The 56,588-nt window shown below is 62.4% G+C and carries 53 protein-coding genes and 1 pseudogene (1 of these 54 running past the window's edge); 25 read left to right on the top strand and 29 right to left on the bottom strand.

The genetic code is table 11. The features are described 5' to 3' along the window. Both B5M41_RS21625 and B5M41_RS21620 read right to left on the bottom strand, forming a co-directional pair. On the bottom strand, window positions 1–630 hold the 5' portion of the coding sequence (locus tag B5M41_RS21625) for an ABC transporter ATP-binding protein (protein WP_134650526.1). It extends 126 nt beyond the left edge of the window; the window shows 630 of its 756 coding nt (coding positions 1–630); it begins with the start codon at window positions 628–630; its stop codon lies beyond the left edge, outside the window. Between the two features lie 96 nt (window positions 631–726). Continuing rightward, window positions 727–1,926 carry an ABC transporter substrate-binding protein gene (locus tag B5M41_RS21620; protein ID WP_134650525.1) on the bottom strand — a complete coding sequence of 400 codons (1,200 nt, stop codon included), beginning with the start codon at window positions 1,924–1,926 and terminating at the stop codon, window positions 727–729. Between the two features lie 163 nt (window positions 1,927–2,089). On the opposite strand from B5M41_RS21620, the gene B5M41_RS21615 reads away from it, so the two are divergent. The 5 genes from B5M41_RS21615 to B5M41_RS21595 all read left to right on the top strand — a co-directional run bounded on the left by B5M41_RS21615 (window position 2,090) and on the right by B5M41_RS21595 (window position 4,893). Continuing rightward, window positions 2,090–2,818, top strand: a complete 729-nt coding sequence (locus tag B5M41_RS21615; protein WP_134650524.1) for an ABC transporter ATP-binding protein — start codon at window positions 2,090–2,092, stop codon at window positions 2,816–2,818. A 13-nt stretch (window positions 2,819–2,831) separates the two neighbouring features. Next, window positions 2,832–4,025 (top strand): L-2-hydroxyglutarate oxidase, encoded by a 1,194-nt coding sequence (gene lhgO, locus B5M41_RS21610; protein WP_134650523.1) that lies wholly within the window; start codon window positions 2,832–2,834, stop codon window positions 4,023–4,025. A gap of 14 nt (window positions 4,026–4,039) precedes the next feature. Further along, the gene (locus B5M41_RS21605; protein ID WP_167719242.1) at window positions 4,040–4,201 is read left to right on the top strand and encodes a hypothetical protein; all 162 of its coding nucleotides are present in this window, start codon (window positions 4,040–4,042) and stop codon (window positions 4,199–4,201) included. Window positions 4,202–4,471: 270 nt separating this feature from the next. After that, complete coding sequence (locus B5M41_RS21600; protein ID WP_230640279.1) at window positions 4,472–4,669, top strand: hypothetical protein; 198 nt, start codon at window positions 4,472–4,474, stop codon at window positions 4,667–4,669. Next, window positions 4,666–4,893, top strand: coding sequence for a hypothetical protein (locus B5M41_RS21595; protein WP_134650522.1), 228 nt, complete (start codon window positions 4,666–4,668; stop codon window positions 4,891–4,893). The genes B5M41_RS21600 and B5M41_RS21595 overlap by 4 nt, the downstream gene beginning before the upstream one ends. 96 nt (window positions 4,894–4,989) lie before the next feature. Here B5M41_RS21595 and B5M41_RS21590 read toward each other — a convergent pair whose 3' ends face one another. The 8 genes from B5M41_RS21590 to B5M41_RS21555 all read right to left on the bottom strand — a co-directional run bounded on the left by B5M41_RS21590 (window position 4,990) and on the right by B5M41_RS21555 (window position 12,632). Beyond that, window positions 4,990–5,949 (bottom strand): ROK family protein, encoded by a 960-nt coding sequence (locus B5M41_RS21590; protein ID WP_134650521.1) that lies wholly within the window; start codon window positions 5,947–5,949, stop codon window positions 4,990–4,992. 14 nt (window positions 5,950–5,963) lie between these two features. Then, complete coding sequence (locus B5M41_RS21585) at window positions 5,964–6,665, bottom strand: ribulose-phosphate 3-epimerase (protein ID WP_134650520.1); 702 nt, start codon at window positions 6,663–6,665, stop codon at window positions 5,964–5,966. Between the two features lie 3 nt (window positions 6,666–6,668). Further along, window positions 6,669–7,472, bottom strand: coding sequence for an alpha/beta fold hydrolase (locus B5M41_RS21580; RefSeq protein ID WP_134650519.1), 804 nt, complete (start codon window positions 7,470–7,472; stop codon window positions 6,669–6,671). Further along, complete coding sequence (locus B5M41_RS21575) at window positions 7,469–8,299, bottom strand: sugar phosphate isomerase/epimerase family protein (protein WP_134650518.1); 831 nt, start codon at window positions 8,297–8,299, stop codon at window positions 7,469–7,471. The genes B5M41_RS21580 and B5M41_RS21575 overlap by 4 nt, the downstream gene beginning before the upstream one ends. Beyond that, window positions 8,299–9,375, bottom strand: coding sequence for a Gfo/Idh/MocA family protein (locus tag B5M41_RS21570; RefSeq protein ID WP_134650517.1), 1,077 nt, complete (start codon window positions 9,373–9,375; stop codon window positions 8,299–8,301). The genes B5M41_RS21575 and B5M41_RS21570 overlap by 1 nt, the downstream gene beginning before the upstream one ends. A gap of 50 nt (window positions 9,376–9,425) precedes the next feature. After that, the gene (locus B5M41_RS21565) at window positions 9,426–10,571 is read right to left on the bottom strand and encodes an ABC transporter ATP-binding protein (RefSeq protein WP_134650516.1); all 1,146 of its coding nucleotides are present in this window, start codon (window positions 10,569–10,571) and stop codon (window positions 9,426–9,428) included. A gap of 324 nt (window positions 10,572–10,895) precedes the next feature. After that, window positions 10,896–11,828 (bottom strand): PfkB family carbohydrate kinase, encoded by a 933-nt coding sequence (locus B5M41_RS21560; RefSeq protein WP_134650515.1) that lies wholly within the window; start codon window positions 11,826–11,828, stop codon window positions 10,896–10,898. A gap of 3 nt (window positions 11,829–11,831) precedes the next feature. Beyond that, complete coding sequence (locus B5M41_RS21555) at window positions 11,832–12,632, bottom strand: beta/alpha barrel domain-containing protein (protein ID WP_134650514.1); 801 nt, start codon at window positions 12,630–12,632, stop codon at window positions 11,832–11,834. A gap of 219 nt (window positions 12,633–12,851) precedes the next feature. On the opposite strand from B5M41_RS21555, the gene B5M41_RS21550 reads away from it, so the two are divergent. Further along, window positions 12,852–13,613: a DeoR/GlpR family DNA-binding transcription regulator gene (locus B5M41_RS21550; RefSeq protein WP_134650513.1), complete on the top strand. Its 762-nt coding sequence runs from the start codon at window positions 12,852–12,854 to the stop codon at window positions 13,611–13,613. Between the two features lie 11 nt (window positions 13,614–13,624). Here the strand turns inward: B5M41_RS21550 and B5M41_RS21545 are convergent, their stop codons facing one another. Then, a complete protein-coding gene (locus B5M41_RS21545) occupies window positions 13,625–14,443 on the bottom strand; it encodes a sugar phosphate isomerase/epimerase family protein (RefSeq protein ID WP_134650512.1) in 819 nt (272 codons plus the stop codon). A gap of 266 nt (window positions 14,444–14,709) precedes the next feature. On the opposite strand from B5M41_RS21545, the gene B5M41_RS21540 reads away from it, so the two are divergent. Further along, entirely contained in the window at window positions 14,710–15,858 is a 1,149-nt protein-coding gene (locus tag B5M41_RS21540; protein WP_134650511.1) for a Gfo/Idh/MocA family protein, read from the top strand. Then, entirely contained in the window at window positions 15,855–16,790 is a 936-nt protein-coding gene (locus B5M41_RS21535; RefSeq protein ID WP_134650510.1) for an alpha/beta hydrolase, read from the top strand. Before B5M41_RS21540 ends, B5M41_RS21535 begins: the two co-directional genes overlap by 4 nt. A gap of 2 nt (window positions 16,791–16,792) precedes the next feature. Here the strand turns inward: B5M41_RS21535 and B5M41_RS21530 are convergent, their stop codons facing one another. Beyond that, the gene (locus B5M41_RS21530) at window positions 16,793–17,827 is read right to left on the bottom strand and encodes a LacI family DNA-binding transcriptional regulator (protein ID WP_134650509.1); all 1,035 of its coding nucleotides are present in this window, start codon (window positions 17,825–17,827) and stop codon (window positions 16,793–16,795) included. Between the two features lie 326 nt (window positions 17,828–18,153). On the opposite strand from B5M41_RS21530, the gene B5M41_RS21525 reads away from it, so the two are divergent. The 3 genes from B5M41_RS21525 (at window position 18,154) to B5M41_RS21515 (ending at window position 21,268) form a co-directional block, all read left to right on the top strand. Continuing rightward, window positions 18,154–19,392, top strand: coding sequence for an ABC transporter substrate-binding protein (locus tag B5M41_RS21525; RefSeq protein ID WP_134650508.1), 1,239 nt, complete (start codon window positions 18,154–18,156; stop codon window positions 19,390–19,392). An 85-nt stretch (window positions 19,393–19,477) separates the two neighbouring features. Then, a complete protein-coding gene (locus tag B5M41_RS21520; protein ID WP_134650507.1) occupies window positions 19,478–20,416 on the top strand; it encodes a carbohydrate ABC transporter permease in 939 nt (312 codons plus the stop codon). A 6-nt stretch (window positions 20,417–20,422) separates the two neighbouring features. Beyond that, window positions 20,423–21,268: a carbohydrate ABC transporter permease gene (locus B5M41_RS21515; RefSeq protein ID WP_134650506.1), complete on the top strand. Its 846-nt coding sequence runs from the start codon at window positions 20,423–20,425 to the stop codon at window positions 21,266–21,268. A 458-nt stretch (window positions 21,269–21,726) separates the two neighbouring features. Here the strand turns inward: B5M41_RS21515 and B5M41_RS21510 are convergent. From B5M41_RS21510 to B5M41_RS21495, 4 genes and pseudogenes are all read right to left on the bottom strand, one after another. Further along, window positions 21,727–22,088 (bottom strand): annotated as a pseudogene (locus B5M41_RS21510) (transposase); the annotation flags it as partial. Window positions 22,089–22,297: 209 nt separating this feature from the next. Beyond that, window positions 22,298–23,083, bottom strand: a complete 786-nt coding sequence (locus B5M41_RS21505) for a pyrroline-5-carboxylate reductase (protein WP_134652087.1) — start codon at window positions 23,081–23,083, stop codon at window positions 22,298–22,300. A 218-nt stretch (window positions 23,084–23,301) separates the two neighbouring features. After that, window positions 23,302–24,045, bottom strand: coding sequence for an SDR family oxidoreductase (locus B5M41_RS21500; protein ID WP_134652083.1), 744 nt, complete (start codon window positions 24,043–24,045; stop codon window positions 23,302–23,304). After that, window positions 24,038–24,787, bottom strand: coding sequence for an SDR family NAD(P)-dependent oxidoreductase (locus tag B5M41_RS21495; RefSeq protein WP_134652081.1), 750 nt, complete (start codon window positions 24,785–24,787; stop codon window positions 24,038–24,040). Before B5M41_RS21495 ends, B5M41_RS21500 begins: the two co-directional genes overlap by 8 nt. A 96-nt stretch (window positions 24,788–24,883) precedes the next feature. On the opposite strand from B5M41_RS21495, the gene ydiJ reads away from it, so the two are divergent. The 8 genes from ydiJ (at window position 24,884) to B5M41_RS21455 (ending at window position 35,128) form a co-directional block, all read left to right on the top strand. After that, window positions 24,884–27,931, top strand: a complete 3,048-nt coding sequence (ydiJ, locus tag B5M41_RS21490) for a D-2-hydroxyglutarate dehydrogenase YdiJ (protein ID WP_134652079.1) — start codon at window positions 24,884–24,886, stop codon at window positions 27,929–27,931. A 42-nt stretch (window positions 27,932–27,973) separates the two neighbouring features. Then, the gene (locus B5M41_RS21485; RefSeq protein WP_134652077.1) at window positions 27,974–28,705 is read left to right on the top strand and encodes a FadR/GntR family transcriptional regulator; all 732 of its coding nucleotides are present in this window, start codon (window positions 27,974–27,976) and stop codon (window positions 28,703–28,705) included. Between the two features lie 398 nt (window positions 28,706–29,103). Further along, window positions 29,104–30,219, top strand: coding sequence for a branched-chain amino acid ABC transporter substrate-binding protein (locus tag B5M41_RS21480; protein ID WP_134652075.1), 1,116 nt, complete (start codon window positions 29,104–29,106; stop codon window positions 30,217–30,219). 71 nt (window positions 30,220–30,290) lie between these two features. After that, window positions 30,291–31,208, top strand: a complete 918-nt coding sequence (locus tag B5M41_RS21475; RefSeq protein ID WP_134652073.1) for an ABC transporter permease subunit — start codon at window positions 30,291–30,293, stop codon at window positions 31,206–31,208. Window positions 31,209–31,218: 10 nt separating this feature from the next. Beyond that, on the top strand, window positions 31,219–32,523 hold the full coding sequence (livM, locus tag B5M41_RS21470) for a high-affinity branched-chain amino acid ABC transporter permease LivM (protein ID WP_134652071.1): 1,305 nt from the start codon (window positions 31,219–31,221) through the stop codon (window positions 32,521–32,523). Continuing rightward, entirely contained in the window at window positions 32,520–33,338 is an 819-nt protein-coding gene (locus tag B5M41_RS21465) for an ABC transporter ATP-binding protein (RefSeq protein ID WP_134652069.1), read from the top strand. The genes livM and B5M41_RS21465 overlap by 4 nt, the downstream gene beginning before the upstream one ends. Further along, complete coding sequence (locus B5M41_RS21460; protein WP_134652067.1) at window positions 33,335–34,054, top strand: ABC transporter ATP-binding protein; 720 nt, start codon at window positions 33,335–33,337, stop codon at window positions 34,052–34,054. Before B5M41_RS21465 ends, B5M41_RS21460 begins: the two co-directional genes overlap by 4 nt. Before the next feature lie 198 nt (window positions 34,055–34,252). Then, window positions 34,253–35,128, top strand: coding sequence for a DMT family transporter (locus B5M41_RS21455; RefSeq protein WP_134652065.1), 876 nt, complete (start codon window positions 34,253–34,255; stop codon window positions 35,126–35,128). Window positions 35,129–35,134: 6 nt separating this feature from the next. Here the strand turns inward: B5M41_RS21455 and B5M41_RS21450 are convergent, their stop codons facing one another. The 8 genes from B5M41_RS21450 to B5M41_RS21415 form a co-directional block, all read right to left on the bottom strand. Further along, window positions 35,135–36,037, bottom strand: coding sequence for a LysR substrate-binding domain-containing protein (locus tag B5M41_RS21450; RefSeq protein WP_134652063.1), 903 nt, complete (start codon window positions 36,035–36,037; stop codon window positions 35,135–35,137). Window positions 36,038–36,107: 70 nt separating this feature from the next. Beyond that, on the bottom strand, window positions 36,108–37,313 hold the full coding sequence (locus B5M41_RS21445) for an NAD(P)/FAD-dependent oxidoreductase (RefSeq protein WP_134652061.1): 1,206 nt from the start codon (window positions 37,311–37,313) through the stop codon (window positions 36,108–36,110). Beyond that, window positions 37,310–38,128 (bottom strand): NAD-dependent epimerase/dehydratase family protein, encoded by an 819-nt coding sequence (locus B5M41_RS21440; RefSeq protein WP_134652059.1) that lies wholly within the window; start codon window positions 38,126–38,128, stop codon window positions 37,310–37,312. Before B5M41_RS21440 ends, B5M41_RS21445 begins: the two co-directional genes overlap by 4 nt. Window positions 38,129–38,140: 12 nt before the next feature. Continuing rightward, window positions 38,141–39,346: a pyridoxal phosphate-dependent aminotransferase gene (locus B5M41_RS21435; protein WP_134652057.1), complete on the bottom strand. Its 1,206-nt coding sequence runs from the start codon at window positions 39,344–39,346 to the stop codon at window positions 38,141–38,143. Continuing rightward, window positions 39,346–40,962 carry a hydantoinase B/oxoprolinase family protein gene (locus B5M41_RS21430; protein WP_134652055.1) on the bottom strand — a complete coding sequence of 539 codons (1,617 nt, stop codon included), beginning with the start codon at window positions 40,960–40,962 and terminating at the stop codon, window positions 39,346–39,348. Before B5M41_RS21430 ends, B5M41_RS21435 begins: the two co-directional genes overlap by 1 nt. Before the next feature lie 2 nt (window positions 40,963–40,964). Next, complete coding sequence (locus tag B5M41_RS21425) at window positions 40,965–43,043, bottom strand: hydantoinase/oxoprolinase family protein (RefSeq protein ID WP_134652053.1); 2,079 nt, start codon at window positions 43,041–43,043, stop codon at window positions 40,965–40,967. Then, window positions 43,040–44,716, bottom strand: a complete 1,677-nt coding sequence (locus B5M41_RS21420; protein ID WP_134652051.1) for a thiamine pyrophosphate-dependent enzyme — start codon at window positions 44,714–44,716, stop codon at window positions 43,040–43,042. Before B5M41_RS21420 ends, B5M41_RS21425 begins: the two co-directional genes overlap by 4 nt. Continuing rightward, the gene (locus tag B5M41_RS21415) at window positions 44,706–44,912 is read right to left on the bottom strand and encodes a hypothetical protein (RefSeq protein ID WP_134652049.1); all 207 of its coding nucleotides are present in this window, start codon (window positions 44,910–44,912) and stop codon (window positions 44,706–44,708) included. Before B5M41_RS21415 ends, B5M41_RS21420 begins: the two co-directional genes overlap by 11 nt. 304 nt (window positions 44,913–45,216) lie before the next feature. Between B5M41_RS21415 and B5M41_RS21410 the strand changes: the two genes are divergently transcribed. Further along, window positions 45,217–45,744, top strand: a complete 528-nt coding sequence (locus tag B5M41_RS21410) for a response regulator transcription factor (RefSeq protein WP_230640277.1) — start codon at window positions 45,217–45,219, stop codon at window positions 45,742–45,744. 104 nt (window positions 45,745–45,848) lie between these two features. Here B5M41_RS21410 and B5M41_RS21405 read toward each other — a convergent pair whose 3' ends face one another. The 4 genes from B5M41_RS21405 to B5M41_RS21390 all read right to left on the bottom strand — a co-directional run bounded on the left by B5M41_RS21405 (window position 45,849) and on the right by B5M41_RS21390 (window position 50,200). Beyond that, a complete protein-coding gene (locus tag B5M41_RS21405) occupies window positions 45,849–46,637 on the bottom strand; it encodes an SDR family oxidoreductase (protein ID WP_134652047.1) in 789 nt (262 codons plus the stop codon). Window positions 46,638–46,652: 15 nt separating this feature from the next. Beyond that, window positions 46,653–48,140, bottom strand: coding sequence for a sugar ABC transporter ATP-binding protein (locus B5M41_RS21400; RefSeq protein WP_134652045.1), 1,488 nt, complete (start codon window positions 48,138–48,140; stop codon window positions 46,653–46,655). A 31-nt stretch (window positions 48,141–48,171) separates the two neighbouring features. After that, window positions 48,172–49,104, bottom strand: a complete 933-nt coding sequence (locus tag B5M41_RS21395) for a substrate-binding domain-containing protein (protein WP_134652043.1) — start codon at window positions 49,102–49,104, stop codon at window positions 48,172–48,174. Window positions 49,105–49,225: 121 nt separating this feature from the next. After that, window positions 49,226–50,200 carry an ABC transporter permease gene (locus B5M41_RS21390; RefSeq protein ID WP_134652041.1) on the bottom strand — a complete coding sequence of 325 codons (975 nt, stop codon included), beginning with the start codon at window positions 50,198–50,200 and terminating at the stop codon, window positions 49,226–49,228. Window positions 50,201–50,410: 210 nt separating this feature from the next. Between B5M41_RS21390 and B5M41_RS21385 the strand changes: the two genes are divergently transcribed. The 5 genes from B5M41_RS21385 (at window position 50,411) to B5M41_RS21365 (ending at window position 55,550) form a co-directional block, all read left to right on the top strand. Further along, on the top strand, window positions 50,411–51,223 hold the full coding sequence (locus B5M41_RS21385) for a transketolase (protein ID WP_160872543.1): 813 nt from the start codon (window positions 50,411–50,413) through the stop codon (window positions 51,221–51,223). Beyond that, a complete protein-coding gene (locus B5M41_RS21380; RefSeq protein WP_134652037.1) occupies window positions 51,220–52,188 on the top strand; it encodes a transketolase family protein in 969 nt (322 codons plus the stop codon). Before B5M41_RS21385 ends, B5M41_RS21380 begins: the two co-directional genes overlap by 4 nt. An 85-nt stretch (window positions 52,189–52,273) precedes the next feature. Continuing rightward, the gene (locus tag B5M41_RS21375) at window positions 52,274–53,743 is read left to right on the top strand and encodes an FGGY family carbohydrate kinase (protein WP_134652035.1); all 1,470 of its coding nucleotides are present in this window, start codon (window positions 52,274–52,276) and stop codon (window positions 53,741–53,743) included. Between the two features lie 21 nt (window positions 53,744–53,764). Continuing rightward, window positions 53,765–54,715, top strand: a complete 951-nt coding sequence (locus B5M41_RS21370; RefSeq protein WP_134652033.1) for a sugar-binding transcriptional regulator — start codon at window positions 53,765–53,767, stop codon at window positions 54,713–54,715. A 49-nt stretch (window positions 54,716–54,764) separates the two neighbouring features. Beyond that, window positions 54,765–55,550 (top strand): SDR family oxidoreductase, encoded by a 786-nt coding sequence (locus B5M41_RS21365; protein ID WP_134652031.1) that lies wholly within the window; start codon window positions 54,765–54,767, stop codon window positions 55,548–55,550. 242 nt (window positions 55,551–55,792) lie between these two features. Here the strand turns inward: B5M41_RS21365 and B5M41_RS21360 are convergent. Beyond that, window positions 55,793–56,588, bottom strand: a 796-nt coding sequence (locus tag B5M41_RS21360) for an ABC transporter ATP-binding protein (RefSeq protein ID WP_230640275.1), incomplete at its 5' end; no start/stop codon positions are given.

Below are 56,588 nucleotides of genomic sequence, written 5' to 3'. Positions count from 1 at the left end.
CTGGCAGACGCCCATGATCACCTTCATATTGTGTTCGATCAGCAGCACGCCGCAGCCGAAGCGGGCCGGCAGTTCGGCGATGACCTCCATTAGCGCCTCGCATTCCGCGTCGTTCATGCCGGAAGCCGGCTCGTCGAGCAGCGCGAAGGACGGCTGCAAGGCGAGTGCCCGGGCGATGCTGACACGCCGCTCGTCGCCATAGGAAAGGCTGTCGCAGCGGTTGTCCGCTTTTTTCGCAAGGCCCATCCAGTCGAGTATTTCCAGCGCCCGCTCCCGGGCCGCCTTGCGCGAAAGCCCGCTGCCGATTGCGGCGACGGAAAGGTTCTGCTCCACCGTCATCGCCCGGAAGAGACGCGCCGCCTGGAAGCTGCGGCCGACGCCGGCCTGCGCGATCTTGCGGGCCGTGAGCTTCGAGACGTCAATACCGTCGAGGCTGATGCTGCCGCTGGTCGGGCGCTGGAAGCCGCTCAATACATTCACCATGGTCGTCTTGCCGGCGCCGTTCGGGCCGATGAGGCCAAGCACCTCGCCGCGCCGGAGTTCGAGATCGACCCCGCTCAAGGCCCGGATGCCGCCAAAGGCGACGGCAACGCCGCGGGCTTCCAGCCGTTCTTTCGATGGACGTGACATATCGGGCGAGACCTATTCGTAAGCTCGGCTATGAAATTGCTTGGAGATTTTGGTTCCGTCGGCTGCACCGCCATGCAGCCGACGGATCGCAGCCGGTTACTGACCGACGCGGAACAGGAGCTTCATGTCCGGCTTGAACGAGTTCCGGTAGACTTCGACGGCGCGAAAGGAGTCGTTCTCGACCTTCATGATCAGCCAGGGCCGGTCGACCTGGATATGAAGCTGATCGGTAAACGAGGTCGGGCCGGCGGTGAACGGCTGGTCCTTGAAGGTGTTCATGACGCCCACCACGGCTTCGGATTCGGTCGTCTTTGCCTGCTCGACCGCATAGGCCCACTGCTCGATGAGGCTATAGCCCAGAACCGAATAGGAAGAGACCGGCGGCTCGCCGTAACGCGCCTTGTGGCTTTCGAGGAATTTGTTCATTTCCGGCCGTGGATCATCGCCGTAAAGCGACATGAACGCGGGCAGGTAGAAATCCTTGAGGCCCGGCACGGCGTTCAGCCAGTAATTGTCGACCATCGCCGTGTTGGCAAGGATCGGCAGGTCGATGCCGGCAGCGCGAAGCTGGCGCACGGCCGAAGCACCCCCCGGCGTGAACGAGCACACGAAGACCGCATCGGGCTGCGTCGCCAAACCCTTGAGGCGGGTGATCTGCGAGGCAATCGACGGGTCGTCGTTCTTGAACGTGTCATTGCCCAGGATTGTCTCAGCGCCGGCACTTGCAGTCCAGGCCGCGCGAAAACCGGCGCAGGCCGACTTGTTGTATTCGATCGTCAGGTCTTCCAGCACGTAGACCGACTTCAGGTTCATTTTCTTGTTGCCGTATTCGGCAATTGCGATGCCTTCCGACTGCGCCGCGCTGTTGGCGGTAAAGGCGAGCGGGCCGACGCCCTGCACGCCCATCTTGGGATCGGCAGCACAGAGGCTGAAGGCGATCTTGCCGGCCTGCTTGGCGGCGAGTGCGGACGGCGCGCCGAAATCGTAGTCACACGAAACAACCAGCATGTCGACGCCGCTGTCGACCAACTGTGCGCCGACCGTTGCGGCACGGGCCTGCTCCGTCTTGGTGTCCATGACGGAATATTCGATCTGGCGACCCAGCAGGCCACCGGCCTTGTTGATCTCCTCGATCTTCATGACGGCCGCCTTGAAGGGCGCGCTGTCGTAGTTCGAAAGCCAGCCGGATTCCGCGATGGCGAAGCCGATCTTGATCGGCTCTTCGGCATGAGCCGCGCTGGTCACCGGCAATAGCAGGGCGATTGCGGCCGAGGCGGCCACAGCAACAGATTTCATTGTCGTTCCCCTTCGGCCGTAGCGATGCTCGGCCTGATTTTTTGCACATAGTCCTCTGTGGACAGAAGACAGAATGCGGGTTAGATTTTTTTTGTCAACGGCAAAAAATGGCGCGGCCTCCCGATTTCCATCGAAGGACACAACCGCGCGAGAGGGGAACGACATGTTAGAAATCCGCGGCCTTACGGCCGGCTACGGCCGGCTTGCTGCCCTGAGATCCGTCGATCTTGTGGTCCGTACGGGCGAGATCGTCTTCGTGGTCGGCCCCAATGGCGCCGGCAAGTCCACGCTTCTGAAGACGATTTCCGGGCTCATGGCGCCCACGGGCGGAACGCTCGCCTTCAATGGCGAGGCGATCGCCGGCCAGCCGCCGGAAAAATTGTGCCGAAGGGGCCTGGCGCTGGTGCCTGAGGGCCGCAGCATCTTTCGCACACTGACGGTGCAGGAGAACCTGCTGCTCGGTGGCATGATCCGCAAGGACAAGGAAGAGGCAGCCGCGGACCTCGAGCGGGTGCTTGAGACCTTTCCAATCCTGAAGGCGCGGTATCGCGGCGTCGCCGGCCATCTCTCGGGTGGCGAGCAGCAACAGCTGGCCATCGCCCGCGCCATCCTGCAACGCCCCTCGCTGATGATGATCGACGAGCCCTCGCTCGGCCTTGCCCCCCTCGTTATCGATCAGGTCTACGAGAGCCTTCGCCAGCTCAATGCCGGCGGACTGACGCTGCTCGTCGTCGAGCAATCCACCGCCCGCATCCTCGACCTCGCCTCCCGCATCTACGTCCTGCGCAACGGCCATGTTGCGCTGGAGGGAGCGGCAAGCGATCTTGCGGACGGCCACGCGCTGGAGGATGCTTACTTCGGCTATGGCGAACGCCAGACGACACACGCGTGATCAGGCAAGACAGATGATATTCGACTATTGCATCATCGGCGGGGGCATCGTCGGCCTGGCAACGGCCATGCGTCTTCTCGAAGGCAGGCCGGGCTGCAGCCTCATCCTCATCGAGAAGGAGGATGCGCTCGGCAGGCACCAGACGGGCCACAACAGCGGCGTCATCCACGCCGGCATCTACTACCCTCCCGGAAGCCTCAAAGCCGAACTCTGCCGCAAGGGTGCGGAGGCGACCAAGGCGTTTTGCGCGGAAAACGACATTCGCTTCGAGACCTGCGGAAAATTGCTCGTCGCGACCTCGGATCTCGAAATGCAGCGCATGGACGCCCTCTATGAGCGATCGAAACAGAACACGATCGAGGTCTACCGCGTCAGCGAGGAAGAGTTGAAGGAGCGCGAGCCGAACATTCGTGGCCGCGGCGCACTCTTCGTGCCTTCGACCGGCATCGTCAGCTATGCCGAAGTCTGCCAGGCGATGGGGCGGCGCATCGCTAAACTCGGCGGCGACATCCGCCTTTCGACCCGCGTCACCGGCATCCGCGAGACGATTGACGCCGTCGACGTCGCCTCCGAAGGCGAGAGCTGGCGGGCGAGAAAACTGGTCGCCTGCGCCGGCCTGCAATCCGATCGGCTGGCGACTCTCGCCGGCCTTTCGATCGAGCATCGCATCGTGCCGTTCCGCGGCGAATATTTCCGCCTCCCGCCCGACAAGAACGACATCGTTCGACACCTCATCTACCCGATCCCGGACCCCGCCCTGCCCTTCCTCGGCGTGCACCTGACGCGCATGATCGACGGCAGCGTGACGGTCGGACCGAACGCCGTGATCGGCTTTGCGCGCGAGGGCTATCCGCGCCTCTCGGTCAATCTGGCCGACATCGCGGACTACGCACTCTATCCAGGCTTCTGGAAAACCGTCGTTGCGAACCGGAAATCCGCCGTGACGGAGTTGCGCAACTCGCTGTGGAAGCCAGGCTATCTGGCGGAATGCCGCAAATATTGCCCGAGCCTCACGCTTGCAGACCTCCTGCCCTACGAGGCCGGCATCCGCGCCCAGGCGGTGCGGAAGGACGGCACGCTCGTCCACGACTTCCTCTTCGCCGAGACAGACCGGATGCTGCATGTCTGCAACGCGCCCTCGCCCGCGGCCACTTCTGCAATTCCAATCGCAGAGATGATCGTCGAACGGCTGGAAAAAGGATTGTAAAGCCAATTCATCCCATGCGCCCTCGCCCATCTCTGTTCGGCGCGCTCACGGGCATGGTGATCCTGCGCGAGAGGGGCGGCCCATCGCGGCTCGCCAGGCGCCAAGTGCTGATCGCCGGCGTCATCCTTCTCTCGGGCGGTTGGGACATGGCATGGCTGCTCTACTCTCCCGCCTAATCTTTCATGTCTGGCCGGATCGGCATCGTCGGCGCCGGGCGCTCCGTGATATGGACGACGATCAGGTTGGCGCCCTTGTCGCGGGAATTCTGAACTCTGCAGCGCGAACTCATCCAATCTCACTATCCCAGCGCCAGAGGGGTAGATCGTTTACAATTTTACGAAATATTTAGGTTAATTGACGGTTTCATATTGGACCGTTTCAGCGCAATCGCAGATCGGTAAGTTTACCGGCATCAGTTTTGCCATGAAACATCCGGAGCATTGCGCATGACCATTCTTGCCACCAGGAACAATGCGCATACAGGCAACTTCTCCTCGCTCTCGCATACGAGCGCCGTGGCAACGGGCACTCGTATGGTCGGTCCCGATGTTCTACGCCCGCTGGCAATCCTGCTGGTAATGCTCGTCCACCTTCCGCTGAACGCGACCCCGAGCATGTTGGTGACACACCCTCGATTGAAGTGACGAACTCGCGCAACGCGCTCGATTTGGCTTTGGCAGGCGTAGCGCGTGTCGTGCTGCCGACCTTCGTCGGGAACAACCAGAGCGGGCTGAAACAGGTGACAGAACCGATCGGCGAACTGGAGCAAGATCAGTGGCTGGTCACGCACGACGAGGACAGATTCCTGCCGGACGTCCGCCGCGTGATCGAGCGGATCTATGCGGTGTTGAGAGCCGCGATCAAGTAAAAGCGATTTTGGCCTTCCTGCCTGATGCCAGTCCCTGGCGTCGGAAAGTCGACGCTTCTTAAGTTGGCGACGCCTGTGTCAGGAACTTCGCGTCAATCACCACGAAAAATCAAACTCCGCGGCAAGGAAAGAGAGAGCCGCCGCGCCGATCAGACCGGAATTCTGGCCGAGCGCAGCGCGCATAACCGGTACATCCTTGAATGCAGGCATGGCCCGCTCGGTGATGTAGCGCTGGATGCCGGGATGCAAGCGCTCGAATTCATGGGAGAGGCCACCGCCCATGATGACGATCTCCGGGCTGAAGATGTGGAGGAGGCTTGTGAAGCCGCGGCCGAGGATTTCCGCTTCCTCCTCGATCAGATCGTTGGCAAGCGCATCGCCGGCGCGTGCGGCAGCGAAGACCGCGCGGCTGTCGATGGCGTCGCCACCGGCGCCGAGCCGCGTCTCGGTGCAGGCGAAGGCACGATCTTGCGCCCGCCGGGTAAAAGCCGTGCCCGACCCATAAGCTTCGAAGCAACCCTTGTTACCGCAGGGGCAAAGCGCGCCGTCCGGCATGACGGACATGTGGCCGACATGGCCTGCCATGCCCTTGCGGCCGCGCAACACGCGCCCATCGGCGATGACGCCGCCACCGATCCCCGTGCTGACGGTCACGTAGACGAGGTTTTCCAATCCCCTGCCCGCACCGAACTGCCATTCACCGATTGCGGCGGCAATACCGTCATTCTCCAGACTGACTGGAAACGCGAAGCGCTTCTGCAACTCTGCCTTCAGCGGGAAGTCTGCAAAGCCGGCCAGTGTCGGAATATCCCGTGTGATTCCTGAGACCGTATCGATCGGTCCGGGCGTGGAGACGCCGATGCCCACGACCGTAGCCGTTCCGGCAGCCGCGGCAAGGCCGTCGGCAAGGGCCTGGATCTGCGCCAGCACGCGCTCGGGACCTGCCATCGCATCGGTCCGGTCCTCGGCGCGCGCGAGAACCCTGCCGTCGGCACTGACAAGTGCGGCGCGAACTTGCGTACCCCCAAGATCGATGCCGATGGCGATCTCACTCATGATCGGACGAACCTTCAGAGGGAATGAAGCCAGGACATGCGCTCCTCAAGCGAGGGTGCATTGAAAGCCAGCGAACCAAGCACGACCGTCTCGGCGCCGGATTGGCGCAGCAACGGTACGGTGTGCTCGCGAATGCCGCCATCGGCCGCCAGCACGACGCGGTGGCCTGCGCCGCTTTCGGCGATGATCTTTCGGGCCTCCTGCAAGCGCGCGCCCGCCTTCTCGTCGAGGCCCTGCCCCTTTACACCGATCGCGGTGCCGAGCAGCGTTACGAAACGCAGCCGCGCCGCATGACGCCGGATCCGTTCGACGGGCGTCTCGACCCGCAACACCATGCCGGCGGCGACGCCACGGCGGTCAAGGAGATCGAGCGCCGCATCCGCGACACTGTCGTTCTCGACATGAATACTGATGAGGTCGCTGCCGGCGTCGGCGAACTGCTCGATCTGCGACAGCAGGACGGTATCGGCCACCATGAGGTGAACATGGATCGGGCGCCTGGAAACCCTTCGCACGCCGGCCACCAGATCGGGGAAGAACAGCATGGCCGGCGCGAAATGGCCGTCGGCGACGTCGATATGCAGGACGTCGACATGCGGCTCGACGCGGGCGAGATCATCGGCAAGCCGCACGAGATCGGCGGACCAGACGGAGAATTCGGCAATCAGGCGATCCTTGGGAAGGTCGTCGATCCAGGTTTTTGCGGGAGCAGTCATTTCTTAGAGGTCCTTCAGGAAAGCATGGAGGGCGCGGCGAAAGTCGGCGACGTATCGCGTCTTGTCTTCCGCCTTGGGCGTGATCTGGACGAAGCGCGCGGCGGGGATTGCTGCCGCAAGTGCGCGCGCATGGGCGATGGGATGGATGACGTCGCGCTCGTGGCCGATGACGAGCGCCGGCACGGCTATGCGGGCAATCTCATCCTCCGCCACCCCGGGACCGTCCTTCGATATGGCCGTCAGAAGCGTTGCGGTGACGTCGACGGGTTCGCGGGCGAAAAAGCCGGTGAGCGAGGCCAGATTGTCCGGGGCGTCGGCGGCAAGGCGCTGGCCAATCGGCCCCGCCAGAAACGCCGCCTTCGCCTCGTGAGGCGAAAGCTCTGCCAGGAGGCGACCGACCTCGGCATTCGGCGCCATGTTGTCCGGCGCCGAGGCGACGAACCAGGCCGGACGAGCAAGGACAAGCGCACGGACGAGATCGGGCCGCGTGACGGCAAGGCGCAGCGAGATCGCCGCGCCCATGGATATACCCCCGATGATGACCGGCGCCTCCAGATGGGTCTCGATATAGGCCGCGACATCACCTGCAAAGGTTTCGATCGAGAACCGGTCCAGCGCGCCGGATTGCGAGCGGCCGTGGCCGCGGGCCTCGATGTTGATGCGGCGAAAGCCGGGGTCGTCCGGGAACGCCTCGGCCGACTGGCCGGCATCACCGCAAAGTCCGTGCAGGAAGACGACCGGCGTGCCTTCACCCGCCATGTCGACGTTCAGAGATGTGTCGTCGCCGGTTCGGAAGACGCGGTTCATCGTCCTGCCTCAAGCTTTTCCGACAGGAAGCGGGAAACATCTTCGGCTTCCTTTGCCGCAAGCCCGTGGGTGATCAGGCTGCCGGTAAAGCCGATCGCCTTCAGGCAGCCAAGATAGTGACTGTAGTCGAGCACGCCCTTGCCGGCCGTGGCGAAGCTGCCATCCGGGTTCCGGTCCTTCGCATGCGCCATCACGATGCGGTCGGCGAGAAGATCGATGGCCGCAGAGATAGTCGTCCTTTGTTCGTCGAGCGTGGCGGTCTCGAACAGATTGGCGGGATCGAGCACGATCCTGATGCGCCGGCTCTGCATCTCATCGATCAGGCGTCGGGCCTTCTGGGCGGAGTTGATCACATTGGCAAGCTCCGGCTCGATGCCCAGATCGACATCGTACCGCTCGGCAATGCCGATCGCCGTCTCCACGGCCTCCAGCAGATCGCGCCAGGCTTCCGGCGTGCCGTTGTCCGGGTGCTCCTTCCACTGGTCGTACGGATCGCGCGTGCCGGTGCAGAGCGTGATCAGGCGGGTGGACATTGCGTGGCTACGCTCCGCCAGTACGGCAAGCCGGCGATGTCCCGCCTCGCGCACCGCCCGATCGGGATGGATCATGTTGTAGGTGCCGGAGACCGCGGCGATCTCGATACCGGCCTTGTGTGCCGCACCGGCGATGGCACGCGCCTGCCCCTCGTCGATCGCATCGGGCATGGAGGCAAGGCCGGAGCAGGCCATGTTGTATTGCGCGCAGACGAAGCCGGCACCGGCGACAGCCTTAAGCACCGGCCCGGGCTGCGTCGCCTCGAAGGTCTTGGCGAAGATGCCGAGTTTCATCACACGCCGCCCGTCACATCGGCCAGCGCAACGGACTTGCCGGTTTCGACGGAGCGGGCGATGGCGACCATGGCCCGCACGGACGCGAGGCCGTCATCGATATTGGCGCCCTCCATCGGCGTGCCATCCAGAATGGTGCGGGCGAACCCTTCGACCTGACGGCGATAGAAATGGCCGTCCGCGCCGAGCACCCGGTGCGTGGCGCCGTCAGCCTCGCGGAAAATATCCACCTCGCTCGTCTTGTAGTACCAGGGATTATAGGTCTTGCCGAGGACGCTGCCGTTCCTGCCATAGATCTGGAACCCCTCGTGCCAGTCCATGCGCACCTGCACCGTGAGGTCGAGGTGCCCGAGCGTGCCCGACGCGAATTCCACATCGACGAACCAGCACCAGATGCCCGCACGTTCGGAAAGCCGCGCCTGCACCGAGAGGATATCGCCGGCAAAGTAGCGGGCTGTGTCGATCAGATGGCAGCCATGTGCCAGCATGTAGTAGCGCCTGAGATCGGCCTTCGGATTGGTGGTCGGCTTCTTCGCATTGGCGCTGGTGACCACGAGCGGCTGCACCGCGTCGGTCATCGGATAACGATGCGTGCTGTCGCAATACCAGGCCTTGAGCGCGACCATCTCACCCATCTCGTCGGCAATGAAGGATTTTGCCGCCTGGAGGCCGGCATCGAAGCGTTTCATGTGTCCGACCTGGAAGACCTTGCCGGAGCGTTCGACAGCGGCCTTCAGCGCGACGCATTCCTCCACCGTAACCCCGACGGGTTTCTCGCACAGCACATGCTTGCCGGCTTCAAGCGCGCGCAGCGATGCCGGTACATGGAAGGCATCGGCCGTCGCGATGATCACCGCTTCCACGTCAGGATCGGCAAGCATCCTGTCATAGTCGTTGTAGGACTTTTCAGCCCCGTGGGTGATGACCATACGCTCGCGCAGGTCGTCGGCGACATCGCAGATCGCGTAGAGATCGGCGTTGGCCGCCTTGGTGCAGCTTTCGAAATGCGCGGCCTGCGCGATCTGGCCCGCACCGAGCACGCCCACACGAAGACGGCGTTCCTGTTTTGCTGGCATTTCAGCCCCTTTTGTTTTCGTCGTTTACGGGCGACGCCGTCAATCGGCGCTCACAGGGCCGCGTGCGTCTGCGGGTTGAAGAAGTGCAGCTTGGCCGGGTCGATGGCGAGATCGATACGCTCGCCGGCCTTGATGGTGCTGGTGGCCTCGAATCTGGCAACCGCATTGGCCGCGCCGCTCAAATCCTCCACCGCATCGGGGTCGCCGGAATCGACCCGGGGCGCGTCGATCTTCAGGTGCACGATCAATTCCGAACCGAGTTCCTCGATCGTTCTCACCAGTGCGGGGATGGTAGGATAGGCCGCGCCCGACGGCAGTCGGCTATCATGAAGGTCTTCGGGGCGAATGCCGAAAACGACAGGCTTGCCGTCGAAGCCCGAAAGGCCCGGAACACGCTCCAGGACACTCGCCGGCAATGGAATGGAAAAGTCCGGAAGCCGGATCGAGCCGCCTTCCAGACGCCCTTCGAAAAGGTTCATCGAGGGAGAGCCGATAAAGCCTGCGACGAAGGCGTTGACCGGCTTGTGATACAGCGCCTTCGGCGTATCGACCTGCTGCAGCACGCCGCCCTTGAGCACCGCCACGCGGTCCCCCATGGTCATCGCCTCGGTCTGGTCGTGGGTGACGTAGATGGTCGTCACGCCCAGCTGGCGCTGCAGGCTGGCGATCTCGGCGCGCATCTGGACGCGCAACTTCGCATCGAGGTTGGACAGCGGCTCGTCCATCAGGAACGCGGCCGGCTCGCGTACCATGGCACGGCCCATCGCAACGCGCTGGCGCTGGCCGCCGGAAAGCTGCGCCGGCTTGTTCTGCAGCAGCGTTTCGAGCTGCAGGATCTTGGCGATCTCGTTCACCCGCTTGGTGCGTTCGGCCTTGTTCTTTCCCGCCAGCTTCATCGAGAAGGCGATGTTGTCGAAGACGGTCATGTGCGGATAGAGGGCGTAGCTCTGAAACACCATGGCGATGTCGCGATCCTTCGGCGGCAGATCCACGACGTCCTGATCCCCGATGCTCAGCGTGCCGCTGCTCACATCCTCCAGGCCGGCGATCATGCGCAGCGCCGTCGATTTTCCGCAGCCGGACGGTCCCACCAGGATCAGGAACTCGCCGTCATGGATCGTCAGGCTCAAATCCTTGATCGCATGAAAATTGTTCCCGTAGGTCTTGCAGATCTTGTCCAGCACAACCACAGCCACGGCATATCCTCCACTGTCCCAAACCCCGGCCGGCGGCCTCCACCGCCACCGTCCGGTTTTCGACAGAAGGCTCGGGCTAGCCGGGAAAGTCAAGATAGGAAGCGAGGCCACAGACAACTGAAGAAGCCAATTTCATCGCCAAGCCATTGGTATATAATTATTATTCCAAGATAAAAAAATCGTCAGCATGACATTTTATTTCTTTACGCGCGAAACTTTTACCACCCAGCACATTCCAGTATGGCCGGCGTCGACTTTACGCCAGCGCCGGCCGTATCGGCATGTCGATAGAGAAGCAAAGTATCGCGATGACGGACAAAACTGTTAAGCGCGAAGTGGCACGGGCACAGGCGCGGCCCCGTCCTTCATCCAGGAGAGACATACGGTCCGATCCGGCAGCCCCCTGCGACCGCCATGCGCCGTCACCGAGATAGCCGCTGCTGCCGCGGCGAACCGAACGCAATCGAGCGGGCGCGCGCCCTCTGCCAGCGCCAGCGCATAGGCGCCATGGAAGCAGTCTCCGGCACCGGTCGTATCCACCGCCTGGACCACATAGGCCGGCACATGCCAGAGAACTGGATCGTCTTTCTGCCGCACATAGCTGCCGCGGTCGCCGTCGGTGAGCACCACCGCCGAACGGTTTGGCGTCCAGAGCCCCTCGAGGAGAGCCGCAGGATCATCCTGCTTCAGGTAGGATCTGGCGAATGCGATCGGCAGCACGAGGTGGTCGGCGAGCGACAGGATCCGGTCGCTCGCGGGGCCGATAGCCCATTCGATATCAGCCACGATGGAAAGACCGAGATCGCGGGCCCGCTGGACCGCGGCTTCCGAATGGACGGCATAACCATCAATGAGCAGAACAGGCGCCTTTGCAAACACATCATCCGGCAGATCGGATGACGTGCCATGCAGCACGTCGTCGTCATAGGCGATAAAGCGCTCGCCGTCCGATCCGACGGTGATGACGGATCGGATGGGTACGGCGTCGGCGTGGCGGGGCGCAAACACGGTGCTGACACCCTCACGCTCCAGCTCACGCCCGCCGACATCGGCTTCCGGCGGATCACCGAGCCAGCCGATGAAGGCCGTGCGACCACCAAGGCGGGCGGCGGCAACCAGCGCCGTGGCGACATTGCCTCCGTGGTCGGAAGCACGCTTCGTCACCTTTCCCTTGCCGGCGGATAGGGGGCGGTCGACATAGACGATGTCGTCGACCGCCAGGGCGCCGAAACCCAGAACGTCAAAGACGCGTGGCACGGGTCACGCGCCGGCGGCTGCCAGCGCCTCCTCCGGCGCAAGGCCATCATGAATGACGAGCTTGAAGGCGCGTGCGGCCTTCGTCGTATCGCCATGGCCCCAGAGGTTACGTCCCACGACGGCGCCCCGTGCACCGGCACGCAGTGCGTCTGCGGTCTGTTGCAGTGCGCCGAGCAGCGTATCGGTCTTCGGCCCGCCGGCAATGACGATCGGAATGGGGCATGTGGCGACCGTGTCGCGGAAGGAGGCGAAGTCGCCGGTGTAACCGACCTTGACCACGTCGACGCCCGTCTCGTAGCCGATGCGGACCGCATAAGCGATCTCGTCGGGCGTAAAGACGATCTTGCCGCCATTGGCGAAGTCACGCGGATAGACATGGGCGATGACCGGCATTTCGAACCGCGCGGCGGCGTTCACCGTGTCGGTCAGCCAGCGGATATACTCGCCTTCCGTGTTGCCCCGGACCGGAATGGCGACGGCCAGCGCATCCGCGCCGTACCGCACGGCATCCTCCGGGGTGGCGATGAGCTGGCGGATCCGGTCGTCGGCCGTGAAGCAGCCGGCCTGGATCACCAGCGCGGCCTTGCCGGCGTAATCGGACCACAGGTGCCGCGCGGCGCCCGGCTGGATGCTGACATAGTCAGGCCCGCCGGCCATGACCCGGCTCAGAGCGCCCGGCAGGTCCGCAAGGCCGCCCTCGCGCACGTTGCCATAGCCGACAAAGTGATCGACGGCGCCACCGAACAGATTGCCCGAGGCGTTCGAAAACAGGCGGGAAAGACGAATTTTGGTTCCGAGACCCATGGAAAAGCTCCTCCGTTTTTTGCTGAACGGACCCTAACTCGAAAGCAAAACAACATTCAATCTTTCGATTTCTTTCATTTAACTCTTCGCATGCGATTTCTTCCTGTGTTATGCTGCATTAAATGGTGCGATCAGACATAGAAGGCGATCGCCAGAGAAAAATGTCTTTCGAAAATCGAAATAGCACCCTAAAGCGTCAATGACAGACGGAGCCGAGCCATGCTTGCAGAACAACGACGCCAGCAGATCCTGATCGAACTCCAGCGCATCGGGCAGGCCCGCACGCGCCAGCTTGCGGACCTGTTCGAGGTATCGGAAGTCACGATCCGCTCCGATCTCGACATCATGGATGGCAAGAAGCTGCTGATCAAAACCCATGGCGGCGCCATCGCCCTGCCCGCAGATTCGCCAGCCGCCGCCTTCGAGGAACGCATGCAGCGCAACTTCGATGCCAAGCGGCGCATCGCCCAGATGGCCGCCCGCCAGATCATCGACAACCAGTCGATCGTCTTCGACAGCGGCTCGACGCTGCTTCAGGTCGCCATGCAGATGCCGCCGGTGAAGAATGTCGTGGTGGCCACGACCGCCATGAACATCGCCCAGCACCTCATGTATCGTCCCGGCCTTGACGTGCATATGATCGGCGGTCGCGTGTTTCCAAGCACGGTCAGCACGATCGTTTCGGACTCCGACAAGGCACTCGGCGGCCTCGTCGCACATCAGGCTTTCGTCAGCGCGCATGCAATCGATTCATCCTTCGACGTGGTGGATGTGTCGGAGGATATCGCGCGCACCAAGCGCAACCTGGTGCGTATGGCACGCCGCGTCGTTCTGGTCGCCGATTCGAGCAAATGGGACATTGGCGCCTCCTCAAAGGCGTTTTCCCTGTCTCGCGTCGATCTCATCATTACCGACAGCAACATGCCGCACGGCATCCGGCACCGCCTGGAGAAACTCGGCGTCGAAGTTCGCTACGCCTGACGCGAGGTCGCTCAATGCCCGAGCGCGCGCAGCGTCTCACGGTTGACGCGGACGGCAGCGGCGGGATCTTCGCCGGCCTTGTCGGATTCCTCCTCCACGACGATCCAGCCGTTGAAGAGCGGGGCGGACCGCACGACGTCGATCACCGCCCGCACATCGCAGACGCCCGCGCCCAGCATGGCCCAGTCGCCCCTGGCATCGACATCCTTCAGGTGCACGTAACGGATGCGATCCCGGAAGGCCGCGAGCGTATCGCCCATGACCTGGCCGCCGCGCAGGATGTGGCCCGTATCCGGCACCCAGCCGACCTGCGGGTCGAGAAGAGCAAAGAGCGCGTCGTAATCCTCGCGGGTAAAGAGCAAGGTGTTGTGGTGCGAAGACGGATGCACGGCAACCGTGACGCTGGCCGCGCGACCGATCTCGCTCGCACGGTTGTAGCAATCGGCGGCAGCCGCAAATTTATCGGGCCGCGCCCCGGGCGACACCACCGTCGCCGACCCCATAGAGACGAGCGCACCCGGGAAATGCGCTGCAAAATCCACCCAGCGTCGCGCCGCCTCCAGATCGGCCGTCAGCTGTTCCGGCAGCGTGAAGCCGCTGGGCGAGCCGAAGGCGAAGGAAACCAGGCTGAGGCCTGCATCCGAGAGTGTGCGGGCAAAGGCATCGGGCCTGCCGGCATAGTCGCCGATCATCGTATCGGTGATTTCGATACCCGAATAACCGCCGGCCGCTATGGCGCGCACCAGATCGTCCGGACCGCCGGTCCACTTCGTGCCCAGCATTTCCCAGGTGAATGTCTGGCAGCCGATTTGCAGTTCTGCAGTCTTCATAACGTGGTCCTGACCTGTCGGTTGATCGTCGCATCGACACGGGAGAGCCCCTCTCGTCACAGGTTCGCCCGGCTCCGATCACCGGAATCCGCGCAGGGAACCTTCCGAAAATGCTAACACAAGAGGATGGCGACGCCTCCCAAACGTCTTGTCATTACGTAAGTTAAAATGTTACCGTGCGTCAACTTAATTCGCACTGCGCGATATGAAATAGCGCTTGAATTCTTTATTTTTCGCCGGCCAAAACAATGGGATAGTTGCAGCAGATGTCACAGAAGAGCGAACAGAAACTCAGGATTGGCGTGGTTGGTTGTGGCAACATATCGCTAGCCTATATGCGCAATGCCCCGCTTTTCCGTGATGTGGAGATCACGACCTGCGCGGACCTCAATCCAGAGGCTGCCAAGCGCCGAGCCGGGGAGTTCGGGCTACGCGCTACGGATGTCGATTCCCTGCTGGAAGACAAGGAAGTGGATCTGGTTCTCAACCTGACGATTCCGGCAGCGCATTTCGACATTTCGATGCGTGCGCTTTCGGCCGGCAAGCACGTCTTCACGGAAAAGCCGCTCGGCGTGAACGCCGAGGAAGGCCGCAAGCTGGTCGAGGCCGCCGCCACCCGAGGACTTGCCATCGGCTCGGCCCCGGACACCTTCCTTGGCGCTGCCGGCCGGCACGCACGTCGGTTGATGGAATCGGGCGTCATCGGCAACCCCGTTACCGGCACCGCTTTCATGATGGGGCGCGGCATGGAGCACTGGCATCCCGATCCGAGCTTCTATTATCAGCCCGGCGCCGGCCCGGTGATGGACATGGGCCCCTACTACCTGACCATGATGGTCAATCTGCTGGGGCCGGTGCGCCGGGTTCAGGCGGTCGCGACAAGTGGTCAGAAGGAGCGCGTGATCACCGCCGACGGCCCCAAGAAAGGCACTGCCTTCAAGGTCGGCACGCCAACCAGCGTGCTCTCGCTGCTGGAATTCGCATGCGGCGCAACCGTCACCTTCGGCGCGTCCTGGGACGTGTTTCGCCATTCCAACCACCCGATTGAATTGCATGGCACGGAAGGCTCGCTGCGTCTGCCTGATCCCGACAATTTCGGCGGCGTCATCGCCCTGTCGCGCCAGGGCGCGCCATGGGAGGAGACGGACACGGCCAGCGCCCTGTTCGGCGCCGTCAACTGGCCGGTCGCGGCACCGGACCGCGCCAATTATCGCATGCTGGGCCTTGCGGATCTCGCCCGTTCGATCGTCGAGGGCCGCGCGCCCCGCGCTTCCGGAAACCTGGCGCTCCACGTCCTCGAAGTCATGGAAGCAATCCTGCGGGCCGGTGAGACCGGCGTCGGGCAGGACATTGCCGGCAGGACGGAACAGCCGAAGGAGCTGCGCGAGGACGAAGCGCGGAGCCTGCTGGCGTGACGGGGCTCGACCCGTCCGCCACACGCGCCCTCGCCTGGCCTGGCGAACCGCAAAAACCCGTCGAGGACTGCACGCCCGAAGAAGCCCGCAAGCAATATCTCGACGGCTTCTCACGCCTGCAATGGCCCCTGGAGCCCGTCGGAGAAACGATCGAGCAAGATGCAGGCGGCATACGGGTGAAGATCTGGCGCGGTCAAGACGCGCAACATGAGGGGGCGCCCGCCCTGCTCTATCTGCATGGCGGCGGCTTCGTGATCGGCGCGCCGGAGACCCATGAGGATATTTGCCGCATCCTCGCCAATGCCGCAGGTGCCGTCGTGGTCTCGCCGGACTACCGGCTGGCTCCTGAGCATCCCTTCCCGGCGGCCATCGAGGATTGCGCAGCCACCCTCCACTGGATGAAAGAGCAGGCGGCATCCCTCGGCATCGACGCGACCCGTATTGTCGTCGCCGGTGACAGTGCAGGCGGCAATCTCGCCGCGGTCATCGCCCTTCTGGCGCGGGACCGTCAGGTTCCGGCCATCCTCGGCCAGGTGTTGATCTATCCCGTGACGGACCAGCAGCAGGCCTCGGACAGCTACCGTCGCTATGCAACCGATTTCGGCCTCACCGCAGAGGCCATGCGCTGGTTTCGCGATCACTACATGCCGGACGAAAACAGCCGGATGGACTGGCGCGCCTCGCCGCTCCTAGTACCCTCGCTACAAGGCGTCGCACCCGCTTTCGTCGTCCTGGCCGGCCATGACGTGCTGTTCGACGAAGGGCTGGCCTATGCGAAGCGCCTGGAGGCCGAAGCGAGCGCGCGTTGCCGCATCTGGCCGGGCCAGATCCATGGTTTCGTCTCGATGGGCCGTGCCATACCGGAAGCCCGGGAAGCTCTGGACGCCATCCTCGATGCCTGGCGCGGGATGGATCCCCGGCTTGGGACGTAAACTCAGGCGGATTCGCGCATCACGAGGGTTGCCTCGAGGATCACCCGCGAGGGCGCCACCTTACGGTCAGCCTCTTCATCCTCGACGCTTTTCAGCAGAAGCTCGACGGCTTTTGCCGCGATCTCGGGCGCGTTCTGGGCCATAGTGGTCAGCGACGGGCAGGTATAGCGGCTAAGCGGATGGTCGTCATGACCGGCGATACGGATATCGCACCCTTCCGCACGCCCGATCTTGAGCCCCGAGGCGAAAGCGGCAGCCATGGCGCCGAAGGCGAAGCGGTCGTTGGCGCACAGCAACGTCTTTCCGGGCAAGCCGCCCCGGGCAAACATCCGCTGCATCTGCTCGTAGCCGAGCCGCTCGAACTCCCATGATGGCGAGGACTCGCATTCGATCACCAGCGGCTCGTGTCCCTCGCGCCGCATCGTCGCACGGTAACTCTCCGTCCGCTCGTTGGTATTGGCCATCATGTGCGGCACGTCCAAGAACACCGGTGGCTCGCCGGAGCGGCACAGATATTGCACGATCGCCGCCACGCTCTGCGCGTTGTCGTTGCCCACGAAAGGCAGATCGAAAGCCGAAGGGCTATCGAAGCACACGACCGGGATTGCGTCCGTCAGGCGAGCCAGGGCCGATCGACGGGAGCCTGTGCCGAGCGGCGCGACGATCGCACCCGCCACCTTCAGCGAGAGAAGCGTCCGCACCGCCTCCTCCTCAAGCTCAGGTCTTGTGTGCGAAGAAATCTGCACGGGCCAGAACCCCTTGGCACGCAACTCCAGCTCGATGAGCGAAACCACCTGCACATAGAAAGGGTCGGACATGGTCGGGACGAGAATACCGATATTTTTCGTGCGCTTGCGATTCAGGTGCCTGGCAAAAAGGTTGGGCTCGAAGTTCGATTTTTTCAGCGCAGCCTCGATGCGCTTGCGCGTCACCTCCTTGATCTGCGTCGGGTCGTCGAAATATTTCGACAATGTCGGACGAGAAACGCCGCAGGCGGCGGCAAAGTCGTCCATCGATCTGTAAGTCTTTTTGGCCATTCCAATCCTCATCGCAGGCGCGCCACTCCATGGCCTAGCGTAGCCGCTTCAAGCGTCGCAAGTACGTGGTTTGCCGATGCGACGGCAAACTTTCGTTTATTTACGAAAGTAAAGAAAAAAGACTGCACAAGCAACAGAAACATTCATATAAAATTCGCGCGCGCAAATTTTTTTTATGCTATAAAATCATATGGTTATCCTATTTTTTACCCATTGTCATGCGCAATCCTGGAGCCGCCCCGTTGACAGTCGGATGTTTCCGGAAGCCTACTCGCCTCACGATCTTGGGAGAGGATCGATCACCTGAAGTCTAATGGGAGGTAGACATGAATATCAGCAAGACCCTGAAGACCGCCGCGGCGGTCTGGGCGCTCTGCGCCACCTCGGCCCTTGCCGACACCACCATCGAGTTCATCCAGTGGTGGGAACCCGAAATGCCCGCCGGCGCATTGCGCGGCATCATGGACGACTTCGAAGCCAAGAACCCCGGCATCAAGGTGACGCTCGTCAGCGGCCCCTATGCCACGACCCGCGACCAGATCGTCGTCGGCGCGGCCTCGGGCACGCTCAGCGACGTGGTCGGCCTCGACGGCGCCTGGGTCAACGGCTTGTCGAAGCAGGGCGCCATCGCCTCGATGGACGAACTGATGGAAAAGGCCAACTACGACAAGAGCCAGATCGCAGACATCGTCAAGGTCGACGGCAAGAGCGTCATGTTCCCGCTGGCCTCCTTCGTCTATCCGGTCTTCGTCAACATGGACATCGCCAAGGCGGCCGGCGTCGGGACGATGCCCTCGACCCGCAGCGAATTCGCCGAAGCCGCCAAGAAGATGACGGACGCCTCGAAGAACCAGTACGGCTGGGTGCTGCCGCTGTCGCTGCAGTCGCCAAGCGGCATTCAGAACGACGTGATGTCCTGGGTGTGGGCCTCCGGCGCCTCGATGATGAAGGACGGCAAGCCCGACCTCGAAAACGAGGCTGTGGTCGGCACGCTGGAATATATCGAGAAACTGAACAAGGACGGCGTGATCTCGCCCGGTATCTTCGCCAAGAAGGAGCAGGACAAGGTCGAGGAATTCGTCAACGGTCGCGTCGGCATGATGGTCGATACGCTCGCCCACGTGAACCTGATCCGCGAGCGTAACCCGAAGCTGAACTTCGGTATCTCCGCCCTGCCCGCCGCCGACGGCTACACCGGCAAACGCGGCATGCCTTATGCTTCCTGGGGCATCGGCATCAGCGAAGGCAGCGAGCACAAAGAGGAGGCCTGGAAGCTGGTCGAATTCCTGATGAGCCCCGAGGTCAACGGCAAGCTCGTCTCCATTGCCAACGCCTTCCCGGGCAACGTTCACGCCAAGCCCGACTTCGTGGCCTCCGACCCGATCTTCGCCGAAGCCTTCAAGATCTACCAGAGCGGCTATCCGGCGAACGAATTCGTTGGCCTGCCGGTCGCCGAAGAGCTGATGCGCAACATGAACGTCGAAGTGCAGAAGATGTTCGACGGCGGTCAGAGCGCCAAGGATGCCGCCGCCAACACGCAGAAAGCCTGGCTCGCCAAGTTCTAAGCCGGCGCATGCTCAACGACACCGGCAGCGCCGACGCGGCTGCCGGTGTCCGTCGTCAATTCCCGGCAGATCGGACAGTCACGTCATGAACCGCTCCATAACCGCTCCGGCCCCCGCACTGTCGAAGGCAGGCAGGAAGGGCAAACTCAGCTACAAGACGCTGCGCAAGCTGGTGCCCTATCTCTATGTGACGCCGGCCACGCTTCTTCTCGTTCTGCTGATGCTTTTTCCGATGGCGATGGTGCTGCGCTACTCGCTGATGGACGGCGCCATCATGAAGCGGGACGCCGCCTTCGTCGGGCTGCAGAACTACATCACCATCTTCCAGAATCCGGTTTTCTGGCAGTCGCTGTACCAGACGCTCTACTTCACAGTGATGAGCGTGGTGTTCCATTTCGTGCTCGGCCTCGCCTTCGCGATGCTGCTCAATACCAACCGTGTCGATCCGACGATCCGCAGCATCCTGCGCGTGCTCTTCATCCTGCCCTGGCTGTTCACCGCCGTCATCATCGCTATCATCTGGCGCCTGCTGCTCGACCCGAACGGTGTGGTCAACAGCGTGCTGATGGCGCTGCACATCATCGACTTCAAGGTCGAGTGGTTCTCCTCGACCAAGACGGCGATCCATGCGCTGACCTTCGCCAATATCTGGGCGGGCTATCCGCTCTTCATGGTCAGCCTGCTTGCGGGACTTCAGGGCATCTCCAAGGAACTCTACGAGGCGGCCGGCATCGACGGCGCAAACGAGTTTCAGAAGTTCTGGCACATCACCATTCCACAGCTCATGCCGATCATCATCAGCATCGCGCTGCTCGACTTCATCTGGACCATGCAGGTCTTCCCCCTCGTCTGGATGACGACCGGCGGCGGCCCGATCTATGCGACGGAAATGCTGTCCACCTTCACCTACAAGCTGGCTTTCGCCCAGTACGAGTTTTCGCTGGCTTCGGCGAGCGCCATCGTCATCCTCCTCATCTCGATGAGCGTGACGTACTTCTACATCAAGCATCAGCAGCGCAGGTAGACGACCATGGCAAAGCGTTCTCTCAAAAACTCGGTCCTGCCGACCGTTCTGACGTATCTTGGCCTGGCGATTGGCCTGGTCTTCGCAGCCTTCCCGATCGTCTGGATGTTCTTCAGTTCCCTGAAGTCGAACACCGAAATCTTCGCCCTTCCGCCAAAGCTGCTGCCGGACGATTTCACGATTTCCGCCTATCTGACGATCTTCAACGACCCGACGAAGGTCCGCTTCTTCATCAACAGCTATTTCGTCGCCGGTGTGGTGACGGCGCTGACGCTGTTCATCGCAATCCTTACCGCCTACGCCTTTAGCCGCTACTCCTTCCGCTTCAAGAACACGTTGAACATCTTCATCATCAGCACGCAGACGGTGCCGCCGATCACGCTTCTCATCCCCTATTTCGGCATGGTGGTGGCGTTCCGGATTTTCGACACCTACCTGGCGCTGATCCTGACCTACCTGGTCTTCACCCTGCCCTATGCCGTCCTGCTGATGACCGGCTACCTGAACACGTTGCCGAAGGAACTGGACGAAGCGGTTCTGGTCGACGGCGGCTCGAGCTGGACGGCGCTGTGGCGGGTGATCGTTCCCGTCTCGATACCCGGTATTGTCGCGACCGCCGTTTACACGTTCCTGCTGGCCTGGAACGAGTTTCTCTTCGCGCTGACTCTGACCAAGTCGATGGACCTGCGCACGGTGCCGATCGGCATCCAGCTTCTCATGGGGCAGCATGCCTTCGAGTGGAACGAGATGATGGCGATGAGCGTGCTGGGGTCGCTGCCGTTGTTGGTCCTTTACTTGGTCGCCCAGCGCTACTTTTTGGCCGGCATGACGGCGGGCTCGGTCAAGAGCTGACTCGATACACCTGAAATTGAATTCGCCCCCGTCCGCGCGATGAGGAATTAGCAGGCCTTGAACCACTTGGAACCTCCTGGCAGTCGTTCGCGACCTCAAACGACGGAGAAAAGGAAGAGCTTGATCGCCACCGACCCCGAACGACATCTATCTTGAGCTCGTCGCGGGTCGTGTTCCCAGAGCATCACAAAACGCCATAGTGCCAGAGAATATTCGCCGAGGATTCGCGCCAGCGGTCGTCCAGCACACCCTCGAAGATGCGAATGTTTGGGGCCGGTCCGGCGGCGGCGGCAGCGACCGTAAGTGAAAAGCCGCTCGCATTGCCAAGGCTCCAGAAGCGATGGCGTGTCGGCGAATGACTGCGCAAACGTCGTCGTCAGGTGTCCATTTTCCCCAAACCGGAAGGCGATATCGGACAGCGGAATGGAGAGCCCCATGCCGCGTGCCTTTGTGTACGCCCAGGTGTAAAATCCACTCGGGTGAACCCGCAGAAGGCGGCACATCGTCCGCACCGAAAACTGCAAGCGATGCAGAGCAATGAACGCGTACTTCACTTTGCATCCCTGGCGAAATACGCGGCCGCTTTTTTTAGGATGTCTCGCTCCTCGGTGACGCGAGCCAGTTCCTTCTTCAGCCGCCTGATCTCCTCGGCCTCGTCGTTGCCCTTGGCGTTCGACGCCGCAAACTTCTTCTTCCATTCATACAGGGAATGCTGGCTCACGCCGAGACGCTGAGAAACCTCCGCAACCGGATAGCCTCGCTCCGTGATCTGACGCACGGCGTCGCGCTTAAAATCTTCGCTGAAATTCGATTTGCTCATGATGCTCTTCCTGCCTCAAAAGCAGGAAAGAAGGCGTCTACAAATCCAGGGGCTATTCAGAGCGCTGTCGCTGTTCGCGCCATTTGAGTTCGATCAGACAAGCCCGACGGCGGTGGTGGCCGAGCGCCCGCCTGTCCAATCTTCCGATGCACGTGAATCGCTTGGGTTCCGGGTCCGCCGTTCATCGCTTGAAGTTGGGTGAGCCAATCTCAGCGCGCTTGGATTCGGGCCAAGACGACATCGAGGGCGCATGACAGGGCATCAAGGCCACCACTATCCCGGAACTGCGCAAACATATGCTCATTCAGTCCACCCTTGGTGGAATACTCGTGGCGGAGATTTACCAGAGGCGTCAATGGATTGCGAAACGCGACCGTTGAGAGGCTCAGAAAATGCTGTGCGAGATATTTTCGCGCACTTTCCTGCGGCAGGCCGTTTGACTGCATCCAGCCGACAACGTGGTCCATGATGCCGAAGTAGGAGCCCATCAGCGCGCTTGCCGCGGCCAGAACGTCGAACTCCTCGATGGTCTTGCAGGCGACGGCCGTTCCCAATGGGGAAAAGAAGGCTTCGACGTCCGGGTCTGGCGGGAAGATCGTCGTGACGCCGCTGCGGCTCGCGACGAACGGCAGCGGCACCGCACGCACGAGATTGACGGGAACGCCGATCATCTCGCGCAGGGTCGCATGATCGATCGTCGCAATCAGGCTGACGACTTGCTGGCCAGGACGGAAGCGGAGGGCGCGCACGACCTCCTCGGCGACATCAGGCCGGACCGCAAGGAAGAGCAGATCTGCGGCATCGACCACATGCTGGTTGTCGGCAGCAACGGTTACCCGCGACGAGAGCGCCGCGAGATGCGCGGCGGTTTTTGCGGAGCGGGGCGATACGATGATTTCGGGTGCCGGCTCCTCGCCTGAGACGAGCCCCGTCACAATTGCTTCGGTGATCGTGCCGGTACCAATGAAGCCAAGCCGCGGCTTTGAGAATGCCATGAAACGTCAGTCCTCGGCGGGATTATGAAAGCCAGGCGGAAGGTTGAAGCCAGACGTGGATGCCGGCGGTTCCGCATGGACCTCCGGCCGCGGCTTCGGGATCATCGCATGCGCCGCAACGACAGAGCGGATCGCTACGGGACGATAATTCCGCAAGAGGTCCGGCCGACACTGTTCCTCAGACGCCCTGCTGGTCATGCCCGCTCCTCCCGCTGACATCACTGTGCCTCGAATTTAACCATTGTACCACCACCTGTCGCCTGGTCCGTCGGGAAGACTTCGACGCGGGCGACATCGACATAGACCGGAAGATCGATAACATCATTGACGATGCGCGCGATATGTTCCGGCTGGATCGGTCGGTAGCCGTCATAAAGCAGGGCCTGCGCCTTGTTGTCGGCAATCGATGTCCGGTAGAGGTCGGTCTGAACGCGGCCCGGCACGATCTCGCTTACCCGTACGGAGGTACCGAGCAGGTCGCAACGCAGGTTGTCGCAGAACAGGCTGAGTCCGGCCTTCGAGGCGCCATAGGCACCCATGCTCGGATAGGGCGCCTGGCCTCCGCTTGAGCCGATATAGATGAGGTGGCCGCGCTTACGCGCCACCATACCCGGCAGCATGATGCGCGTTAGATGCAGCGGCGCCTTCAGGTTGACGTCGATCATCGCGTCGATCTCGGCGGGATCAATCTCCTGGAACGCCGCGCGGGTCGAAAGAATTCCAGCATTGTTGACGAGGATGTCTACCTCAACGCCATTGAGCGCTTCGGCGATTTGCGCGGTGTCGCGCACATCGGCCTGAATGGGGATAGCACCGGTTGCCGCCGCCAGCGCAGCAAGCTGCGTTTCATTGCGGCCGACGGCATAGACGATGAGGCCACGAGCGCGCAGCATGGGCACGATGGCCTTGCCGATGCCACTGGTGGCGCCGGTGACGACGGCGACACGATAGGCGTCAGACATAGATGTAGCCCCCGCTGATCACGACATTCTCGCCGGTGGCATAGGTGTTGCGGCTGGAGGCCATCATGACGATCCACTCGGCCATCTCGACGGGTTCCGCGGCACGGCCGAGCGCGCTCGCCTTGGCAAGTTCCGGCAGGAAACCGAGTTCCTTGGCGCGATCGGTTGCGAAGCCGGCCGGCGCTACGGAGTTTACCAGGATCTGGTCTGCGGCACATTCTTGCGCGAAGGATTTGGTGAGGCTGACGACGGCAGCCTTGGTGGCGGCGTAATGGGCGTTCTGCGGATGAGCCTTGAAGGCATCGACCGAGGTTACATTCACGATGCGTCCGGTCACCTCCGGCGCACTGACGAATTGCCGCATATGGCGCACCGCCGCCACCATCATGTGATAGGTGCCCTTGATGTTGATGGCGTTTTCGAGATCCCAGTCGTCGTCGGAAATCTCGAGGATCGGCTTGCGCGGATAGATCGCCGCACTGTTGACCAGCGCATGGATGCGGCCGAGCTTCTTCGCCACCGCCCCGAAGCCCCCATGCGCCGTGTCGGCGCGGGAAATGTCGGCGACCGCGGTCGCAACCTCTGCGCCCATCGCCTCAAGTTCCGCAGCAGACGAGGCGAGGAGTGCCTCGTTGCGATCGATGAGCCCGATCTTCGCAGCACCGCGGTCGACCATCAGCCTTGCAGTCACGAGCCCAAGCCCCGAGGCGCCGCCGACGATGACAACAGACTGGCTCTTCATGTTCGGACCTCAGGGATTTGGGTTGCGTGGCCATATTGGCATGTTATCACTTATATGCCAACTCATACGAAGCACAAGCCCCTTTTGGACGTCGAGATGATCCCTCGCCTTGCCGCAGCCCACCCTGACGCTTCGCCCGCGGTTGCGTTTCTCGCGCATCTCGCGGGCATGGGCCTCGAAGGTGAGATTGGCCGAACGGCGGCGGAGCGCAATGTCTTCGCTACGGACAATTCCATCTATCAGGTGGAACCGGCAGCCGTCATTTTCCCAAGGAATTCCGACGATCTCAAGCGCATAGCCAAGGCTCTCGCCCGACCGGAATTTACCGATATCAGCATCGCCCCGCGCGGCGGCGGAACGGGAACGAACGGCCAGTCGCTGACATCGGGCATCGTTGTCGATTGTTCGCGGTATATGAACCGCATCCTGGAGATCGATCCGGTACGCCGCATCGCAAGGGTGGAGGCAGGCGTCGTCAAGGACCAGCTCAACAAGGCGCTGGCGCCGCATGGCTTGTTCTTCGCACCCGAGCTTTCGACCTCCAACCGGGCGACGATCGGCGGCATGATCTCGACCGATGCCTGTGGCCAGGGCTCCTGCCTTTATGGCAAGACCAGCAATCATGTACTTGGCCTGCGCGTCGTGCTGGCCGACGGAACCGACTTCCTCTCCCGACCGGTACGCGAAGAGGAATTGCGCGCGCTCCAGGCGCGGCGTGACCGGATCGGCGATATCCACCGCACCCTCGCTCGGATCGCCAACGACGATCGCGCCGAGATCGAGCGCATCTTCCCGAAACTCAATCGCTTCATGACCGGCTACGACCTCGCCCATCTGTGGCGCGACGACGGCCTTTTCGATCTGAACGCGGTGCTCTGCGGGTCAGAGGGCACGCTGGCGATGATCGCCGAGGCAGAGCTGAACGTGCTGCCGATCCCGGCGCATGCCGCGCTCGTCAACATCCGATACGACAATTTCAACGCGGCACTGGAGGATGCCCGCAATCTCGTGACACTCGGTGTCGCCTCTGTCGAGACGATCGATGAAACATTGCTGCGGCTGGCCAAGGGCGATATCGTCTGGCCGCACATCGCCGCCTTTTTCCCCGACGATGCTGACGGACCGGCCAACGGCATCAACATCACGGAGATCCTGGCGGATACGCCCGAGGAACTTGCCGAAAAGCTTTCCGGCGTGACGGCAGCCCTCCAAGACCGTCCCTTTGCTGGCCGTAAAGGTTTTACGGTCACGCAGGGAAAAGCCGAAATCGAGGCCGTCTGGACGATGCGAAAACGGTCGGTCGGCCTGCTCGGCAATGTCGAGGGGCCGGTGCGGCCGGTGCCCTTCGTCGAGGATACCGCTGTTCCACCGGAAAACCTCGCCGCCTATATCCGCGAATTCCGGGCGGCGCTCGATCAAGAAGGCCTCACCTATGGCATGTTCGGCCATGTCGATGCCGGGGTGCTTCATGTGCGCCCGGCGCTCGATCTCACCCGCCCCGAACACGCCGCGCTGGTGCGCCGCATCAGCGATGCCGTCGTGGCGTTGACGCGCAAATATGGTGGCGTGCTTTGGGGGGAACACGGCAAAGGCATGCGCTCGGAATATGTGCCAGAATTCTTCGGAGCGCTCTATCCGCGCCTGCAGGAGATCAAGGCGGCCTTCGATCCGCTCGGGCAGCTCAATCCTGGCAAGATCGTCGCGCTCGCCGGCCGCAGCCTGCCGAAGATCGATGCCGTCCAACTGCGGGGCTCGCTTGACCGTGACATCGGCAACGACATCCGCGCCGCCTTCGACAATGCGGCCTATTGCAATGGTAACGGCGCCTGCTTCGATTTCGACGCGGACAGCCTCATGTGCCCCTCCTACAAGGGGACGCGCGACCGGCGCTTCTCGCCGAAAGGACGCGCCTCTCTGATGCGCGAATGGCTGCGGCGCCTTGCCGAAAAGGGTGTCGACGCGCGCCGCGAGGTCGCTCGGCGATACCCGTTTGGCATCGTAAGCCGCCTGTGGAACAGCATCAGTCCCGCCAATCGCGAGGATTTTTCCCACGAAGTGCGCGCGGCAATGGACAACTGCCTCGCCTGCAAGGCATGTGCGGGGCAATGTCCCGTCAAAGTGAGTGTTCCAGCCTTCCGCTCCAAGTTCCTCGCGCTCTATTATGGGCGCTACCTGCGGCCACTGAAGGACCCGCTGGTCGCCGCCATCGAAAGCACCCTGCCGCTGATGGCGCGGATGCGGCCATTCTACAATGCCGTCGCCGGGACCCAGATAGGCCAGGCCGTGATGCGGCGCGCAGGCCTCACGGCACTGCCCCTTCTTCCACCCCTATCGCTGCGCCGAAAACTTGCGGCCCAAAACGTGCCCGTCGCCACGCCAGCACTGCTCGCGCGCCTCGACAAAGGGGCGCGGGCCAAGGCCGTCATCTTCGTGCCGGATGCCTTCACCGAGCATTTCGACCCACAGGTTCTTCTCGATGCCGTGGAAGTGGCGCGGCTGCTGGGACTGGCCCCCCTCATCGCGCCGCCGCTGGTCAATGGCAAGGCGCTGCATGTGCATGGCTATCTCGGCGCCTTCGAGAAAGTGGCCCGCCGCACCGCTGCGGCCATCGACGGGCTGGCGGAAGGCGGCGTGCCGCTGGTCGGTATCGATCCGTCGATGACCCTCACCTTCCGCAGCGAGTATTCCGGCACCGGAATGAAGGGACGTGTCCTGCTGCCGCAGGAATGGCTGGCCACCATTCTCGACCGCCTTCCCTCTCCTGCTGTCGAGGAGCGCAGGCGCATCCACCTGATGGCCCATTGCACGGAGCGCACCAATGCACCGGCGGCCGTTGGCCAGTGGAAGACCATTTTCGATAAACTCGGCATCGAGCTCGTCGTGGACGACGTCGGCTGCTGTGGCATGGCGGGCACCTTCGGCCATGAGGTCCGCAACCGCGCGCTCTCCGAAACTCTCTATGCCATGAGCTGGAAGCCCGCGCTGGCCGCACCAGATCGGGTCGATCTGGTGATGGCGACGGGATATTCCTGCCGGTCGCAGGTTAAGCTGATGGACGGGGTGAAGCTTCCCCATCCCCTTCAGACCATCCTCACCGCCCTCCAGGCCCCGAACCCTTCCCCTGGAGAGAGATGGGACGTATGATGTGTGACAAATTAGAAGATTAAGGGCAGAGGCTGTATCGGAATGTCGGTTATCACGCAGCGCGGCAATCTCGGTGAAATCGTCGTCGCCAAGCTGACCGAGCGTATCGATTCCGGACTGTATGCTCCGGGCGAAAAAATCCCGTCCAGCGCGCAGCTCTGCGAGGAATTCGGCGTTTCGCGCACCGTCATCCGGGAGGCCCTGACCTCGCTGAAGGTCGCGGGCCGCGTCATCACCCGTCAGGGCGCCGGCGCCTACGTGACGGAGAAGGACGCCAGAACACTGAATTTCGAAATCAGCCGCATCGACGACATCCGCTCGGCCATGCAGATCCTGGAGCTGCGGCTCGGCGTGGAGATGCAATCTGTGGCGCTTGCCGCCCAGCGCCGTACGCCAGAGGCTCTGGCCGAGATCGCCCGCGCCTTCGACAATATCGAAAACCTCGACACGGATGACGCCGAGGTCGAGGCGCGCGCCGATTTCGAATTCCACCTCGCCATCGCCAAAGCAACGCGCAACCCGCATTTCCCGCGTTTTCTGGAGGCGGTCATGGGCGAGATCAATTTCGATCTCGTTCTCAAGCACAGCCAGTCCGGCCGCTCCTACAATGCCTATCTGAAGAAGATCAACAAGGAGCACGCCGCGATCCTCGCGGCGATAACGCAAGGCGACACCAAGACGGCGAAACAGGCGCTCTCTGCCCACCTGGAAGAAAGCCTCAACCGCTACCGGGCCCTGCTCGCCGAGCCTGCGGGCGCCACGGCCAAGGTATGACCCCTTCCCTGCCGATCAAAAGACAAGACGTCCTTTGACGGACCATCCCGCCGCACGGCTCCCGGTCGCGGGATCACCCGCATTTCTGTGCGCCGCTCCGGCCTCCCGATAGCGCCAACTTCGTCAAGGACAGCTTGTCGATTGACGGAATTTCTTACGCAGGTCCGCCTGCGGGGCAGCCATATACTCTCTGCAGTGGCGAAGAAACTTGAAAGCGACCTCCACACGACAAGCGCGTGGAGCGCAGACCGGGATGGGCACATCACTGTCTCCTGTTATCCCGCCCTCCAGGGTTGAGGCAGGCCGAAAGCCGGCATTTGCCCCTGCAATCACAAGATATGCGGAACGAACCGCATCCCAGTGAAGAGATCATGGCTTAACCAGAGGGAAGCCCACACATGACACGGATTTCGAAGTTCCTGGCGGCGACCGCCATCGCCTCCTCCCTGTTCCTTGCGCCGGCCTTTGCCGCCGACACGATCAAGATCGGCGTCGCCGGTCCTTATACCGGCGCCAACGCCACTTTTGGTGAGCAGGTCTATAATGGCGTTTCCACCTATGTGAACGAAGTGAACGCCGCAGGCGGCATCAACGGCAAGCAGGTCGAGCTTGTGAAGGGCGACGACGCCTGCGAACCCAAACAGGCTGTGGCCGTCGCGAACCGCTTCGTTGACCAGGACAAGGTACAGGCGGTGATCGGCCACTTCTGCTCGTCAAGCACGATCCCGGCCTCCGAAATCTACAACGACGCCGGCATCCTCGAAATGACGCCGTCCTCGACCAATCCCACCGTGACCGACCGCGGCTTCGACAACCTGTTCCGCGGCTGCGGCCGTGACGACCAGCAGGCCGTCGTCGCCGCCGGTTTCATCCTCGACACGCTGAAGCGCGACAAGATCGCCCTCATCCATGACAAGGACACCTATGGTCAGGGCCTCGTCGACGCCGTCAAGAAGACCATGGAAGAGCGCGGCGTAGAGCCGGTCCTTTATGAAGGCCTGACGCGCGGCGAACGCGATTTCAACGCCCTCGTTACCAAGATCAAGAGCACTGGCGCCAATGCCGTCTATTTCGGTGGCCTCATTCCGGAGGGCGGCCCGCTGGTACGCCAGTTGAAGGAACAGGGCGTCGACGTGGTCTTCGTGACCGGCGATGCCTTCGCCCAGGCCGAACTCATCGCGGCCGCCGGCGGACCGGCCAACCTGAAGGATGTCTATTACTCCGCGACCCCGGACCCGCTCGCCGACCCCTCGACCAAGGGCGTGCAGGACGCACTGACCAAGGCAGGCGTCACGCCCGCCAACTATGTGCTCTACGGCTATGCCAATGCCCAGGCTGTCGTCGCGGCGCTGAAGGCCGGCGAAGACCTCGATACCCAGGCCGCCTGGCTGCGCGCCAACACGGTCGATTCCGCCATCGGCAAGATCAGCTGGGACGAGAAGGGCGATATCAAGGACTTCAAGTTCGTCTTCTATAACTTCGACGACAAGGGAACCCCCGTTCTCGTGAAGTAAGGGCGATCCGCTCATACCGGCCGGGCTATCGTCCGGTCGGCTCTCCGCGCCTATTTTCAGGGGGTCCGCGTATGGATGCCTACATCCTCGTCCAGCAATTGTTCAACGGCATCACGCTCGGCACGATCTATGGCCTGATCGCCGTCGGTTACACCATGGTCTATGGCGTTATCCGGATGATCAACTTCGCCCATGGTGACGTCTACATGGTCTCGGCCTACATCGCCGCGATCGCGCTTGCCGTCCTCACCTTCTTCGGCGTGCAGTCCGTGCCCTTCGCACTGATCTCGGTGCTGGTCATCACCTGCGTCATCACCGCTGTCTACGGCTGGGCCATCGAGCGCGTCGCCTATCGGCCGTTGCGCGGATCCACCAAGCTCGCCCCTTTGATCTCGGCCATCGGCATTTCGCTGATGTTGCAAAGCTATGTGCAGATCGCCCAAGGCGCGCGCGACCAGGGCGTTCCCACGCTCATCAGCGGCGCGTTCCGCTTCGGTGACGGTGTCCATTTCGCCCAGATCACCTACATGCAGACCGTAATCCTCTTCGCCTCGCTGATCGCCATGGGCATCCTGACCTATGTCATCAATTACACGCGGATCGGCCGCGAGTGCCGTGCGGTCCAGCAGAACATCCGCATCTCGGCCGTGCTCGGCGTCAACACAGATCGCATCATCTCCACCGTCTTCGTCATCGGCGCCGCGACGGCTGCCGTCGGCGGTGTGCTCGTCACGTTCAACTACGGTTCTTTCAATTTCTTCATCGGCTTCGTCATGGGCATCAAGGCCTTCACTGCGGCTGTGCTGGGCGGCATCGGCTCGTTGCCAGGCGCCGTACTTGGCGGCGTGCTGCTTGGCCTGACGGAAGCGTTGTTCGCCGGCTATGTCAGCACAGATTACAAGGACGTCTTCGCCTTCGCACTCCTCATCGTTCTCCTGTTCTTCCGCCCCTATGGCCTGCTTGGCCGGCCGGAAATCCAGAAAGTGTGAGGAAACGGAGATGGAAACGAACCGAATCCTCACCCTCGCCAAACAAGCGCTTCTAACCTTCACCGTCTCGTTGATACTCTTCGCGCCGATCTCGGGTCTCGTGCTGGAAGGGTTCGGCTTCCGCAACGAGCTTGTGCGCGCCGTTCTGCTTGCCGCTCTTGTTGCGGTTGGGCGCGTCGTGCTCTCCGTCGTGGGGATGACAGCGCTCGGCCGCAAGCTTGCCGGCAGCGCAGCCCGCAACGGCGGCGGCGTGATCGTCATGACCGGCAACGAAAAATCGCCAGTCCTGATTCTCGCGCTGCTTTTCGCGGCCGGTCTTGCACTCCCCTTCTTCGCCGACAAGTACTTCCTGGGGATCGCAATCCTTGCTCTGATCTATTGCCTGCTCGGCCTTGGTCTCAACATCGTCGTCGGCCTTGCCGGCCTGCTCGATCTTGGTTTCGTCGCCTTTTATGCCGTCGGCGCTTACCTGCTTGCGCTGGGCTACCAGTATCTCGGCATCGGCTTTTGGAGCGCGCTGATCATCGCCCCCTTCCTGGCCGGCCTCTGCGGCATGATCCTCGCCTTCCCCGTCCTGAAGATGCACGGCGACTATCTCGCCATCGTCACGCTCGGTTTCGGCGAGATCATCCGCCTCGTTCTCAACAATTGGCTGGAGTTCACCGGTGGCCCGAACGGCGCATCGGTCCCGCCCCCGACCGTCCTCGGCCTGGAGTTTACCCGTACGGCCAAGCAAGGCGGCGTGCCGCTGCATGATTATTTCGGTATCGCCTACAGTGCCGACTACAAGTTCTGGTTCATTTATCTCGTCCTGTTTCTCGTCGTCTGCCTCGTCATCTACGCTGTTGAGCGCCTGCGCGTGATGCCGCTGGGCCGCATGTGGGAAGCGCTGCGCGAGGACGAGATCGCTTGTCGCTCGCTGGGCGTGAACCATGTCTTCACCAAGCTCACCGCCTTCATGCTTGGCGCATCGACGGGCGGGTTGGCCGGTGTCTTCTTCGCCGTTCACCAGGGGTTCGTGAACCCCACATCCTTCACCTTCTTCGAATCCGCACTGATCCTTGCGATCGTCGTGCTCGGCGGCCTGGGTTCGACGGTCGGCGTCATCGCTGCAGCCCTCGTCCTCACCATTCTGCCCGAATTGTTGCGCGATTTTGCCGAGTACCGCGTGCTGATCTTCGGCGTGCTGATGGTGGCGATGATGATCTGGAAGCCCCGTGGCCTTGTCCGCGTCAGGCGCCCGGCCTTCTTCCCGAGCACCGCGCCGAGGGGCGACACGGCGCCACTGTCCGTGAGCCCGGAGGTTGCACGATGAACGCGCCGCTCCTAGATGTTCGCAACGTGACCATGCGCTTCGGCGGCATCGTCGCAAACCGCAATGTCAGCTTCTCCGTCGCGCGCGGCAGCGTCACGGCCCTGATCGGCCCGAACGGCGCCGGCAAGACGACGATGTTCAACTGCATTACCGGCTTTTATCGCGCCAGCGAGGGCCAGATCCTGCTCAATGGTCCCGCAGGACAACAGGATATCGGTACGCTGATTACCAGACCGGTCACCGGCGGCTCGCATCTCGTGACCCGCGCCGGCATCGCCCGCACCTTCCAGAATATCCGTCTTTTCAAGGAGATGTCGGTCGTCGAAAACCTGCTGGTCGCCCAACATCTCGTGACGGCCAACAACCTCGTCAGCGGTGTGTTCCGAACGCCGGCCTTCCGCCGGGCCGAGCGCGAGGCCGTCGACCGCGCCTACCACTGGCTTGGCGAGATGAACCTCATCGATGATGCCAACCGGCTTGCGGGCGAATTGCCCTATGGGCGTCAACGCCGTCTCGAGATCGCCCGCGCCATGTGCACGGGACCGCGTCTCATCTGCCTCGACGAACCGGCCGCCGGGCTCAACCCGTCAGAAACACATGAACTTTCCGAGGTCATTCAGCGGCTGTGCAAGCAGCATGGCCAGACGGTGCTCGTCATCGAGCACGACATGGGGTTGGTCATGCGTATTTCCGACCACGTCGTCGTGCTCGACCACGGCGAGGTGATATCCGACGGCAGGCCGGAGCATGTGGCGAACGATCCTGCCGTCATCGCAGCCTATCTCGGCGTCAGCGAAGAAGAGGTTGAGGCATGAGCGAAGCCCCCTTGCTGGAATTTTCTGGCGTTCGTGCCCATTACGGGCCTGTCGAGGCGCTGAAGGATGTGAATGTCCACATCTTCAAGGGCGAGATCGTTAGTCTGATCGGCGCCAACGGCGCCGGCAAGACGACGCTGCTTTCGTCGATCTTCGGCGCACCACGTGCCTCCACCGGCAAGATCCTGCACAAGGGCGAGGACATTTCCAGGCTTCCCACCAATCGGATTTCGCGCAGAGGCATAGCGCTCGTACCGGAGGGTCGGCAGATCTACCAGGAGATGAGCGTGGAGGAGAACATGATGATGGGCACCACGCCCATCGGAATGGCATATTTCGAGGAAGACCGGACGACGATGTTCGACCTCTTCCCGCGGCTGAAGGAACGTCGCAACCAGACCGCGGGCACCATGTCGGGCGGCGAGCAGCAGATGCTCGCCATCGCCCGCGCCATGATGGCCCGGCCGGAGCTGATCCTCTTCGACGAACCCTCGCTCGGGCTTGCACCGCTCGTCGTCAAACGTGTCTTCGAGGTGCTGCGGGAGATCGCCGCCATGGGGAAGACCATCTTCCTCGTCGAGCAGAACGCCAACCACGCGCTCAAACTGTCAAAGCGCGCCTATGTCATGGTCAACGGCCGCATCCATCTCTCGGGCGAAAGCGCTGCGCTGCTCGACAATGAAGACGTCCGCAAGGCCTATCTGGGCTTGCACTGAACGGAAAAGACGATGCTGTCGCGGACTACGGCCTCGTCGGTGACCTCTTCGAAGCCTCCCGCAGCTCGAAAAGGCGCTGTAAAGGGATGACCCGAGGGGGTGCTGTTGCGCGCACCACAATTATCTTGAACTCGCTCGTCGCATCCGGCCATCCCTATGCTATGAGCGGGTTCAAACGATTTTGATTTTGTAGGCGTCATGAGCCCGAAAACCCGCGGTTATCTGTTTGCATTCCTTGCGGTCTGCATTTTTGCCGGCCAGGATGCGATCACGAAATACCTTGGCGATCGCTATCCGGCACTGTTCATAACCATGATCCGGTTCTGGGCCTTCGCGCTTTTCGTCTGCGCTTTCGCCGCCTCATCGAAGGGTGGCATCCGGCAAGCGGTTCGGACGCGCCGCCCCGGACTGCAGATCGCCAGAGGGCTTCTGCTTGTCGCGGAAATCATCCTTATCGTCTATTCCTATGTGCATGCCGGTCTTGCCATGAGCCAATCGATCTTCCAGGCAACGCCGCTGATCATCACGATCCTCTCGATCCCGCTGCTCGGCGAGGCTGTCGGATGGCGCCGCGGGACCGCCGTGCTGGTGGGCCTGCTCGGCGTTCTGGTGATCATCAACCCCGTGGATGTCCATTTTGACCTGTCGTTGCTTCTGCCCCTCGGAGCGTCCGTGCTCTTTGCGCTCTACAGCATCGCCACGCGTGCGGTGAGCCGGGAAGACTCGGCCGTGACCAGTCTCTTCTATGCCGGCATCGCGGGGGCGGTGGCGATTTCGCTGATCGGTCCGTTCTACTGGACGGAGGTCAGGTCCGGCGACTGGCTAGCCCTCGCCGCGCTCTGCGTCTGCGGTACTCTTAGCCACTATTTCCTGATCCGCGCATATGGCCTGCTGCCGGCGGCCGAAGTTCAGCCGGTCACCTATTTCCAGCTCGTTCTCAACGTCATCCTCGCCATGTGGCTGTTCGGTGAGATCGTCACGTTCAACATGATCGTCGGGGCCATCATCGTCGTCGGAGCCGGCCTCTTCACGATCTGGCGCGAGACTCAATTGACAAGGCGCGCCTCTTCCTAGCGATCCTCACCATTGCTCTGCGGTAATCCAGTCGCAAAAGGCGGAGATGATCTTGACGCGCTTGTGCGCCCTCGGAACGACGAGATAGAAACCGGGGACGTCCTTCTTGTCCATCGTATCGAGGATATCAAGGCCGAGCGGCGCGACGAGTGTGCCGGCCTTGATATCGGCAAGCGCATCGAGCTTCGAGACAAGCCCGACGCCGATGCCGGAAATGCTGCCCCTGCGCATCGTCGCCGCATCCTGGAATTCGATTTCGCCGGCCATCTCCATCGACGGCAGGCCGAGATGCGCCAGCACCTTGCGCCAGAGATCGCGGGCCATGACCGGATGAAGCAGCGTCATGCGGCCAAGGTCGGCGGGTGAAGAGATTTGTTTTGCCAGTTCCGGCGAGCAGCAAATGATCTTCGGATCATGCATCAGCAGTTTAACATCATACTCCTTCCAGTTGCCGAAGCCCCACTGGATGGAAACGTCGACCTCGTCGGCGGCGAAGTCGCGCACGTTGACCATGGTCGTCAAACGGATGTCGGCACCGGGCATGCGCTGGCGAAAGCGCTCCAGCCGCTCCATCAGGTAGCGTGTGGCGAAATACGGACTGACATTGATGTTGATGCGATTGCGGTAGGTCGAGTTTGTAACCCGGCGAATGCCTTCACTAAACTCGTCGAAGCCCGCCTGGACGAAATGCGACAGGATGATCGCATGTTCTGTGGGTTCGATGACCCGCGCCTTCCGCTCGAACAAGGGCACATGCAATGTATCTTCCAACAGCTTGATCTGCTGGCTGATCGCCTGTGGCGTGACGAGAAGCTCGTCGGCCGCGCTGCGAAATGTGCCCTGACGCATGACCGCCCAGAATGCGCGCAGCGCATTGAGAGGGGGAAGCCGCGTGTATTGTCCAGTCAAGTCACCCTCCGCAGGCGATATTCAATGACGACCGGCTCCGCCCATAGCCCATAGGTGGAGCCGGCGGCCGTTATATCACAGCTTTTTCGAGGAAGGGGCGATTCTCCACGATCCTCTCGTAGCCGACCTCCGTGAGGTCCAGGGTGCGGTATTCACCGTAGGTGATCAACTCGGATACGCCCCTTCCCGTTGCGGGTCCCTGCTGCAGCCCATGGCCGGAAAAACCGTTTGCGAACAGGAAATTGCGCACGACAGGATGACGGCCGACAACCAGATTGTGATCCAGCGTATTGAAGTCATAGTGCCCCGCCCACTGGTTCACGACCTTGATCGCTTCGAACTGGGGCGACCGCTCGGCCAGCGCCGGCCAGATGATCTCCTCGAACTCTTCGTAGCGCGGCTCGAAATCATCCCAGTCAACCGCCGGGTCCTCAACCGGCGGGCAGCCCGTCAGGAAGAATCGGCCTTCGGGCCGGCAGAACACGCCAGACGGATCGATCATCAGCGGGAGCCGACCCTGGTTGACAGCAGCCGTTCCCTCCGGCGTATGAGCGCAGTCGAAGACGAACAGGGTACGCTTGCGCGGCTCGACCGGAATATCGAGTCCCGCCATGCGGGCCGTTAGCGCGGCGCGCGGACCGGAGGCATTGACGATCGTGCCGGCCTCGACGACCGCGCCGGACTTCAAGGTGACCGACGTCACAGTATCGCCATCGCGGCCGACAGCCACGGCCTCATCCGTGACGTAGTCGACGCCAAGCGAGCGGGCCTTATTCTTGAAACCATACATGAGGCCGGTATTGTTGAACCAGCCTTCGCCGGAGCGGCCATAGGAGGCGAGCTCGATATCCGCGACGTTCAGGTGCGGAAAGGCGTTCGCCAACGCGGCGCGGTCCCAGAGCACGACATCGGCGCCACAGGAGATCTGCGCTTCGTGGTTCTCTTTGAGGATCTGCACCTGCTCGGGCGTACTGGCCAGGAACAGGTAGCCGCCGGAATGGAAGCCGAGATCCGGCCTGTCGTCCCCGACCTGCATCATCTCACCGAAATTGCGGATGACTTCGGAGCCGTACTGGCTGATCTTCACATTGATTGGATTGGAGAACTGGGTGCGGATCGAAGACGAAGACAGCGAAGTTGCCGCCTTCAGATAGGTCGGGTCGCGTTCCACGACGAGCACCGATCCATCGAAATCGGGATTGGCCGCAAGATAATACGCGACAGCGGAGCCGATCACCGCGCCGCCGATAATGACGACGTCATACTGGTCTTTCATTTCGAGGCCTCGTCGTTGGGATGGCCGATATCGACGAACCATCCGCCGAGATAAAGAGTGGAGGGCGCCTTCGGATCGACCGGCGGCTTTTCCGCCTCGACCCTGGCGCGGAAACGCTCGGTATTGTCCCGCGGCACATAGCCGAGATGACCGGCTTTGCCATTGTCGACCGGCTTGACGGCATTGTCGGAGAGGCCAAAGCTGATCGTGTGGCCGACGCGCGGCGCCGTCAGGCTCGCCGTCACCAGGCGGATGCAGTCCTCAAACGACAGCCACGACCAGAGCATGCGACGGTCTGCTGGCTCCGGGAACGAGGAGAAGATGCGCAAGCAAACGCTCTCCAGCCCGAACTTGTCCCAGTAGAAGCGGCTCAGCGCCTCGACGAAGCATTTGGAAACGCCGTAGAGGCTGTCGGGTCGTACCGGCGCGTCCGTATCGATATGGGCTTCGAGCGGATGATAGCCGATCGCATGAACGGAGGACGCATAGACGACGCGCCTGACGCCGTGCTTTCGGGCAGCCTCGTAGATGTGATAGCTGCCGCGGATATTGGCGTCGAGGATTTCCTCCCAGGGACGCTCCAATGGAACGCCGCCGAAATGCACGATGGCATCGACACCTTCGACCGCCTTCATGACAGCGGCCTCGTCGGCGAGATTGAAGGTCATCGCCTCTTCGTTCGGCTGCAGGTCCTTGATCTCGTCGATATCCGCCAGCCGCAGCGTGTCGGCGAGCGGCGAAAGGCCCCGTCGCAACTCCGTACCCAGGCGGCCGGCGGCCCCCGTGATGAGAATAGTCTTGTAGGACTTGGACATTCTTGGTTCCAATCAGAATTCGAGTTTGGCGACGGCGGCCGCAATACGCTCCACCGCCTCCTCCAGAACCGCCTCGGAGGTTGCCGTGGAAATGCGAAAGAAGGGGGACAAGCCGTAGGCGGTGCCCGGAACCGCTGCCACATGCCCCTCGTCGAGGAGATATTTCGCGACCGCGACGTCGTCTTCCAGCGTCTGGCCCGACGGGGTTTTCGCGCCGATCAGCGCCGTGCAGCCGATATAGGCGTAAAAGGCGCCTTCCGGCGGGTCGAGGCTCAGCACATCGATCTTGGCGATGCCTTCGACCACGAGATCGCGGCGCCGTTCGAACGCGGCACGGAATTCGGCAACGCAATCCTGCGGCCCCTCGAGCGCCGCCTTGGCCGCGATCTGCGCCGGGGCGGAAACGGAGGTGCAGGACTGGCTCTGGATCGTCGCCATCGCCTTGATCAGATCGTTCGGGCCGGCGGCATAGCCGACGCGCCAGCCGGTCATGGCATAGGCCTTGGACATGCCGTTGACGATCAGCGAGCGATCGCGAAGTTCCGGGCAGGCCGCGCCGAAGGAGACGAACTTGCGACCGTCGAAAATGATGTGCTCGTAGATCTCATCCGACAGGATCATGACATCGGGATAGTTTGCGAGAACCGCACCGAGTGCTTTCAACTGGGCCTCGGTATAGACCGCGCCCGACGGATTGCCCGGCATGTTGAGGAACAGCCAGCGGGTCTTTTTCGTCAGCGCCGCTTCCAGAACCTGGGGCGTCAGGCGAAAACCGTTCTCCGCCGGGCAGGCCGGCGTGACCGGAACGCCGCCGAAAAGTTTGACCATCTCAGGATAGGAGACGAAATAGGGCGCTGGCAGGATCGCCTCGTCACCCTCCTCCACCGTGGCCATCAGCGCGTTGAAGATGATCTGCTTGGCGCCATTGGCGACGGCGATTTGGTCTATGGCGTAGTCGAGGCCGTTTTCGTTGCGAAACTTGGCGACGATGGCCTTACGCAGGTCTGGTGTGCCGAGCGAGGCGGTGTAGAGCATGCGCTCTTTGCGCGCCGCCGCGAAGGCGGCTTCGGTGATGTGGGCGGGAGCCGGGAAATCCGGCTCGCCGAGACCGAGGTCGATCACGTCGACCCCCGTCGCCGCAAGGTCCTTGGCGGCCTGCGAAACGGCCATGGAAGCCGAGGGCTTGACGGCGGAAAGCCTGCTGGCGATATGGCTCATCATTTCTTCTCCGTCACATAGCCTTTGGACAGATCTTCGGCTCTGGCTTCCGCGGTGCGCTCTAACGGGTTTCCGAAGCCGCCGCCACCCGGCAGTTCCAGCATCAGCCGGCGGCCGGCCGGCACATGCTGCCAGCCTTTCGGCCGTAGTTTCATGCCGTCATCGAGCTTCGCAGAGCCGGGCGCCCCGTCTTCACCGCCATCACGCCCGCGCGCTGGCGTCGCGATGCGGTCGAACATCGCCGAAAAGTCGAATTCGTGGCCTTCCGCCGGCGCGATTTCGATGATCTGGCCAAGACCACCGCGATATTTGCCCGCGCCGCCGGAATCCGGACGCAGTTCCTTGCGCCAGACGACGATGGGGCCAGTATGTTCGGTCGCCTCGATCGGCATGGTATGGACGCCGGAAGGAAATGCTGTCGAGGACAGGCCATCAATGCCGGGACGTGCGCCCATGCCGCCCGAGTTGAACATCAGTACCTCGGCACGCCGGCCGGCAGCGCCGGCAACCGGGCGGGCCGATATATGGATGTTCCACAGTGCGGCCGCGCCTTCGGCAAGGATCTGGCCGGGCAGCGCCTTGGCCAGCGCACCGAGAACGAGGTCCGGGACCATGTGGCCTATGACATGGCGCACCGAAACCGGGGCCGGCCGCTCGGCATTGAGGATATTGACCGGCGAGGAGACGTTGAAGACGGCAAGTGAGGCGGAATTATTGGGAATGTCAGGTGCCACCACGCATTTCAGCGCGTAGCAGGCATAGGCCTTGGTGTAGATCAGCGGCACGTTGATGCCCCAGCGGCTCACGCCATCCGTACCGGAGAAATCGACATTGATCCCGCTGTCGGTGATCGAGACCTCCGCCGCAAGCCTGATCGGCTCGTCGTAGCCGTCCGTCAGCATGTCGTTCGTCCAGGCGCCCTTCGGCAGGCCGGCAATGCGCTCCATCGTCGCCCGATGCGTGCGCGACAGGATGAAGTCGCCCAGCGTGTCGAGATTGTCGTAACCGACCTCGTCCAGCATCTCGATAAGCCGCCTGTGGCCGACGTCGTTGCAGGCGGCGAGCGAATAGAAGTCGCCGATCACCTGGTTCGGCTCGCGCACGTTGAGGCGCAGGATCTTCAGCAGGTCCTTGTTCACCACGCCACGCTCTGCGAACTTCATGATCGGGATCTGGATGCCTTCCTCATAGACCGACTTGCCATCCGCCCCGAAGCCGCGCCCGCCGACATCGACGACATGCGCCGTGCAGGCGAAGAAGCCGATCAGTTCCCCGCCCTTGAACGACGGCGAGACCATGGTGATGTCGTGCAGGTGGCCGGTGCCCTTCCACGGATCGTTGGTGACATAGGTATCGCCCGGATACATATCCTCGCGCGGGATTTCGGCGATGAAGTGCAGCACGGCTTCCGCCATTGTATTGACGTGGCCCGGCGTGCCGGTGACGGCCTGGGCAAGCATCTCGCCCTTGGCGTTGTAGACGCCCGCCGAGAGATCGCCCGCCTCGCGGACCGAGGTGGAGAACGCCGTGCGCAGCAGCGTCAGCGCCTGTTCTTCAACGACCGAGATCAGGCGGTTCCACATGACCTGCATGCGGATTTCATTGATATCGCTCATGATCAGTGACCCTTGCGCACGAGAAGAATGGTGCCGTCGATCTGGATGACGGCATCGAACGGCGACGTGACGACGGTCGAGGTTTCCCGCTCGACGATGACCGCAGGGCCGGCCACGCGCGCACCTGGTGACAGCGTCTCGCGCGGCACGATCGCGGTTTCCAGCGTCCTGCCGGAGGCCGGGTCGAAGACGGCTCTCGTGGTGGGCGCGGGTATCGCGGCACCGTCCGTTTCAAGCGTGAAGCGCTCGCCCTCGGGGCGCACGTCCTGCGCCTTGACGGACCAGGTGACGAATTCGATTTCCGGGCCTTCGACCGCACGGCCGAAGAACTGGGCGTAGCGGTCTTTGAAAGCCGCCTCGATCATTCCGGCGTCCGACGCCGTGAAGGCACGGTCGGGCAGTGGCACGGGGATTTCCCAACCCTGTCCCCTGTACCGCATGAAGGCGGTGATTTCGCGCACGATCTTTCCCTGCGTGCCGGCACGTACAAAGCCTTCGGCGGTCTCTTTCAACCCTCCGAGCATGGCGTTGGCAGCGCCTGCGTCAAACTTCGAAAGGCGCATGATGTTGGATGCCAGCGCTTCATAGCCGAACGGCGCCTTCAGGAAGCCGATCGCCGACCCCACGCCCGCCCCTTGCGGGATGAGGCACTGGTCGACGCCGAGTTTTTCGCAGAGACGGGCGGCGTGCAGGGGGGCAGCACCCCCGAAGGCGATCATGATGTTTTCGGAAATATTCTTGCCGTTCTCGACCGCATGGACGCGTGCCGCATTGGCCATGTTCTCGTCCACCACCTCGACGATGCCGAAGGCGGCCGCTTCGGTGGCGAGCTTCAGTGGGTCGCCGATGTCGCGTGCGATCGCCGCACTGGCGCTTTCGACCGAAAGCTTGATCTTGCCGCCGGCGAAGTTGTCGGGATCGAGCTTGCCGAGCACGAGATCCGCATCCGTGATCGCCGGCCGCTCGCCGCCACGCTGGTAACAGGCCGGGCCGGGCTCCGAGGCCGCCGATTCCGGGCCGGCCTGGATGCGGCCCATGGCATCGACCCAGGCGATGGAGCCGCCGCCCGCACCGATCTCGATCATCTCGATGACAGGAATGGAGATCGGCATGCCCGAGCCCTTGCAGAAGCGGTAGGTGCGGGCGACTTCGAAAGTGCGCGCCGTGTGCGGCTGGTAATCCTCGATAAGGCAAATTTTCGCCGTCGTGCCGCCCATGTCATAGGAAACGACACGGTCCAGGCTGAAGCGGCGAGCGATGTCGGCAGCAAAGATCGCGCCGCCCGCAGGGCCGGATTCGACAAGCCGAACCGGAAACTCGGACGCCGTCTCGACCGAGATCAGCCCGCCGCCGGAATGGATCATGAAGACCGGGCACTCCGCTCCCATCTCCTTCAGCCGCACCTGCAACCGCGACAAATAGTCGGCCATCTGCGGGCGGACATAGGCATTGGCACAGACCGTATTGAATCGCTCGAACTCGCGCATTTGCGGCGAGACCTCCGACGAGATCGAAATCGGGATCGAGAGCTTCCGGGACAGGATTTCGCGAGCGCGTTGCTCATGCGCCGGGTTCATGTACGAATGGATGAAGCCGATGGCGACGGACCCGAAGTCACCCTCGGCGATAACGTCCGCAAGAGCTTCCAATGCCGCTTCGTCGAGCGCTTGGAGCTCCTTGCCCTGCGCATCGATGCGCCCCTTGACCGGAAAGCGATCCTCACGCGGGATCAATGGCTTTGGCAGCACGAGGCTGAGATCGTATTGTTCGAACCGGTTTTCCGTGCGCATCTCGATGACGTCACGGAACCCCTCGGTGGTGATGAGGGCTGTCCTCGCACCGCGGCGCTCGATGAGCGCATTGGTGGCAAGCGTCGTGCCGTGGATGACGATGTCGATATCGTCAGCCGAAATGCCCGCATCCAAGATAACGATTTCGATACCGTCCAGAATCGCTTGTTCCGGTGCCGAATAATCGGTCAGGACCTTTGTCGAGAAGAGCTTGCCGCGCACATCGAGTGCGATATCGGTAAAGGTACCGCCGATATCGGCGCCGAGGCGGATGTCGTGACGCTTTGTCATGCGGTTTCCTTTGCAGAAAGAGCGGCCTTGCGCATTTGGCTCAGCGTCTGGCGCGGGGTCAACGCTTCGGGTGAAATGTCAAGGTCGAGAAGCGCGCCGGTCTTGGACGCCCGTGCCCTTTCGAAGGCGGCCGCGAAGTCCGAAGTCGCCCCTATACGCTCGGCGTGGAAACCGTAGGACTTCGCAAGGGCCACGAAATCCGGATTGACCATCGTCGTGCCGGAGACGCGCTCCGGGTAATGCCGCTCCTGATGGGCGCGGATCGTGCCGTAGATGCCATTGTTGAGAAGAAGGATGATCGGCTGCGCGCCGTGCTGAAGGGCCGTCGCCAGTTCCTGGCAGTTCATCTGGAAATCGCCGTCGCCGGCAAAGCAGACGACGGTGCGGTCGGGATGGGCGACCTTGGCGGCGATGGAGGCCGGAACGCCATAGCCCATCGCGCCCGACTGCGGAGCCAGGAGGCGCGCCTTCGGCCCGAACCTGAAGAACTTGTTGGGCCAGACGGTGAAGTTTCCCGCGCCGTTGGTCAGGATCACGTCGTCAGGCAGAATTTCGTTCAGGAGCGCGGTCACCTTGCCCATGTCTACCGGCGAGGGCAGATCGGGAAGGTCGAAGCTCTTTTCGTACGCGGCACGCCCCTTGGCCCGCCATTGCGCCCACCCGCCCTTGACGGGCTCAAGCGCGCCCAGAGCTTCCGCAAAGGCGTTCGGGCCGGCGTGAATACCGAACGCGGGCCTGTAGACCTTGCCGATCTCCAGGTCCGAACCATGGATATGGATGATCTGCTGGCGTGTTTGCGGAACATCGAACAGCGTGTAGCCGTCTGTCGAGTTCTCGCCGAAGCGGTTGTTGACCGCGAGGATGACGTCGGCTTCGCGCAACAATTCCTTGACGGAGGCGACCATGCCCACGCCGGCTTCGCCACAGAAGGTCGGCGAGGCATTGTCGTACTGGTCCTGATAACGGAAGACGGACACCACCGGAATGTCGGACGCCTCGGCAAAATGCCGGACCGCGTCCATTGCACCATCGGCCCAGTTGCAGCCGCCATAGAGAATGACGGGACGCTCTGCGCCTTCCAGCATCCGGCGCAGCCGCTGCATGGCAGGAGCCGAGGGCGCGGGCTCAGCGATCTCGACAGGGCCTGACAGGGGCGCGGCCCCCGTAAGCGAGGTCAGCATGTCCTCCGGCAGCGCGATCACGACGGGGCCGGGACGGCCCGAAATCGCGAGCGTCCAGGCGCGAGAGAGGATTTCGGGGACGCGTTCGACCTGATCGATTTCGACGGCCCACTTGGCCATGGTGCCGAAAACGGCCTTGTAATCGACTTCCTGGAAAGCCTCGCGACCCTTCATGTCGGTTCCAACCTGTCCGACGAAGAGGATCATCGGTGCAGAATCCTGCATGGCGGTGTGCACGCCGATCGAGGCATTGGCGGCGCCGGGACCACGGGTCACGAAGCAGATGCCCGGCTGGCGGGTGAGCTTCCCATAGGCCGCGGCCATGAACGCCGCACCACCTTCATTGCGGCACAGGACATAATCGAGGCGTCCGCCGGTATCATGCAGCGCATCGAGCACCGCGAGGTAGCTTTCCCCCGGCACGCCGAAGCTTTTCGTCGCCCCCAGTGCCAAGAGACACTCGACGAGCAGCTGCCCTCCATTACGTTCCATACCCATCTTCCTGTCGTTCGATGATGTGAGGTTGAAAGCCGGAGTCGATAGCCAGCCCATCCGCGACGGCGCAGACATACGCGCGATCCGCCAGATCCATAGCCAGCGGCACGATTTTGTGTTCACCGTGCATCTCGACCAGCGCGATGCGGTCACGGCCCAGCGCGCGCACGTCCCAACCCTCTTTTGCAAGCATCGTGGCGATCGGGCGTCCGGGGGCCCGCGTCGCCTCCCGTGACAAGTGCTTTCGTCATTACGCAATCCCCATGAGGCACGTTGGAGCATGCCCGCGGAAGCCACCCGCTTAAACGAAGAAATTGACGCGCTTAGACAAGTTCTTCTTGTTCGGCCTTGGCATTTGCAGCGTCGGTCCGATGGAGACCCTCGCAGGTCTGCCGGCCGCGAACCCGTGTGCCAATGGGCTGTTCGGCTCCTCGGAACGATCACAAGCCGATTCACTTGAATCCGATGAGTTGCACAGATGGCAACGCCGGTGAAGCTTGCCATCTGTAACGCAAGGTTCCGGCCTCGCGACAGCGATCCGTCTTCGTGAAGCATCGACCCTTCCGATAGCGGAAGCGCTCCATGGCCAGCGGCCGGTTCTTATCGACGATCTCGCCGCGATCACCGCACGTGATCTCCCGACCGGAGGATGGCGCATCCCGCCCAAATCCGCAGCGGTTGTTCCCGTTATGCCGACGGGCGAAACCGGGCGATCGGGTGCCTTGGTCGTCGATTTGGAGGCGATGGGGCATGTGGTGTTTGAGGTCGTCAGCGCCGAAGAGGCACTCAAGGTCTTGTCACGAGAGGCGATCGACCTTCTGCTGACTGATATCGGGCTTCCGGGCATGTCCGGAGCGGAGCTTGCGGTTGAATGCCGGCGGCAGAAGCCGGGACTCGGCATCATATTTGCTTCAGGTGCAGCCGGGATTCCGCGTGTGGACGGGCACGAATGGATCGCCGATGCGGTCATCCTTGGAAAGCCCTACGATGAGTCCGCCCTGGCAAATGCGATGAAACAGATATGACGCCCGGGGCCGTTTGCTCATCCGTCAGCCAAAACAAGTGACGTATCAGTCAGGCCCTACACGCCCGCCTGAATCACAGCTATGTCGTCGATGCCGCTTGGCGATTACCAGCAGCAGAAGCCGCCATCGACGAGCAGGTCGACACCCGTCACGAAGCTTGCCGCATCCGAGAGAAGGAAGACGGCCGGGCCGACCATTTCGTCGACATTTGCCATGCGCTGCATCGGCGTCTGCTCTTCGAACAGCTTCGTCTGATGCACCATTTCAGGCCGGGTGTTCATCGGCGTTGCGGTATAGCCGGGGCTGATCGTGTTGACGCGGATGCCGCGGCCGACCCATTCCATGGCCATGGATTTGGTCATGTGGATGACGCCGGCCTTGGAGGCATTGTAATGGCACTGGCTGAGGCCGCGATTGACGATGACGCCGGACATCGAGGCGATATTGACGATGGCGCCGCGGCCGGTCTTCAGCATGGCGCGCGCTTCGGCCTGGCAGGAGAGGAACACGCCCTTCAGGTTGATGTCCATCATCGTCTGGAACTGGCTCTCCTCCATCTCCTCCGCCGGATTGGCATTGGCGATACCGGCGGCGTTGACGGCGAGCGTAAGAGAGCCGAGCTCTGCTTCGGTGCGTGCAACCGCGTCGGTCAGCGCCGCGCCGCTGGTCACGTCGGCGGCGATCTGGACGCTGCGACGGCCAGCACGCGCGATGAAATCAGCCGTTTGGGCGAGGCCATCATCCGTCCGACGGTCAAGCAGGGCGACGTCCGCACCACACTGGGCAAGGCCCATCGCAATGCGCTGGCCGATACCGCTACCGGCACCCGTGACGAGGGCAACGTTGCCCGAGAGATCAAACAATTTCGGTGCGTTGAGTTTAATTTCCGACATGCTGTCTATTCCTGTTCAAAGTGTCGCCAGTTCCATGACCGAGACGTCGTTGGCGTCCTCGCGGTTCAGGATACCGGCCTGTTTGCCCTGTGCCATGACCATGATGCGGCTGGAGACGCCCAGCACCTCCTCGAGGTCGGAGCTGACCACGATGACGGTGACGCCTTCGCGCGCCAAGCCCACGATGAGATCGTAGATCGACGAGCGCGCGCCGACGTCGATGCCGCGCGTCGGTTCGTCCAGCACCACCACCTGCGGCTTGCGCGCCAGCCACTTGGCCAGCACCACCTTCTGCTGGTTGCCGCCGGAGAGCTCGCCGGCATTCTGCCCGCCACGCCCCTTCACGCCGAAACGCTTGATGTAGTCTTCCGCGAATTCTCGGATGCGGCGCGACGAAATCCAGCCGTTGCGGGAAATCTCGCCGAGGTTGGCGTAGCCGATGTTTTCCGCAATGGAATGGTCGAGCACGACGCCCTGCAGCTTGCGATCCTCCGGCACGAGCACGATGCCGTTGCGGATCGCATCGATCGGCGAACGCGGCGTCACCGGCTTGCCGTGCAGCAGCACTTCGCCGCTGGCGATCGGGTCGGCGCCGGTGATCGCGCGCACGAGTTCGGTACGGCCAGCGCCCATCAGACCGGCGATGCCGAAGACCTCGCCTTTACGAACGGAAAAATTGATGTCGCGAAATGCCTTCGATGGCGCCGACAGGCCACGCACTTCGAGCGTCACCTCATCCGTCGGTGTGGGCAATGTCGGGAACATGCGCTCCAGCGAGCGCCCGACCATCGCCTCGACAATGGTGCGGATCGGTACGTCGCCACGGTCGAATTCCTGCACTTTGGCGCCATCGCGCATCACGACGATGCGATCGGTGATCCGGCGGATTTCCTCGAGGCGGTGCGAGATATAGATGATGCCGACGCCTTCGGCCTTCAGGCGCTCGATCTGGTGGAAGAGGAGCTGCGTCTCCTCGCCACCGAGTGCTGCCGTCGGCTCGTCCAGAATGAGCAGGCGCGCATTCAGTGTCAGCGCCTTCGCGATCTCGATCAGCTGCTGCCGACCGGTCGAGAGCCCCTCGACAAGACGGTCGGGCGACACGTCGAGACCGAGACGCTGCAGGCCGGCGCGGGCACGCTCTTCCATCGCACGGCGGTCGAGACGGCCGGATTTCATGGGGTAGCGACCGACGAAGACGTTCTCGGCGATGGAGAGTTTCGGCAGAAGCTTCAATTCCTGATGGATCATGCCCACGCCCTCGTCCATCGCGGCGCGGGGATTGGCGGGGGCATAGGGCTTGCCGAGCCAGGTCATTTCGCCGGCGGAGGGCTGGACGGTGCCGGAAATGATGTTCGACAGGGTCGATTTTCCCGCACCGTTTTCGCCGAGCAGCGCCACGACCTCTCCCGGATAGATGTCGAGGTCGACACCGTGGAGCACCTTGATCGGACCGTAGGATTTCTGGATTCCACGGAGCGACAGGAGGGGAGAGCGGTTCGTCATGGCGCTGCTGCCTTTTTGCTACTGTCCCGGATTACGGATGGCTCTTGACGAATTCCGGTGCGTTTTCGCAAGTCGTCAGGACGGCGTTCGGCGTCTGGCGCTCTTCCACCTTCTGGCCGGCTGCGACGGCGAGCGCGGATTCAACGGCCAGAACGCCCATCTTCTGCGTGCTCTGTGTCGCGGTCGCGATGAACGGACCCTTGCACTTCGCGAGGTATTCGAGCGCAGAGACGTCGCCGTCATAACCGCCAATGATGACCTTGTCCGAGAGGTTTGCAACGTCGACAGCCTTGGCGGCACCCATCGCAAGACCATCGGCCTGACCGAAGATGATCGTGATGTCCGGGTTCGCCTGGAGCATGTTCTGCGCAATCGTGAAGCCTTCGTCGGCCGACCACATGTTGCTCCACTGCTGGTCGACAAGCTCGACGCCCTTGTTCTCGTCGATTGCCTTTTTGCAGCCCGTGAAGCGATCGACTTCAGGCGTCGTACCCTTCTGACCGTGGATGATCGCCATCTTGCCCGAACCACCGGCCTTGCCGATGATGTACTTGCAGACTTCGTAGGCGGACTGGACGCTTTCGCCGGCGATGAACGTATCGCCTGGCGCGCCTTCGGGCGTGCGGTCGACATTGATTACGGGAATGCCGGCTTCACGGGCGAGACGGGTCGGAACGGCAGCGGCGGCGGCGCCGGCCGGGATGTAGATGAAGGCGTTGATGTCCTGCGTCATCAGGTCCTGAACCTGGCTGACCTGGGTATTGGTGTCGTTCTTCGCATCGACGACGACAACTTCGATGCCCTTTTCCTTGGCATGCTTTTCAACGCCGAGCTTGATCTGGTTGAAGAAGTCGGCCTGCAGGTTCGGCACGGCAAGGCCGATCTTCTTGACTTCGGCGGCGGAAGCCGGAAGTGCGAGCATGGACGCGGCGGTTGCCGCCAGCAGCAGTTTGGACAGTTTCATGATTTCTCCTCCACGTTACCCGGCGGTGCCTGCCTCGCAGAAAACCGCCTTCCCTTTGCCGGCCTGCACGATTGCCGACCGTTTTTCCGCCCCATCGCGATCGCGATGGGGGTGAACGTCGTTATTTGCGCTTGCGATAGGTTTCGGCCGTGACGGCGAGCACGATGACTGCGCCGATGATGACCTGCTGCATGAAGGGCGAGACGCTAAGCAGGTTGAGACCGTTGCGCAGCACGCCGATGATCAGGACACCGATGATCGTCCCGCCGATACCGCCGGTGCCGCCCGACAGCGACGTACCGCCAATGACCACCGCCGCAATCGCATCGAGTTCATAGGACACGCCCGAGGACGGCTGCACGGAGTCGAGACGGGCGGCAAGCACCATGCCCGAGAGGCCGGCGAGAAAGCTGCACACGACGTAGACGAGCACGGTTGCGCGCTGAACATTGATACCGGCGAGGCGCGCCACCTCGGCATTGCCGCCGATTGCGTAGAGAACGCGGCCACCGTGGCGGTAGCGCTGGTAGAGCAGGCCGACGATGAAGACGACGACCATCACGGCGACCGTCAATGTCAGGAAGCCGCCAAAACGCACGATGGCCATCATGTTGAACCAGGCAGGAAAGCCGATGATCTGCTGGCCGTCGGTTATCATGTTCGCAAGACCGCGCGTGATCGACATCATCGCAAGCGTCGCGATAAAGGCCGGCACGTTGAAGCGCGTGATCAATATCCCGGCAATCAGCCCGTTCAGCGACGCGACGAGCAGGGCAAGCGGGATGGCGATCCCCATCGGCACACCGGCAACCACGTTCAGGTAACCGAGCACCATCATGGCCAACGCCATGACCGAACCGACCGCGAGGTCGATGCCGCCGATGAGAATGACGAGCGTCATGCCGACGGCCATCACACCGAGCACCGTGATCTGGTCGAGCACGTTCAGGAAGTTGCGCACAGACAGGAACTTGTCCGTGGCAAAGGTGAGGAAGAGGCACAGCACTATGAGGCCAATGAGCGGGCCTGTGGCTCCGCGCAGCGAAGGCAACACGATGCCTGCGAACCCCTGTCGTTCCTTCACATCCGCCACCATGGACGCTCCTCCCGGTCATTTGCGGCTTCGCGCTCGGTTTATCGCATAAATATTCATAACTGTGTGTAAATTCGTATCGCAACATATCGGCGGGTGTCAAGACGAGCAAGGCGAATTTCATTCCGCACTCCCGCCCCCATTTTCGCTTGACTTCACGATTATCCGTGCAAGTATATCTGTAACTGTATATTTATTCACAACGAGGTTTTCATGCAGCCGAATGATCTCGACCGCATCGCTCAACAGATCCGTCTCCGTGATCTGCAAGCGGTTTTTGAAGCTGGCGCAGGCCATATCGGCGGCGAAATGTCCGCCATCGACATCCTGACGGCGCTTTATTTCCGCGTCCTGCGCGTCTGGCCGGACCAGCCGAAGCACCCCGATCGCGACCGTTTCGTGCTCTCGAAGGGCCATGTGGCGCTCGCCCTCTATGTGACGCTCGCCAAGCGCGGCTTCATTCCGGAAGAAGAGGTCGCGACCTTCCTAAAGCCCCATTCGCGCCTCAATGGCCATCCGAACTGCAACAAGGTTCCCGGCGTCGAAACCAACACCGGCCCGCTGGGCCACGGCCTGCCGGTGGCCGTCGGCATGGCGAAGGCCGCCAAGCTGACCGGTGCGACTTACCGCACCTATGTCCTGACGGGCGACGGCGAGATGCAGGAGGGCTCCAACTGGGAAGCCATCGCTTCGGCCGCCCAGTTCGGCCTCGACAACCTGACGCTCATCATCGACCACAACCGCTTCCAGCAGGGTGCGTCCCTGAAGGACACCAACAATCTCGCGCCCTTCCCGGCCAAACTCGAAGCCTTCGGGTGGGATGTCACCGAGATCAACGGCAATGCCATGGACGAGATCGTCCCCGCGCTCGAGAAACGCGGTAGCCGACCGCATTGCATCGTCGCCCACACCAACAAGGGCCACGGCATTTCCTTCATGCAGGACAAGGTCGACTGGCACCACAAGGTGCCCAATGCCGAACAATACAAGATTGCCGTCGCTGAGCTTTCGGAGGCCCTGTCATGAACGCCATCACCCCCTCTCCCAAGCTGCACGATTGCCGTGACGCCTTCGTCGCCGTACTGGAGCGCCTGGGCGCCGACAATCCCAAGATCGTCGCCGTCTGCAACGACTCCGTCGGCTCCTCCAAGCTCGGCGGCTTCAAGGCCAAGTGGCCCGAACGGCTCGTCAATGTCGGCATTGCCGAGCAGGCGCTCGTTGGCGTCGGCGCCGGCCTCGCCAATGGTGGCCTCCTACCCTTCGTCTGTGGCGCGGCCTGCTTCCTGACCGGCCGTTCGCTGGAGCAGATCAAGGCCGACATCGCCTATTCCAATGCCAATGTGAAGCTCATCGGCATCTCCTCCGGCATGGCCTATGGTGAACTCGGCCCGACGCACCATTCCATCGAGGACTTTGCCTGGACGCGCGTGTTGCCGAACCTGCCGGTCGTCGCCCCCTGCGATTTCATCGAAACGGCCGCTGCCGTCGAATGGGCAGCCTCCTATGACGGCCCGGTCTTCCTGCGCCTTTCACGCGTTGGCGTGCCGGATCTGCTGCCGGAAGGCCATAAATTCGAATTGGGCAAGGCGAACCTGCTGCGCGACGGCGATGCCGTCACGCTCATCGCGAATGGCACCGTCACCCACCGTATGATGAAGGCCGCCGCCATTCTTGCCGAGCAGGGTATCCAGGCGCGCGTTCTCAACATGGCAACCGTGCGCCCCATCGACATCGCGGCCGTCGTGTCCGCGGCCCGCGACACCGGGGCGATTCTCACGGCAGAGGAGCACTCCACCTTCGGCGGTCTTGGCTCGGCCATCGCCGAAGTGGTCGTGGCGGAAGCCCCAGTGCCGATGAAAATCCTTGGCGTGCCCGGCATTTTCCCGCCCACCGGCTCCGCGGAGTTTCTGCTTGACGAATTCGGCATGGCGCCCGCCGGCATCGCGCAAGCAGCCGTGGACTTGATCGCGCGAAAATCTTCCCGCACGTAATCGTGCGCGACCAGATTTCGTGCGGGGTGCGGCAAGACCTCCCTTATGCCGCGCCCTTTTCTTCTTTCCGCCGACCGGAGCCGCGATGACGACCGCCATTCTTGCCATTGACCAGGGCACCACGAACTCGAAGGCCGTGCTCGTCTCCACGAGTGGCGAAATCCTGGCGCGCGGCTCGTCCCCCGTCGGCATTGAACATCCTCAGCCAGGTTGGGTTGAACAGAGCCCGCAGCGTCTCTGGGAATCGGTGCTCGAAGCCATCGCCACCTGCCGTGCAGCCGCACCCGCCGTTGAAGTCCTCGGCATCGCGATTTCCAACCAGCGCGAATCCGTCACCGTATGGGACGCGGTGACCGGAGAACCGCTCGGTCCTGTGGTCAGCTGGCAATGCCGCCGCAGCGCGCCGGCCTGCGCCGAGTTGATCGCCGCCGGGCATGCGCCGCAGGTCCAGGCGCTCACCGGCCTGCCGATCGACCCGATGTTCCCCGGCCCGAAGATGAAGTGGCTGCTCGATCGCATGCCTTCAGGCAGCAAGGTTCGGCTCGGAACGATCGACGCTTGGCTCATCCATTGCTTCACCGATGGCGCGGTCCATGCGTGCGACGCTGCCAATGCTGCCCGCAGCCAGCTTTACGATCTCAACGCGCAGGTCTGGAGCGATGAACTCTGCGCCCTCTTCGGCGTGGCCAAATCCGCCTTGCCGGAGGTGCGCGACAGCGCATCGCACTTCGGCGTCACGAAGAATGTACCGGGTCTGCCGGACGGCATTCCGATCGCCTCCGCCATCGGTGACAGCCACGCGGCATTGTTCGGCCACGGCGCCTTCAATCCCGGTGATGGCAAGGTGACGTTCGGCACCGGCTCGTCGATCATGACGACCCTGCCCCGTTTCATTGCGCCCGAGCAGGGGATCACCACGACCATCGCCTGGTCGATCGACGGACAGCCGACCTATGCCTTCGAGGGCAACATCCTTGTTTCCGCTGCCTCGCTGCCCTGGATGGCCGACATGCTCGGCCTGCCGGATGTGCAGGCGCTGACCGAACTCGCGGCCACCGCTCCTCCCGGCGGACCCGGTTTCGTTCCGGCCTTTGTCGGCCTCGGCGCACCCTACTGGAATTCGGATGCTCGCGCGCTGTTTTGCGGCATCACCTTCAACACGAGCCGCGCCCAGATGGCCCGTGCCGTGACGGATAGCATTGCCTTTCAAGTTCATGATGTCTTCAAGGCCATGTCGTCGCAATCGCCCACGCGGCTTGGTCGTCTCTATGCCGATGGCGGCCCGAGCAAGAACACGTTCCTCATGCAATGCGTCGCCGATACGTTGGATCACACGATCATCCAGTGCGACGCGACAGAGGCTTCAGCGTTGGGCGCGGCCTATATGGCAGGCCTGACGCTCGGCGTCTGGCGGGATCTCGCGGCCATTGCCGCCTTACCCCGCGCCGTCAACATCCTCCCTCCCCGGACGTCCGATGCCGCGGATCGCCTCCTCGTCTGGCAGGACGCAATCTACCGCTCGACCGTATCGGCCCCTTCCTCTATGAGTGAATAAAAATTCACCTCCGGAGGTTCCATGGGACGGCTCAACGAGTTGCGACTGATCGCCCGTATCGCCCAGATGTATCACATCGAGGGCAAGCGACAGGCTGAGATCGCCGAACTCATGCACATGTCGCAGGCCACTGTATCGCGCATGCTCAAGCGAGCCGAGCAGGAAGACATCGTACGCACGACGGTCATTCCTCCCGCGGGCACCTTCGCCGATCTCGAAACGGCGCTGCGGGAGCGCTACAGCCTGACAGAAGCCATTGTCATCGACTGTTCGGAAGATCGTGATGGCGCAATCATGGCACGCATCGGCGAAGCGGCGGCCCACTTCCTCGAAGTCACGCTGCAACAGGATGAGATCATCGGCGTTTCGAGCTGGAGCCAGACGATCCTGCGCATGGTGGACAACATCCACCCACTGAAGAATGCCAAGGCCAAGTACATCGTGCAAATTCTGGGCGGCATGGGCGACGCCTCGGTGCAGACCCACGCGACGCAGCTGACGGCCCGCCTCGCCCGGCTGACCGGCGGCGAGCCGCGGCTGCTCCTCGTACAGGGCATCACCTCCTCGCGTGAAGCCAAGCTCGTCATGCTCGCGGACCCGGCGGTGCGCGAGACGATGGATCTCTTCGGCCGCCTCAGCCTCGCCATCGTCGGCATCGGTGCCGTGGAACCGTCGGAACTTCTCGCTCGATCCGGCAACACCTTCTCCCCCCAGGAAATGGCAATGCTGCATGAGGCCGGTGCGGTCGGCGAGATTTCCTATCGCTTCTATGATCGGGACGGTAAACCGGTCGAAACACCCCTCAACGACCGCGTCATTGGCCTGTCGCTGGAGGAACTGCGCAAGACCGCACGCGTCATGGCGCTCGCAGGCGGAGAATCGAAAACCCAGGCCATCGCCGGCGCCCTGAAACTGGGCGTCATCGATGTGCTTGTCACCGACAAATTCACTGCGGCACGGCTCACGGCCTGATCCATTCGGGATCCGACGTCGGCCTGCTGCGCATTATGGAGAAAACACCATGACACGTTTTGCAGGCCAGACGGTATTCGTGACCGGCGGCAACAAGGGCATCGGCCGCGGCATCGCCAAGCGCTTTGCCGAAGAGGGCGCGAAGGTCGTGATCGCCGCGATCGAACAGGACACGGCGGACGCGGCAGCCGCACTCGCCAACGAGACCGGCGCTGAAATTCTCGGCCTCACACTCGACGTGACGGACGCCAAGGCCGTGCAGGAAGCCTATGGCGAGGCCGAAGCCAAGCTCGGCGCGATCTCCGTCTCCGTGCAGAATGCCGGCGTCATCACCATCGCCAAGGTCGAAAACCTGACCGAGCGCGAATGGGACCTCAATCTCGACGTCAACACCAAGGGCGTCTTCCTGTGCTGCCAGGAGGCGGTCCGCCGCTTCCGCGCCAGCGGCACCAGGGGTCGCCTCATCAACACCGCCTCCGGCCAGGCCCGCCAGGGCTTCATCTACACGCCGCACTACGCCGCCTCGAAATTCGGCGTCGTCGGCCTGACCCAGAGCCTTGCCAAAGAGCTCGCCCGCGAAGGCATCACCGTCAACGCCATCTGCCCCGGCATCATTCACACCGAGATGTGGGACTATAACGACCGCGTCTGGGGCCAGATGCTCGGCGAATACGGTCCAGGTGAACTGATGGCCGAATGGGTCGAGGGCATTCCGATGGGCCGTGCCGGTACGCCTGCCGAAGTCGGCGCGCTCGTCGCTTTCCTCGCCTCCGCCGACGCAGCCTATATCACCGGCCAGACGATCAATGTCGATGGTGGCCTGATCATGTCGTGATCCTCGCTTCGGAGGACGTGATGTCCAACACAAATGCGCGCCGCTTGGCGCGTATTTGTGTAAATGGTATCCCCTCTTGGAGCTTTATAAGCTGTTGAACGGGTCTGAACCGTTGGCGTGACTGTTGCTTTATTTGGCTCCTGCTTTTCCCAGATTGCACCGCATCAATTCGCATTATTCCACGTAGGCGCACTCATCCGCTTTGCAGAAATACATAGCCCTTAGGATCGTAACGAGCCGTCTCATCGGATTGCCTTGTCGCTTTCGTCGAAGCGGTGGATACGGCCGTCATCGGGGGTGAGATGGACGATGTCGCCGTGGGTGACGGGGAAGTCCCCGTCGGCGCGGACGGTGAGCATGCCCACGCCCTCGACGTTGACATGCAGGAACGTGTCGGAGCCGAGGTGCTCGGCCACGCCGACGACGCCCTTCCAGGTGCCGGCATCCTTAGAGAGCCTGATATGCTCGGGGCGGATGCCGACGGTCGGCGCGTTCCACGGCTTTGCGGACTCGCCCTTGACGAAGTTCATGCGCGGCGAGCCGATGAAGCCGGCGACGAAGAGGTTGTCGGGCTTGTTGTAGAGATCGAGCGGCGAGCCGACCTGCTCGATATTGCCGGCATTCAGCACCACGATCTTGTCGGCCATGGTCATGGCCTCGACCTGGTCGTGGGTGACATAGATCATCGTGGTCTTCAGCTGGTGATGCAGTTCGCTGATCTCCAGCCGCATGGTGCCGCGCAGCGCCGCGTCGAGGTTGGACAGCGGCTCGTCGAAGAGAAAAGCCGACGGTTCGCGCACGATTGCGCGGCCGATGGCCACACGCTGGCGCTGACCGCCGGAAAGCTGGCCCGGGCGGCGTTCGAGATAGTTGGTGAGGTTCAGCACGCGGGCGGCTTCCGTCACCTTCTTCTCGATCACCTCCGGGCTGGCCTTCGCCATCTTGAGCGGGAAGGCGATGTTCTTGCGCACCGTCATATGCGGATAGAGCGCATAGGACTGGAACACCATGGCAAGACCCCGCTTGGCGGGTGCCGCC

The organism is Shinella sumterensis (genome assembly GCF_004514425.2).
Taxonomy (GTDB): domain Bacteria; phylum Pseudomonadota; class Alphaproteobacteria; order Rhizobiales; family Rhizobiaceae; genus Shinella; species Shinella sumterensis.
This window is presented reverse-complemented; position numbering and strand designations above follow the sequence as displayed.

What these genes read in the sequence shown, in the direction of transcription:
- B5M41_RS21460 (WP_134652067.1), top strand. Translation starts at nt 33,335, where the DNA reads ATGAGCGAAGCCCCCTTGCTGGAATTTTCTGGCGTTCGTGCCCATTAC.
- B5M41_RS21365 (WP_134652031.1), top strand. Translation starts at nt 54,765, where the DNA reads ATGACACGTTTTGCAGGCCAGACGGTATTCGTGACCGGCGGCAACAAG.
- B5M41_RS21400 (WP_134652045.1), bottom strand. Translation starts at nt 48,140, where the DNA reads ATGACGAACCGCTCTCCCCTCCTGTCGCTCCGTGGAATCCAGAAATCC.
- B5M41_RS21570 (WP_134650517.1), bottom strand. Translation starts at nt 9,375, where the DNA reads ATGCCAGCAAAACAGGAACGCCGTCTTCGTGTGGGCGTGCTCGGTGCG.
- B5M41_RS21525 (WP_134650508.1), top strand. Translation starts at nt 18,154, where the DNA reads ATGAATATCAGCAAGACCCTGAAGACCGCCGCGGCGGTCTGGGCGCTC.
- B5M41_RS21435 (WP_134652057.1), bottom strand. Translation starts at nt 39,346, where the DNA reads ATGAGCCATATCGCCAGCAGGCTTTCCGCCGTCAAGCCCTCGGCTTCC.
- B5M41_RS21440 (WP_134652059.1), bottom strand. Translation starts at nt 38,128, where the DNA reads ATGTCCAAGTCCTACAAGACTATTCTCATCACGGGGGCCGCCGGCCGC.
- B5M41_RS21445 (WP_134652061.1), bottom strand. Translation starts at nt 37,313, where the DNA reads ATGAAAGACCAGTATGACGTCGTCATTATCGGCGGCGCGGTGATCGGC.
- B5M41_RS21520 (WP_134650507.1), top strand. Translation starts at nt 19,478, where the DNA reads ATGAACCGCTCCATAACCGCTCCGGCCCCCGCACTGTCGAAGGCAGGC.
- B5M41_RS21500 (WP_134652083.1), bottom strand. Translation starts at nt 24,045, where the DNA reads ATGTCTGACGCCTATCGTGTCGCCGTCGTCACCGGCGCCACCAGTGGC.
- lhgO (WP_134650523.1), top strand. Translation starts at nt 2,832, where the DNA reads ATGATATTCGACTATTGCATCATCGGCGGGGGCATCGTCGGCCTGGCA.
- B5M41_RS21585 (WP_134650520.1), bottom strand. Translation starts at nt 6,665, where the DNA reads ATGACTGCTCCCGCAAAAACCTGGATCGACGACCTTCCCAAGGATCGC.
- B5M41_RS21485 (WP_134652077.1), top strand. Translation starts at nt 27,974, where the DNA reads ATGTCGGTTATCACGCAGCGCGGCAATCTCGGTGAAATCGTCGTCGCC.
- B5M41_RS21495 (WP_134652081.1), bottom strand. Translation starts at nt 24,787, where the DNA reads ATGAAGAGCCAGTCTGTTGTCATCGTCGGCGGCGCCTCGGGGCTTGGG.
- B5M41_RS21385 (WP_160872543.1), top strand. Translation starts at nt 50,411, where the DNA reads ATGCAGCCGAATGATCTCGACCGCATCGCTCAACAGATCCGTCTCCGT.
- B5M41_RS21555 (WP_134650514.1), bottom strand. Translation starts at nt 12,632, where the DNA reads ATGGGTCTCGGAACCAAAATTCGTCTTTCCCGCCTGTTTTCGAACGCC.
- B5M41_RS21425 (WP_134652053.1), bottom strand. Translation starts at nt 43,043, where the DNA reads ATGACAAAGCGTCACGACATCCGCCTCGGCGCCGATATCGGCGGTACC.
- B5M41_RS21540 (WP_134650511.1), top strand. Translation starts at nt 14,710, where the DNA reads ATGTCACAGAAGAGCGAACAGAAACTCAGGATTGGCGTGGTTGGTTGT.
- livM (WP_134652071.1), top strand. Translation starts at nt 31,219, where the DNA reads ATGGAAACGAACCGAATCCTCACCCTCGCCAAACAAGCGCTTCTAACC.
- B5M41_RS21590 (WP_134650521.1), bottom strand. Translation starts at nt 5,949, where the DNA reads ATGAGTGAGATCGCCATCGGCATCGATCTTGGGGGTACGCAAGTTCGC.
- B5M41_RS21420 (WP_134652051.1), bottom strand. Translation starts at nt 44,716, where the DNA reads ATGGAACGTAATGGAGGGCAGCTGCTCGTCGAGTGTCTCTTGGCACTG.
- B5M41_RS21370 (WP_134652033.1), top strand. Translation starts at nt 53,765, where the DNA reads ATGGGACGGCTCAACGAGTTGCGACTGATCGCCCGTATCGCCCAGATG.
- B5M41_RS21580 (WP_134650519.1), bottom strand. Translation starts at nt 7,472, where the DNA reads ATGAACCGCGTCTTCCGAACCGGCGACGACACATCTCTGAACGTCGAC.
- B5M41_RS21620 (WP_134650525.1), bottom strand. Translation starts at nt 1,926, where the DNA reads ATGAAATCTGTTGCTGTGGCCGCCTCGGCCGCAATCGCCCTGCTATTG.
- B5M41_RS21515 (WP_134650506.1), top strand. Translation starts at nt 20,423, where the DNA reads ATGGCAAAGCGTTCTCTCAAAAACTCGGTCCTGCCGACCGTTCTGACG.
- B5M41_RS21530 (WP_134650509.1), bottom strand. Translation starts at nt 17,827, where the DNA reads ATGGCCAAAAAGACTTACAGATCGATGGACGACTTTGCCGCCGCCTGC.
- B5M41_RS21505 (WP_134652087.1), bottom strand. Translation starts at nt 23,083, where the DNA reads ATGGCATTCTCAAAGCCGCGGCTTGGCTTCATTGGTACCGGCACGATC.
- ydiJ (WP_134652079.1), top strand. Translation starts at nt 24,884, where the DNA reads ATGATCCCTCGCCTTGCCGCAGCCCACCCTGACGCTTCGCCCGCGGTT.
- B5M41_RS21475 (WP_134652073.1), top strand. Translation starts at nt 30,291, where the DNA reads ATGGATGCCTACATCCTCGTCCAGCAATTGTTCAACGGCATCACGCTC.
- B5M41_RS21600 (WP_230640279.1), top strand. Translation starts at nt 4,472, where the DNA reads ATGACCATTCTTGCCACCAGGAACAATGCGCATACAGGCAACTTCTCC.
- B5M41_RS21390 (WP_134652041.1), bottom strand. Translation starts at nt 50,200, where the DNA reads ATGGTGGCGGATGTGAAGGAACGACAGGGGTTCGCAGGCATCGTGTTG.
- B5M41_RS21480 (WP_134652075.1), top strand. Translation starts at nt 29,104, where the DNA reads ATGACACGGATTTCGAAGTTCCTGGCGGCGACCGCCATCGCCTCCTCC.
- B5M41_RS21405 (WP_134652047.1), bottom strand. Translation starts at nt 46,637, where the DNA reads ATGTCGGAAATTAAACTCAACGCACCGAAATTGTTTGATCTCTCGGGC.
- B5M41_RS21465 (WP_134652069.1), top strand. Translation starts at nt 32,520, where the DNA reads ATGAACGCGCCGCTCCTAGATGTTCGCAACGTGACCATGCGCTTCGGC.
- B5M41_RS21545 (WP_134650512.1), bottom strand. Translation starts at nt 14,443, where the DNA reads ATGAAGACTGCAGAACTGCAAATCGGCTGCCAGACATTCACCTGGGAA.
- B5M41_RS21415 (WP_134652049.1), bottom strand. Translation starts at nt 44,912, where the DNA reads ATGCTTGCAAAAGAGGGTTGGGACGTGCGCGCGCTGGGCCGTGACCGC.
- B5M41_RS21550 (WP_134650513.1), top strand. Translation starts at nt 12,852, where the DNA reads ATGCTTGCAGAACAACGACGCCAGCAGATCCTGATCGAACTCCAGCGC.
- B5M41_RS21375 (WP_134652035.1), top strand. Translation starts at nt 52,274, where the DNA reads ATGACGACCGCCATTCTTGCCATTGACCAGGGCACCACGAACTCGAAG.
- B5M41_RS21395 (WP_134652043.1), bottom strand. Translation starts at nt 49,104, where the DNA reads ATGAAACTGTCCAAACTGCTGCTGGCGGCAACCGCCGCGTCCATGCTC.
- B5M41_RS21430 (WP_134652055.1), bottom strand. Translation starts at nt 40,962, where the DNA reads ATGAGCGATATCAATGAAATCCGCATGCAGGTCATGTGGAACCGCCTG.
- B5M41_RS21455 (WP_134652065.1), top strand. Translation starts at nt 34,253, where the DNA reads ATGAGCCCGAAAACCCGCGGTTATCTGTTTGCATTCCTTGCGGTCTGC.
- B5M41_RS21615 (WP_134650524.1), top strand. Translation starts at nt 2,090, where the DNA reads ATGTTAGAAATCCGCGGCCTTACGGCCGGCTACGGCCGGCTTGCTGCC.
- B5M41_RS21605 (WP_167719242.1), top strand. Translation starts at nt 4,040, where the DNA reads ATGCGCCCTCGCCCATCTCTGTTCGGCGCGCTCACGGGCATGGTGATC.
- B5M41_RS21380 (WP_134652037.1), top strand. Translation starts at nt 51,220, where the DNA reads ATGAACGCCATCACCCCCTCTCCCAAGCTGCACGATTGCCGTGACGCC.
- B5M41_RS21575 (WP_134650518.1), bottom strand. Translation starts at nt 8,299, where the DNA reads ATGAAACTCGGCATCTTCGCCAAGACCTTCGAGGCGACGCAGCCCGGG.